The sequence below is a fragment of the Cetobacterium somerae ATCC BAA-474 genome (assembly GCF_000479045.1).
Lineage (GTDB): Bacteria > Fusobacteriota > Fusobacteriia > Fusobacteriales > Fusobacteriaceae > Cetobacterium_A > Cetobacterium_A somerae.
Genome location: NZ_KI518214.1, coordinates 1 through 57,671, shown reverse-complemented (window position 1 = coordinate 57,671; position 57,671 = coordinate 1). Strand labels below are relative to the sequence as shown.

Annotated in this window: 61 protein-coding genes (1 of these 61 running past the window's edge); 19 read left to right on the top strand and 42 right to left on the bottom strand. The window is 29.4% G+C overall.

Annotated features, from left to right (window positions below):
- Nucleotides 1-433, top strand: partial view of a bifunctional lysylphosphatidylglycerol flippase/synthetase MprF gene (mprF, locus tag HMPREF0202_RS13540; RefSeq protein ID WP_023051289.1) — the final stretch only. Its footprint begins 2,114 nt before the window's first position; the window shows 433 of its 2,547 coding nt (coding positions 2,115-2,547); its start codon lies beyond the left edge, outside the window; its stop codon occupies nt 431-433.
- A gap of 19 nt (nt 434-452) precedes the next feature.
- Nucleotides 453-866: a rhodanese-like domain-containing protein gene (locus tag HMPREF0202_RS13535; RefSeq protein ID WP_023051288.1), complete on the top strand. Its 414-nt coding sequence runs from the start codon at nt 453-455 to the stop codon at nt 864-866.
- A gap of 44 nt (nt 867-910) precedes the next feature.
- Here HMPREF0202_RS13535 and HMPREF0202_RS13530 read toward each other — a convergent pair whose 3' ends face one another.
- Nucleotides 911-1,519: an NADPH-dependent F420 reductase gene (locus HMPREF0202_RS13530; protein WP_023051287.1), complete on the bottom strand. Its 609-nt coding sequence runs from the start codon at nt 1,517-1,519 to the stop codon at nt 911-913.
- 126 nt (nt 1,520-1,645) lie between these two features.
- Here HMPREF0202_RS13530 and HMPREF0202_RS13525 point away from each other — a divergent pair, with 126 nt between their 5' ends.
- Entirely contained in the window at nt 1,646-2,425 is a 780-nt protein-coding gene (locus tag HMPREF0202_RS13525; protein ID WP_023051286.1) for a glucose 1-dehydrogenase, read from the top strand.
- A 21-nt stretch (nt 2,426-2,446) separates the two neighbouring features.
- Nucleotides 2,447-2,773, top strand: coding sequence for a DUF1622 domain-containing protein (locus HMPREF0202_RS13520; protein WP_023051285.1), 327 nt, complete (start codon nt 2,447-2,449; stop codon nt 2,771-2,773).
- A gap of 44 nt (nt 2,774-2,817) precedes the next feature.
- Here the strand turns inward: HMPREF0202_RS13520 and HMPREF0202_RS13515 are convergent, their stop codons facing one another.
- The 6 genes from HMPREF0202_RS13515 to HMPREF0202_RS13490 form a co-directional block, all read right to left on the bottom strand.
- Complete coding sequence (locus HMPREF0202_RS13515; protein WP_023051284.1) at nt 2,818-4,026, bottom strand: ammonium transporter; 1,209 nt, start codon at nt 4,024-4,026, stop codon at nt 2,818-2,820.
- A 56-nt stretch (nt 4,027-4,082) separates the two neighbouring features.
- A complete protein-coding gene (gene glsA / locus HMPREF0202_RS13510; protein ID WP_023051283.1) occupies nt 4,083-5,003 on the bottom strand; it encodes a glutaminase A in 921 nt (306 codons plus the stop codon).
- A gap of 26 nt (nt 5,004-5,029) precedes the next feature.
- Complete coding sequence (gadC, locus tag HMPREF0202_RS13505; RefSeq protein WP_023051282.1) at nt 5,030-6,634, bottom strand: glutamate/gamma-aminobutyrate antiporter; 1,605 nt, start codon at nt 6,632-6,634, stop codon at nt 5,030-5,032.
- A 105-nt stretch (nt 6,635-6,739) separates the two neighbouring features.
- Nucleotides 6,740-8,251, bottom strand: coding sequence for a ClC family H(+)/Cl(-) exchange transporter (locus HMPREF0202_RS13500; RefSeq protein ID WP_023051281.1), 1,512 nt, complete (start codon nt 8,249-8,251; stop codon nt 6,740-6,742).
- A gap of 12 nt (nt 8,252-8,263) precedes the next feature.
- Nucleotides 8,264-8,719, bottom strand: coding sequence for a threonine/serine exporter family protein (locus tag HMPREF0202_RS13495; RefSeq protein ID WP_023051280.1), 456 nt, complete (start codon nt 8,717-8,719; stop codon nt 8,264-8,266).
- Entirely contained in the window at nt 8,716-9,504 is a 789-nt protein-coding gene (locus tag HMPREF0202_RS13490) for a threonine/serine exporter family protein (protein ID WP_023051279.1), read from the bottom strand. The genes HMPREF0202_RS13495 and HMPREF0202_RS13490 overlap by 4 nt, the downstream gene beginning before the upstream one ends.
- 201 nt (nt 9,505-9,705) lie before the next feature.
- On the opposite strand from HMPREF0202_RS13490, the gene HMPREF0202_RS13485 reads away from it, so the two are divergent.
- Both HMPREF0202_RS13485 and aguB read left to right on the top strand, forming a co-directional pair.
- Complete coding sequence (locus tag HMPREF0202_RS13485; protein ID WP_023051278.1) at nt 9,706-10,773, top strand: agmatine deiminase family protein; 1,068 nt, start codon at nt 9,706-9,708, stop codon at nt 10,771-10,773.
- A gap of 19 nt (nt 10,774-10,792) precedes the next feature.
- A complete protein-coding gene (gene aguB, locus HMPREF0202_RS13480; RefSeq protein WP_023051277.1) occupies nt 10,793-11,674 on the top strand; it encodes an N-carbamoylputrescine amidase in 882 nt (293 codons plus the stop codon).
- Between the two features lie 40 nt (nt 11,675-11,714).
- Here aguB and HMPREF0202_RS13475 read toward each other — a convergent pair whose 3' ends face one another.
- Nucleotides 11,715-13,007 (bottom strand): APC family permease, encoded by a 1,293-nt coding sequence (locus HMPREF0202_RS13475; RefSeq protein WP_023051276.1) that lies wholly within the window; start codon nt 13,005-13,007, stop codon nt 11,715-11,717.
- 198 nt (nt 13,008-13,205) lie between these two features.
- On the opposite strand from HMPREF0202_RS13475, the gene HMPREF0202_RS13470 reads away from it, so the two are divergent.
- The 10 genes from HMPREF0202_RS13470 (at nt 13,206) to HMPREF0202_RS13425 (ending at nt 23,579) form a co-directional block, all read left to right on the top strand.
- Nucleotides 13,206-13,937 (top strand): hypothetical protein, encoded by a 732-nt coding sequence (locus HMPREF0202_RS13470; RefSeq protein WP_023051275.1) that lies wholly within the window; start codon nt 13,206-13,208, stop codon nt 13,935-13,937.
- A gap of 152 nt (nt 13,938-14,089) precedes the next feature.
- Nucleotides 14,090-15,001, top strand: a complete 912-nt coding sequence (gene rbsK, locus HMPREF0202_RS13465) for a ribokinase (RefSeq protein ID WP_023051274.1) — start codon at nt 14,090-14,092, stop codon at nt 14,999-15,001.
- 3 nt (nt 15,002-15,004) lie between these two features.
- Nucleotides 15,005-15,412 (top strand): D-ribose pyranase, encoded by a 408-nt coding sequence (gene rbsD, locus HMPREF0202_RS13460; RefSeq protein ID WP_023051273.1) that lies wholly within the window; start codon nt 15,005-15,007, stop codon nt 15,410-15,412.
- A complete protein-coding gene (rbsA, locus tag HMPREF0202_RS13455) occupies nt 15,413-16,903 on the top strand; it encodes a ribose ABC transporter ATP-binding protein RbsA (protein ID WP_023051272.1) in 1,491 nt (496 codons plus the stop codon).
- Between the two features lie 3 nt (nt 16,904-16,906).
- Nucleotides 16,907-17,833: a ribose ABC transporter permease gene (gene rbsC, locus HMPREF0202_RS13450; protein ID WP_023051271.1), complete on the top strand. Its 927-nt coding sequence runs from the start codon at nt 16,907-16,909 to the stop codon at nt 17,831-17,833.
- 23 nt (nt 17,834-17,856) lie between these two features.
- Nucleotides 17,857-18,735 carry a ribose ABC transporter substrate-binding protein RbsB gene (gene rbsB / locus HMPREF0202_RS13445; RefSeq protein WP_040407615.1) on the top strand — a complete coding sequence of 293 codons (879 nt, stop codon included), beginning with the start codon at nt 17,857-17,859 and terminating at the stop codon, nt 18,733-18,735.
- A gap of 126 nt (nt 18,736-18,861) precedes the next feature.
- On the top strand, nt 18,862-20,931 hold the full coding sequence (locus HMPREF0202_RS13440) for a molybdopterin oxidoreductase family protein (RefSeq protein WP_040407613.1): 2,070 nt from the start codon (nt 18,862-18,864) through the stop codon (nt 20,929-20,931).
- A 19-nt stretch (nt 20,932-20,950) separates the two neighbouring features.
- Complete coding sequence (locus HMPREF0202_RS13435; RefSeq protein WP_040407640.1) at nt 20,951-21,358, top strand: 4Fe-4S dicluster domain-containing protein; 408 nt, start codon at nt 20,951-20,953, stop codon at nt 21,356-21,358.
- Complete coding sequence (locus HMPREF0202_RS13430; protein WP_023051267.1) at nt 21,358-22,620, top strand: NAD(P)/FAD-dependent oxidoreductase; 1,263 nt, start codon at nt 21,358-21,360, stop codon at nt 22,618-22,620. The genes HMPREF0202_RS13435 and HMPREF0202_RS13430 overlap by 1 nt, the downstream gene beginning before the upstream one ends.
- Nucleotides 22,621-22,637: 17 nt before the next feature.
- The gene (locus HMPREF0202_RS13425; protein ID WP_023051266.1) at nt 22,638-23,579 is read left to right on the top strand and encodes a TDT family transporter; all 942 of its coding nucleotides are present in this window, start codon (nt 22,638-22,640) and stop codon (nt 23,577-23,579) included.
- Nucleotides 23,580-23,631: 52 nt separating this feature from the next.
- Here HMPREF0202_RS13425 and HMPREF0202_RS13420 read toward each other — a convergent pair whose 3' ends face one another.
- From HMPREF0202_RS13420 to HMPREF0202_RS13405, 4 genes are all read right to left on the bottom strand, one after another.
- Nucleotides 23,632-24,420 carry an endonuclease/exonuclease/phosphatase family protein gene (locus HMPREF0202_RS13420; protein ID WP_023051265.1) on the bottom strand — a complete coding sequence of 263 codons (789 nt, stop codon included), beginning with the start codon at nt 24,418-24,420 and terminating at the stop codon, nt 23,632-23,634.
- A gap of 7 nt (nt 24,421-24,427) precedes the next feature.
- Nucleotides 24,428-26,065: a PTS transporter subunit IIBC gene (locus HMPREF0202_RS13415; protein WP_023051264.1), complete on the bottom strand. Its 1,638-nt coding sequence runs from the start codon at nt 26,063-26,065 to the stop codon at nt 24,428-24,430.
- 22 nt (nt 26,066-26,087) lie between these two features.
- Nucleotides 26,088-27,737 carry a glycoside hydrolase family 13 protein gene (locus HMPREF0202_RS13410; RefSeq protein ID WP_023051263.1) on the bottom strand — a complete coding sequence of 550 codons (1,650 nt, stop codon included), beginning with the start codon at nt 27,735-27,737 and terminating at the stop codon, nt 26,088-26,090.
- A gap of 156 nt (nt 27,738-27,893) precedes the next feature.
- Nucleotides 27,894-28,865, bottom strand: coding sequence for a LacI family DNA-binding transcriptional regulator (locus tag HMPREF0202_RS13405; protein ID WP_023051262.1), 972 nt, complete (start codon nt 28,863-28,865; stop codon nt 27,894-27,896).
- 209 nt (nt 28,866-29,074) lie between these two features.
- On the opposite strand from HMPREF0202_RS13405, the gene HMPREF0202_RS13400 reads away from it, so the two are divergent.
- The gene (locus HMPREF0202_RS13400) at nt 29,075-30,700 is read left to right on the top strand and encodes an alpha-glucoside-specific PTS transporter subunit IIBC (RefSeq protein ID WP_023051261.1); all 1,626 of its coding nucleotides are present in this window, start codon (nt 29,075-29,077) and stop codon (nt 30,698-30,700) included.
- 11 nt (nt 30,701-30,711) lie between these two features.
- A complete protein-coding gene (locus HMPREF0202_RS13395; RefSeq protein ID WP_023051260.1) occupies nt 30,712-32,037 on the top strand; it encodes a 6-phospho-alpha-glucosidase in 1,326 nt (441 codons plus the stop codon).
- 76 nt (nt 32,038-32,113) lie between these two features.
- On the opposite strand, the gene HMPREF0202_RS13390 is transcribed toward HMPREF0202_RS13395, so the two are convergent.
- The 14 genes from HMPREF0202_RS13390 to HMPREF0202_RS13325 all read right to left on the bottom strand — a co-directional run bounded on the left by HMPREF0202_RS13390 (nt 32,114) and on the right by HMPREF0202_RS13325 (nt 44,945).
- A complete protein-coding gene (locus tag HMPREF0202_RS13390) occupies nt 32,114-33,148 on the bottom strand; it encodes a ribonucleotide-diphosphate reductase subunit beta (protein ID WP_040407639.1) in 1,035 nt (344 codons plus the stop codon).
- Nucleotides 33,141-35,387, bottom strand: coding sequence for a ribonucleoside-diphosphate reductase subunit alpha (locus HMPREF0202_RS13385; RefSeq protein WP_023051258.1), 2,247 nt, complete (start codon nt 35,385-35,387; stop codon nt 33,141-33,143). The genes HMPREF0202_RS13390 and HMPREF0202_RS13385 overlap by 8 nt, the downstream gene beginning before the upstream one ends.
- On the bottom strand, nt 35,388-35,591 hold the full coding sequence (locus HMPREF0202_RS13380; protein WP_040407611.1) for a glutaredoxin domain-containing protein: 204 nt from the start codon (nt 35,589-35,591) through the stop codon (nt 35,388-35,390).
- A gap of 119 nt (nt 35,592-35,710) precedes the next feature.
- The gene (locus tag HMPREF0202_RS13375) at nt 35,711-35,941 is read right to left on the bottom strand and encodes a hypothetical protein (protein ID WP_023051256.1); all 231 of its coding nucleotides are present in this window, start codon (nt 35,939-35,941) and stop codon (nt 35,711-35,713) included.
- 1,000 nt (nt 35,942-36,941) lie between these two features.
- A complete protein-coding gene (locus HMPREF0202_RS13370; protein ID WP_023051255.1) occupies nt 36,942-37,232 on the bottom strand; it encodes a hypothetical protein in 291 nt (96 codons plus the stop codon).
- Nucleotides 37,233-37,247: 15 nt separating this feature from the next.
- The gene (locus HMPREF0202_RS13365) at nt 37,248-37,610 is read right to left on the bottom strand and encodes a hypothetical protein (protein WP_040407609.1); all 363 of its coding nucleotides are present in this window, start codon (nt 37,608-37,610) and stop codon (nt 37,248-37,250) included.
- Nucleotides 37,501-38,994, bottom strand: coding sequence for a hypothetical protein (locus HMPREF0202_RS13360; protein WP_023051254.1), 1,494 nt, complete (start codon nt 38,992-38,994; stop codon nt 37,501-37,503). Before HMPREF0202_RS13360 ends, HMPREF0202_RS13365 begins: the two co-directional genes overlap by 110 nt.
- A gap of 134 nt (nt 38,995-39,128) precedes the next feature.
- On the bottom strand, nt 39,129-39,374 hold the full coding sequence (locus tag HMPREF0202_RS13355) for a DUF7662 domain-containing protein (RefSeq protein WP_023051253.1): 246 nt from the start codon (nt 39,372-39,374) through the stop codon (nt 39,129-39,131).
- Nucleotides 39,375-39,395: 21 nt separating this feature from the next.
- Nucleotides 39,396-40,217, bottom strand: a complete 822-nt coding sequence (locus HMPREF0202_RS13350) for a hypothetical protein (RefSeq protein ID WP_040407607.1) — start codon at nt 40,215-40,217, stop codon at nt 39,396-39,398.
- A 99-nt stretch (nt 40,218-40,316) separates the two neighbouring features.
- Entirely contained in the window at nt 40,317-41,069 is a 753-nt protein-coding gene (locus tag HMPREF0202_RS13345; RefSeq protein WP_023051251.1) for a DUF4393 domain-containing protein, read from the bottom strand.
- 107 nt (nt 41,070-41,176) lie between these two features.
- The gene (locus HMPREF0202_RS13340) at nt 41,177-41,788 is read right to left on the bottom strand and encodes a hypothetical protein (RefSeq protein ID WP_023051250.1); all 612 of its coding nucleotides are present in this window, start codon (nt 41,786-41,788) and stop codon (nt 41,177-41,179) included.
- Between the two features lie 20 nt (nt 41,789-41,808).
- Entirely contained in the window at nt 41,809-43,608 is a 1,800-nt protein-coding gene (locus tag HMPREF0202_RS13335) for an Mbeg1-like protein (RefSeq protein ID WP_023051249.1), read from the bottom strand.
- A complete protein-coding gene (locus HMPREF0202_RS13330) occupies nt 43,601-44,482 on the bottom strand; it encodes a hypothetical protein (RefSeq protein ID WP_023051248.1) in 882 nt (293 codons plus the stop codon). Before HMPREF0202_RS13330 ends, HMPREF0202_RS13335 begins: the two co-directional genes overlap by 8 nt.
- A 184-nt stretch (nt 44,483-44,666) precedes the next feature.
- Nucleotides 44,667-44,945, bottom strand: coding sequence for an HU family DNA-binding protein (locus HMPREF0202_RS13325; protein WP_023051247.1), 279 nt, complete (start codon nt 44,943-44,945; stop codon nt 44,667-44,669).
- Between the two features lie 1,098 nt (nt 44,946-46,043).
- Here HMPREF0202_RS13325 and HMPREF0202_RS13320 point away from each other — a divergent pair.
- Complete coding sequence (locus HMPREF0202_RS13320; RefSeq protein ID WP_023051245.1) at nt 46,044-47,066, top strand: hypothetical protein; 1,023 nt, start codon at nt 46,044-46,046, stop codon at nt 47,064-47,066.
- Between the two features lie 149 nt (nt 47,067-47,215).
- Here the strand turns inward: HMPREF0202_RS13320 and HMPREF0202_RS13315 are convergent, their stop codons facing one another.
- The 16 genes from HMPREF0202_RS13315 to HMPREF0202_RS13250 all read right to left on the bottom strand — a co-directional run bounded on the left by HMPREF0202_RS13315 (nt 47,216) and on the right by HMPREF0202_RS13250 (nt 57,529).
- Complete coding sequence (locus HMPREF0202_RS13315; RefSeq protein ID WP_023051244.1) at nt 47,216-47,584, bottom strand: hypothetical protein; 369 nt, start codon at nt 47,582-47,584, stop codon at nt 47,216-47,218.
- Nucleotide 47,585: 1 nt separating this feature from the next.
- Nucleotides 47,586-48,122 (bottom strand): hypothetical protein, encoded by a 537-nt coding sequence (locus HMPREF0202_RS13310; protein WP_023051243.1) that lies wholly within the window; start codon nt 48,120-48,122, stop codon nt 47,586-47,588.
- A gap of 15 nt (nt 48,123-48,137) precedes the next feature.
- Entirely contained in the window at nt 48,138-48,638 is a 501-nt protein-coding gene (locus HMPREF0202_RS14890; RefSeq protein WP_023051242.1) for a toxin-antitoxin system YwqK family antitoxin, read from the bottom strand.
- 14 nt (nt 48,639-48,652) lie between these two features.
- Nucleotides 48,653-49,186, bottom strand: a complete 534-nt coding sequence (locus HMPREF0202_RS13300) for a hypothetical protein (protein ID WP_040407605.1) — start codon at nt 49,184-49,186, stop codon at nt 48,653-48,655.
- Between the two features lie 21 nt (nt 49,187-49,207).
- Nucleotides 49,208-49,711 carry a hypothetical protein gene (locus HMPREF0202_RS13295; RefSeq protein ID WP_040407603.1) on the bottom strand — a complete coding sequence of 168 codons (504 nt, stop codon included), beginning with the start codon at nt 49,709-49,711 and terminating at the stop codon, nt 49,208-49,210.
- A 181-nt stretch (nt 49,712-49,892) separates the two neighbouring features.
- Nucleotides 49,893-50,033: a hypothetical protein gene (locus tag HMPREF0202_RS15160; RefSeq protein WP_023051239.1), complete on the bottom strand. Its 141-nt coding sequence runs from the start codon at nt 50,031-50,033 to the stop codon at nt 49,893-49,895.
- Complete coding sequence (locus HMPREF0202_RS13290; protein ID WP_023051238.1) at nt 50,034-50,666, bottom strand: hypothetical protein; 633 nt, start codon at nt 50,664-50,666, stop codon at nt 50,034-50,036.
- Nucleotides 50,667-50,741: 75 nt separating this feature from the next.
- Entirely contained in the window at nt 50,742-50,867 is a 126-nt protein-coding gene (locus HMPREF0202_RS15665) for a hypothetical protein (protein WP_023051237.1), read from the bottom strand.
- 14 nt (nt 50,868-50,881) lie between these two features.
- The gene (locus HMPREF0202_RS13285) at nt 50,882-51,409 is read right to left on the bottom strand and encodes a JAB domain-containing protein (RefSeq protein ID WP_023051236.1); all 528 of its coding nucleotides are present in this window, start codon (nt 51,407-51,409) and stop codon (nt 50,882-50,884) included.
- Between the two features lie 31 nt (nt 51,410-51,440).
- A complete protein-coding gene (locus tag HMPREF0202_RS13280; protein WP_023051235.1) occupies nt 51,441-52,058 on the bottom strand; it encodes a DUF4942 domain-containing protein in 618 nt (205 codons plus the stop codon).
- 127 nt (nt 52,059-52,185) lie between these two features.
- Nucleotides 52,186-53,946 (bottom strand): group II intron reverse transcriptase/maturase, encoded by a 1,761-nt coding sequence (gene ltrA / locus HMPREF0202_RS13275; RefSeq protein ID WP_211231181.1) that lies wholly within the window; start codon nt 53,944-53,946, stop codon nt 52,186-52,188.
- Between the two features lie 795 nt (nt 53,947-54,741).
- Nucleotides 54,742-55,539 (bottom strand): SAM-dependent methyltransferase, encoded by a 798-nt coding sequence (locus HMPREF0202_RS13270; protein WP_023051233.1) that lies wholly within the window; start codon nt 55,537-55,539, stop codon nt 54,742-54,744.
- Nucleotides 55,539-55,994 (bottom strand): hypothetical protein, encoded by a 456-nt coding sequence (locus tag HMPREF0202_RS13265; protein ID WP_023051232.1) that lies wholly within the window; start codon nt 55,992-55,994, stop codon nt 55,539-55,541. Before HMPREF0202_RS13265 ends, HMPREF0202_RS13270 begins: the two co-directional genes overlap by 1 nt.
- A 68-nt stretch (nt 55,995-56,062) precedes the next feature.
- A complete protein-coding gene (locus HMPREF0202_RS13260; protein WP_023051231.1) occupies nt 56,063-56,263 on the bottom strand; it encodes a hypothetical protein in 201 nt (66 codons plus the stop codon).
- A gap of 12 nt (nt 56,264-56,275) precedes the next feature.
- Nucleotides 56,276-56,770 carry a siphovirus Gp157 family protein gene (locus HMPREF0202_RS13255; protein WP_023051230.1) on the bottom strand — a complete coding sequence of 165 codons (495 nt, stop codon included), beginning with the start codon at nt 56,768-56,770 and terminating at the stop codon, nt 56,276-56,278.
- A 135-nt stretch (nt 56,771-56,905) separates the two neighbouring features.
- Nucleotides 56,906-57,529, bottom strand: coding sequence for a Rad52/Rad22 family DNA repair protein (locus HMPREF0202_RS13250; protein WP_040407600.1), 624 nt, complete (start codon nt 57,527-57,529; stop codon nt 56,906-56,908).
- Between the last annotated feature and the right edge of the window lie 142 nt (nt 57,530-57,671).

Here is a 57,671-nt window from a genome sequence, read left to right as displayed (position 1 = left end):
AGGCGTTATAAAAAAAGACAATAAAATTTTAGCTTTTGGAAATATTTTAGAAACAAATAACAAAGAAGAGATCTCTCTTGATTTAATGAGATATAGAAACGAAGCTGTTCATGGAACTATGGATTACTTTTTTATCTCTGTTATAAATTACGGAAAAGAGAATGGATTTAAAAAATTTAATTTAGGAATGGCTCCTTTAGCTGGTATTGAGGATAATACAGCTTCCTTTTGGAATAAAATTGAGCGTGCTATTTTTTCTCATGGAGAGCATTTTTATAACTTTAAAGGACTTCGTAGTTTTAAAGATAAATTTAATCCTCAGTGGGAACCAAGATACATAGCTTATTCAGGACCTTTTAACTTGCCAAATATATTAACGGATGTTACTCTTTTAATATCTGGTGGTATTCGAGGACTTATTTCTAAAAAATAAAATAATTTAAGGAGGCTTTATGAAAAAAATAATTTTATCTATGCTTTTATTACTTTTGGGGCTAGGCACTACTTCCTTTGCTAATACTCCATCTTATAATGATGTTGAAGGCTATTACGAAACAGTTTCTCTTTCTGAAGTTATGGATATTCTAAATAAAAACAAAGGTACTCTTTTAGATGTCCGAAACAATGATGAAGTTGAAAAAACTGGTTTAGTTAAAGGAGCCAAACATATCCCTCTTCCTGAGCTAGAAAAACGTTTACCTGAGCTTAATAAAGATGAGACATATATAACTTTCTGTGTTAGTGGAAATCGTTCTAAAAAAGCTGCTGAAATTTTAAAGAAAAATGGATTTAAAAATGTTTATAACTCAAAAGAAGGTATGAGTACTTGGCCTTACAAAGATATGGTTGAACCTGTTAAAAAATAAACAAATAAAAATCTGAGCTTAAACAAAGCTCAGATTTTTTTATTTTATCTTATCCAAATCAATCCATTTTCAAAAGATTTTCCTTGCTTTCTTACCATCTCTATCCAAATCATCGCAAGAGGTTCTAAATATCTAGAAAAATGTATATCTCCTATTAGCATTGGGTCAAATCCCATTTCAAAAAGTAACTCTTCAACTTTTTTATTAGCTATTTTGTTATTCCCAGCTAATAACATTGTAAGTTTTTTTTCATTTACACAAGGATTAATTAATTTTTCTACTCCTAAAGTATTTAAAGTTTTTACTATATGAGAATCTTTTAAAATCTCTTGTATCACTTCTCCATTAGAAGTGTATCTCCCACGAGTTAAAATATAATCTTCTCCAATTGGATTTGTTAAATCAATAAAGATTTTCCCTTCAGGATTTTTTATATTTGTTACAGCTTTTTCAACTTTATTTCCAGGTACAGCTATTATTATAATTTCATTATCTTCTGCTATATCTTTTCCATCAACATACTCTATAAAATGTTTTTTTTCAATCTCCTCTTTTAAATCCCTTACTCCTATTTGAACTGGGTGTCCTAATTTATGAAAAACCTCTGCTAAAGCATTTGCTACAACTCCATTTCCTAATATTCCTATGTTCATATACTCCTCCTTTATTCAATATTCTTAATACTTTTTTCGAAATAGTTTTTTTAAATCCTTTTAATTTTTAATAATAAAAGGATTTTCTACCTTTTATTAGAAAATTAGGTTAGGAGGTGTTTTATTATGTTTAAAATTGAAAATCACTATAATTTAAAAGGTATGGTTGCTATTATAACTGGTGCTGGTGCTGGAATTGGTAAAGCTTCTGCTTTAATGTTAGCTAGAGCTGGTGCTAATATTGTATGTGCTGATTTAAATAAAGTTGATGCTGATAATACAGCTATTGAAGCTAGAGGTGAAGGTGTCAAAGCTATTGGAGTAAAATGTGATGTTACATCTATTCAAGATTTAGAAGAAGTTGTTAAAGCTACTATTAAAGAGTTTGGTAAAATCAATATTTTAGTTAATAATGCTGGTGGTGGCGGAGGTGGAAGAGAAAAATTTTTAGAATTAACTCCTGAATATCTTCAAAAAATCTATAATCTTAATGTTTTTAGTATCTTCAATCTTTCTAGACTTTGTGCTCCTCATATGATTGCAAGTGAATATGGATCAATCGTTAATATTAGTTCAATGTCTAGTATAATGCAAAGTCATAATATGAGTGTTTATGGAAGCTCTAAAGCTGCTGTTAATCAACTTACTAAATATATGGCTGTTGATTTAGGTCCAATTATTAGAGTAAATGCCATTGCACCAGGTGCAATTAAAACTCATGCTTTAGCTACAGTTTTAACTCCTGAGTTAGAAGAAATTATGCTTAAGAAAACACCTATGAAGGTTTTAGGAGAAGCTGACGATATAGCTATGGCCGTATTTTTCTTAGCATCTCCATTATCTAAATGGATAACAGGGCAAATTCTTCCTGTCAATGGTGGAGGAGAGCAAGATTTAGAAGGATAATTTTATTAAGGGGTGGATTTTATGCTTACTTTTGAACACTATATTATGGATTCTTTTAAACTTTTATTACACTGGTTAGCTTTCTTTTTTACAGCTTTGTCTATAGGAGTTATTTGCTTTGGATTTTTAAAAAGTGTTAAAATTCTATTTACAAATAAAGAGGGTCTTAGTTTCAATAAAATAATGAGAGAAACTTTTGATAAGTATATTTTAGTAGGTCTTCAATTTCTAATTATTGCAGATATTGTTGATACTATTATTTTGAGAGATTTGCAAAACATTGTACTCGTTCTTCTAATAGTTATTATTAGAACTATTATGAGTTGGGAAATAGAAAAACATAAATAAAAGAAGAAAAAAGCTCTAAGCGGAATAAACGCTTAGAGCTTTTCTTAATCATCACTATATTTTTCATTTAATAAACTTTCATCTAAACCTTTTTCAATTTCTTCTTTTGTTACTCTAATATTAGAAGTTTTATCTAAAAATTTCATTATTAAGTATGAAACTACTATAGAGTATACTCCTACTAATGCTGCTCCAAATAGTTGAACCCATAGCTGATGAGAACTAGCTGAAACTTTATTTACCATTCCATTTGCTAAAAGACCTATTAATACAGTTCCCATAAATCCTCCAACACCATGAACACCCCATACATCTAAAGCGTCATCCCATTGCATTTTTCTTGGTATTTTAATTGCATAAAAACATACAATTCCTGCTAATGCTCCAATTAATAGTGCAGATGGTGGTGTTACATAACCTGAAGCTGGTGTTATTGTTGCAAGTCCTGCAACTGCTCCAACTAAAGGATCTAAAAATGAGAACTTTTTCTTTTCTAAGTATGACATTATAGCCCATACAATCATACCACTTGCACCAGCTACTCCTGTATTTGTAAATACAATCGCTGTTGTTCCGGCAGCAGCTAAAGTTCCTCCTGCATTAAAACCAAACCATCCAAACATAAGTATTCCAGCTCCAACTGCTACAAGCCCCATATTAAATGGTCCTTTTCCAGTTATAACTTTTCTTTTTCCAAGAACCCAAAGAGCTCCCAATCCAGAAAAAGCAGCTGAAACGTGAATAACTGTTCCACCAGCAAAATCAACAAATCCCATTTTAGCTAAAAATCCTTCTCCCCATACCCAATGAGCCACAGGGAAATAAACTAATATCATCCAAATAACAAGATACTTTATCCAAGCTCCCATTGTTATTCTGTTAACTATTGAACCTGTCATCAGTGGTAAAGTTATTATTGCGAACATCAATTGATACATGAAAAACATTAAAAATGGAATTGTTAATCCATAAGTTGTATTCACTTGAAAAACTATATCTTTAAAGTTCATATATTGAAATGGATCTCCAATTATTCCACCAATTGTATTTCCAAATACTAAACTAAATCCTCCAAATATCCACATTAAAGTTACAACACCTATTGAGATAAAAATTTGTAACATTAAAGTTAATGAGTGTTTCTTTTCAACTAACCCACCATAAAAAAATGCTAGTCCTGGAGTCATAAAAAATACTAATACTGTTGCTATTACCATAAAAGCTACATTTCCATGTACTACGCCTTGAAACATATAGTATACCTCCTATTTTAAAAAGGTCTCTTAAATAAGAGACCTTTTTTAGTTTTTTAAAACATGTCTAGTTCCATCTCTTTTGAGATATCTTTCATTATTCCCATACCTGCAACACTATTTCCTTCAGCATCTAAAGCTGGTCCAAATACTGCAACACCTATTTTTTTACTTGATACTGGTGAAATTATACCTCCACCTACTCCAGATTTTCCTGGAATTCCAATATTATCAAGGTACTCTCCACTTTGATCATACATTCCACAAGTAGCTATTAATCCACTAACTATTTGTGCATACTTTTTAGGAATAACTCTCTCTCCAGTTGATAAAACTCCACCATTTGCAAAGAATCTTGCAATTTTAGCTAAACTCTCTGTAGTTACATATATTGAACATTGTTTAAAGTATACATCTAGAATATCTTCTACATTTCCACTTAAAACTCCTTGTCCTTTCATATAGTAAGCTAAACCTCTATTTGTATCTCCAGTAGCTTTTTCACTTAAATAGATATCTGTAGCTAACTCTAAAGAGTCATCTTCACTTATTTTTTTCATGAATTCTAGAATTCTATTAAATTTATCTTCTGGATCTTTTCCTTTTATTAAAGAAGCTGTCATAATAGCTCCTGCATTTATAAAGGGATTTCTTGGTAAGTGATCAGGTTCTGTTTCTAATTTTTTTATTGAGTTAAAAGCATCTCCTGAAGGCTCTTTATGAACATGTTTAAATACTTCTTCCTCTCCATTGTCTAATAGAGCTAAAGCTAAAACAACTGTTTTAGATATACTTTCTATAGCAAATCTAACTTTTGTATCTCCTGCTGATAACATAGTTCCATCTGGAAATGCAATAACTGCACCTAAGTAATCTTTACTTACTTTAGCCAATTCAGGAATATATGTTGCTACAGCACCTTGAGATATTAAACCTTTATTGTTTTCCACTATTTTACTTAATACATCTTGATTCATTTTTTTGCCTCCATGTCTAAGAACTTTTATTTTTGTTCTTTTTCTTCATTAGATTCTGGTTTTGTTTCAATCTCTTTTTTTGGATCTTCATCTTGTTGCATAACATCATCTGGATGTGGAGTAATATGGAACTCTCCTCTAGCTTTAGGATGTCCAAAGAAGTGATGTTCAGGAGCATTTTCTGTAGTAATTCTTGTTGGATCTATTGCTACTGCATTTTTTTTATCTCTAAATTCATAAATTATAAATGGAAGAACTAGTACAACTACAAATCCTATAGTTAATATAGTTTCATACTCTCCTGTGTTTCCACCTGGAATATTATCTGGTGGGAAGAATGATATAATAAATGCAAACAGTGATGTTAAGAATCCTACTGCACCAACTATACATTTAAATACAACTCCACCTGGAATTTGGTATCCTGCTTGAGCATCTGTTGTTTTTCTTTTTAAAACTAATGTTAAATAACCTATAAATAATAGGAAATATGTCATTAAGTAGATAACAACTGTTAAAGACATTGCTGTCATGAAGGACATATTGTTTCCTCCACCACCTAATGTTAAAACAATTGCCCAAATAGTTACGATAACTCCTTGGAACATTACTAAAGGAACTGGAACATCGTTTTTATTAACTTTTTTAAACACTGGAGGTAAAATACCTTTTTGTGCTGCTACATACATAGCTCTTGATGGTCCAACTATCCATGCACTTACTTCAGCTAAAACTCCAAGACCGATAAATGCTGCTATAATTCTAACAATCCAATCTAAGTGACTTCCATAGTGATTAATTAGTGTAGCAAAAGTTTGGTTAACTCCTGCACTTAAGTTTATCTCATTTACTGGAATAACTGTAGCTATTGATAATCCTCCTGCAGAACTTATAACAATAGCTATAATAACTAACATAAATACAGCTATTGGATATTGTTTTTTAGGATTAGCCATTTCATTAGCATGAGAAGCTGATGCTTCTACTCCCATATAACTTAAGATAAATGATACTAATATAACTAATGAGTTTACATTAGTGAAGTCTGGGAAGAATGAATTCCAACTAACTTCCATATGTACTGGATTTCCAGCTACAACATAAGCTCCTGCAAGACCAATTAAAATTATTGCTGGTATTACAATACCAAAGATAAATCCAATTCTTGCTATTTTAGCTGTGTACTTAGTACCACCTAATTGAGAGAATGTTAAAATCCAAAATACGATTAAAATTGAAACAAGTTTTAAATGTGGATTTACATTTAATCCTGGCCAATCAAATAAGTATGATAATGAACCATTAATAAAGTAAAGCATTGGGATATAACCAACTGTTATTTCAAAAAACTGATAGAATATTGCCGCAAATCCCCAACGTTCACCTAAAGATTCAGAAACCCAAGTGAAAACTCCTCCTGTTTCCCATCCTGGAATTGTTGCCATTTCAGCCGCACAAAGTGCTACTGGAATAAACCAAAATAGTCCTCCAAACAGTAAAAAGAAAAGTAATGAAAATCCTGAAGTTGCAAAACTCGGATATTCATAAACAGCCATAACCATTGAGGCTGTTATTGTGAAAAATCCAAATAGTGTCAACTGTTTGTTAGTTGTACTAGTGTTAGTAGCCATAAATAACCCTCCTATAAAATATTTTTTATTATTGTCACTCTATTGTTCACTTTTGGTAGAACATTTCCTTCTAAAAAAGTAATATCTTTTTTATTTTTATTTTTTTTAATTTTCTTGAGCTAAAGATCTCAAAGAATCATAGAATTTTTCTATATCTCTTTTTTTAGTGGGAATTCCTATAATGTCATTTTTTTCAATTTCAGTTGTATCATTAGTTTTTATAAATTCACCTTTTCTCTCAATAGATTTTATTTTAAGATCTCCTGGTAATTCTAATTTTCCAATCTCCTCTCCTATTAAATAGGATTCACTTCCTACTTCAAAAACTAATTCTACAACTTCATCATTATCATCATTTTCAATTAATGGTTTATATAATAAATCATATATTGGTTCAACTTTTAATAAGTTACTAACTGTATATGCTAATCCAGCTACAATAACCATACTAGGAAGTAGCGTAAAATCCCATGTCATCTCTAATATTAGAATAATTCCAGTGGCTGGGGATCTAACAACAACAACAAAAGCTGAAGCCATTCCTAAAAATATGAATACACCTAGATTATTAATATCAATCAAATTAAAATACAATAGAATTAAACCAAAAAGCTTTCCTGATAAACCTCCAATAACTAAAAGAGGTAAAAATATTCCTCCAGGAAATCCAGTTGAATAAGATAATGTAGTAAATAAAAGTTTTAAAATTATAAAAAAGATTAAAGCTCCAATTGAAAGATCATTAACCATTCCCTCTCTTATTAAAAAACTTTCTCCACCAGCAGTTAAATCTTTATAAAAAATTCCAATTACAATAACCATTAAAGTATAGAAAAATACTTTTATATACTTTGATATTTTAATTTTCCTATTTAACTTCTGAAAATAAATTAAAAGAAAAGAAAAACTCTTTCCAACTAAGCTTATAAAAATTGCAAAAGCTATACAAATATAGAAATATTCAAAATAATTTAAATTTTGTGGATAATTCACAACTATATCTAAATAATCATTTTTTACAAAAAATTTAGCTGCCATATATCCAGAAACTATAGAACCTAAAAAAGAAAAAATTGTTAATCTTGAATTAAAATATTTCTGTAACTCTTCAGCTATAAAAATTGCAGAAGCAAGAGGTGCTGTAAAAGCAGACGATAGTCCTGCACCAGCTCCGCTCATTATTAAATATTTTCTTTCAACTCTATCCACTTTAAATACTTGTGATATTGTTTCTCCAATTAAAGCTCCCATCTGTACAGAAGGGCCCTCTCTTCCAAGAGAGTATCCTGCTGAAATTCCAGAAACACCACCTAAGAATTTAAAAACTAAATTTTTTATTGGATTTTTTACTTTTATTCTTCCATATATTTGTGCCCTTGCTTGAGGAATACCACTTCCTGTAATCAACGGACTATCTTCTACCATCTTACTTATTAAAATACCTATAACATATATTCCAATAAAACCTAAAATTAAATAGTATAATGGATTGTTCAAATTAAAAATCATATCCCTTATATAAGCTGATTTTTCTATCATCCATCTATAGGGTATTGTTATAAGACCTGTTACAAATCCCGTTAAAATAGCTAATATATAAACTTTTAAAATCCCCATAAGTAACTCCTTTTATAAATTTTCTTTTGCTTTTTTCTTTACTATATAGTAATAAATTTGTGAAAATGTTGAAACTGTTAAGATCCCAATAGCAATTGATCCTGAAATTATAAATGTTTCTATTCCTTTTTCTACTGCTTTAGATATACTATCTTGTACTATGTAATACATGGTGTAATATATTCCACCACCAGGAACTAAAGGAATCATACATGGATATAAAAATGAAACTGTTGGTACCTTTAATCTTCTCGATAAAATCTCAGAATATATTGTTATCGTTGAAGATGCTGCTGTATAGGCTATAAAATATGTAAATCCCTTTTCACTTAATAAACTATAGACCAACCATCCAATTCCCGCTCCAAAACTTCCATATAAATTTTTCATACCTCTTACATTAAATATTATCCCAAAACCATAGGTTGCAACAATTGATGATATAACCTGAATTATTATTACCCTCATAGCAGCCCTCCTAATGTTTTTATAATGGATAACGTTATTCCTGATCCTATAGCTAAAGCGGTTCCTACCATAAAAGCCTCTACTCCTCTTGCAATTCCTGAAACTAAATCTCCTGTTATTAAATCTCTAATTGAATTTGTAAAAGCTATTCCAGGAACCAATAACATTAACGTTGAAATTATAGTTACTGAGATTTCTGGAATTATTCCAAATAAAAAACATATATATGCTGAGAAGGAACAAACCATTCCTCCAACTAAATTTAAGAAGAATTTATTTATCATTAACTTTGCAGCAAAATATCCTAAAAATGATATTGAAATAGCTCCAATAACTGAAGCGATGCAGCTACCTCTATTTCCACCAAAATAATAAGCAAAAGCTCCAGCTGCAATACAATTTCCCAACAGTACATATAAAAATCCATATGCTTGCTCATCATCAATCTCTTTTACTTTTTCTAAAAATTCTTTAAAAGTATAGCTATCTATATCTCTTACTAGTGAACTAAGTTTAGAAATTTTTTCTACATTTATAGTTCGCATTCTTATTTTTTCTATATTCGTAAAAAATCTTCTTTCTCTTCCTCTTATTGTTGTTAAAATACTAGACAGAACTGCAAATGAATTTGATTCAAGGCCATAGTGATTACATATTTTATCTACCATATCCTCTGCTCTATAGGTTTCTCCACCAGATTCTAGTATCAATTTCCCTACATAACTTGCTAGATATAAAATGTCATTTTCATTGATGACTGTTAAATCCTCCCTAAGATTATCCATATATATCTCTCCCAATTATTATTTATTTAAATATTCAGGTTTCCTATTCATTTTCCTTGTAATTTTGTATCTTTTTAAATTTTTGTACAATTTTTTTTACAAAATAAAAAAGAAATCCTAAAAATAAAATGAATAATTGAGATGATTTATGATAATTGAATTTATTTTTAAATCAATATCGTTATCAAGGAGGTAAGTATTATGTTTGGAACTTGTGGTAAAACACCTAGAGAGCTTGGTTACAGAATGCCTGGAGAGTGGGAGAAAAGAAGACGTACTTTCATGCAATGGCCTGTTAGAGATGGAAAAAATAGCAGAACTCCACTTTGGCCTGATGGAATTGAAGCAGCTAGAAAAGGATATGCTAATGTAGCAAAAGCTATTGCTGAATTTGAGGAATTAGTTATGATTGCTCCTCCAGAACTTCTGCATGAAGTTAAAGAGATGTGTGGAGAAAAAGTAGAAGTATTATGTCTACCAATAGACGATTCGTGGGTTAGAGATAATGGTCCCACTTTTTTACTAAATGACGATCAAGAAGTTGCAGCAGTTAAATGGAGATTTACTTCTTATGGTGAAAAATATCAAACACACTATAATGATGGAAAAGTTCCTTATCATTTAGGTATATTTTATGATGTTCCTGTATTTACTTCACCACTAGCATTAGAAGGTGGAGGAATTCACTCAGATGGACAAGGAACTATTTTAACAACAGAATCTGCTTTACTTACTGGTTCTAGAAATTCTAGATTCACAAAAGAAGAAGTTACTAATTTATTAGAAGAATATTTAGGTGGAGAACAAGTTATCTGGTTAAAATCAGGTTTATATGGAGATTTAACTGATGGACACGTTGACAACACAGCTTGTTTTGTTAGACCAGGAGTTATTATAATTCAAGCTTGTTACGATGAAAAAGATCCTGACTACGAGATTTTCCAAGAAAATATGAAAATATTAAAAGAATTTAAAGATAGATCAAGTGGACTACCTTTTGAAATTATTGAAATTGAAAAACCTCCTATTAGATATTATGATGGTCAACTTCTAACATTAAGTTATATAAACTATTTACCAGTTACTGGTGCAGTTATTGTTCCTACATTTGGAGGAGATGCTGAAGAAACTGATAAAAAAGCATTAGAAGCTATCCAAAAAGCTTATCCTGATAGAAAAGTAGTTCCTATAGATGGAATGCCTATCATTATAGGTGGTGGATGTGTTCACTGTATAACTCAACAAATGCCTTATGGAAAAAGTTTTTAATTAAAGGAGGAGATTTATTATGAGAAAAGTTAAAGTAGCAGCAGTTCAAATGTCTCTAGGTTGGGATGTTGATGAAAATATAAGAAAAGCTGAAAAACAAGTTAGAGCAGCAGCAGCTGAAGGAGCTCAAATAATCTTACTTTCTGAGTTATTTGAAAGAGTTTATTTCTGTGCTAAAGAAAAAGCTGAATATATGCAATTTGCCACAGAGTTAGAACTTGATACAGCTGTTAATCACTTTAAAAAGGTTGCAAAAGAATTACAAGTTGTTCTTCCAATAAGTTTTTATGAAAGAAAACATGGTGCAAGATACAACTCAATAGCTATTATCGATGCTGATGGAGAAATTTTAGGAATTTATAGAAAAAGTCACATACCTCATGATGTAAGTGGATATCAAGAAAAATTCTATTTTAATATAGGAGATACTGGTTTTAAAGTTTGGGAAACTAAATATGCTAAAATTGGTGTTGCTATATGTTGGGATCAATGGTTTCCAGAATCAGCAAGATGTATGGCTTTAATGGGTGCTGAAATTTTATTCTATCCTACAGCTATTGGATCAGAACCTAGTGACCCCACTATGGATACAAAAGATCATTGGCAAAGAGTTATGCAAGGACATGCTGGTGCTAACTTAACTCCATTAGTTTGTGCTAACAGAACTGGACAAGAACATGTTGATGAAATTGGTGTTAAATTCTATGGGTCATCTTTTATAGCTGATCATACTGGTGCTAAAATATCTGAAATGGATAGAGACTCTGAAGGTTTTGCTATAGCTGAATTAGATTTAGCAGCTATTGATGATTATAGAGCTTTCTGGGGATTATTTAGAGATAGAAGACCAGATTTATATGGAGCAATTTTAACTCTTGATGGAGAAACAAAATTTAAATAGATAAAAAAATAGGGAGGGTGCAAATGCATCCTCCTCTTTTTTATTGTCTTTCCATCTGCTTTTTAGCATAAGTTACATAAAGTATTGCTCCTATTATAAATCCTATTATAATAAATAGTAGGTTTTCATGAGATGATTGGCTTAATAACCATATTGATAATATTATAGCTATTACTGGAATAATTGGTCCTAAAGGAATTTTATATTGTGCTTTTAACTTTCTTTTTCTGAAAACTAATACAGAACCTGCTGTAGATATAAACTCAATTAAACGAGCTATAACTGTAAGACTTGCTAAAAAAATAAAATTTCCATAAAGAGCTAAACTAACAGTTATTGCTGTTGTTAATAAAATTGCAAATCCTGCTGTTCCAAATCTACCTTTTTTATTAAAAACCTCTGGCACATATTTACTATCTGCTAAAGCTTGAATTGATCTTGGTGCAATAAATGATAAAGCTATTGTTATTCCTCCAATTGAAACTAATGTAGCTATTGTTATAAATAAAAATCCAGAACTTCCAAATATTGCTGCTGTTGCCGAAGCTATTGGAACTGAAGTTGTTCCTAATTTAGGCCCTAATAAACCTATACAAACTACCATAACCATCAGATAAAAAATAGAACAAAATATCATAACCCATATTATGGCTTTTGGTAGATTTTTTGTTGGATTTTGCATATCCTCTGCTGCTACTGCTAGTAAATCGAATCCAGTAAATGCGTAAAATATAACTAACGTTGCAACTCCTAAATTTCCAGTTGAAAGACCAAACTCTATTTTAGGAATTAATGGGAAAAAGTCTGATCCTTTTATAAAAAATATCCCTACAAGAACAAATAATATTAAAGGTAATAATTTACTTACCGTTATAAGATTATTAAGTATTTTTGAGAATTTAACTCCTAAGTAGTTTAATACTCCTAAAAAAATTCCTATAGCTATAACAAAAAGTTTATTATAATAGGGATCAATAGCTATTGGGTATATTCCACCAAGTGCCGTTAAAAAGCCTTGAATCTCTGCTGACCAACTAACTATACCTATAAACCAAGCAAAAATTCCAATCTCAAATCCTACAAAGTTTCCATATGCCTCTTTTGCATATACAAAGGATGAACCATTTTTATCAAATATACTTGCTGTTTCAGCAAAACATAGTGCTAAAAATAATGCTAAAACAGCATTTATTAAAATTACGATTAAACTGGCTAACCCTACATCAGCGTACGCTTTATTTGGTAAAAGAAAAATTCCTGACCCAATTATTGAATTTATCCCTAAAAAGAAAATGCTCCAAAACCCAAGTTTATTACTCTTTAAATCATCCATTTGGAAACCTCCTTCTCCTCATAAACTTTTGCTCTATGTAACATAATACTCCTCCTGTATTTAATTATTTTTATGCTACATTATTCTCTTTTTTTTTAATAAATCCTTTAGAAAAAAATTTTTTCTTGTTTTTTCAAAAAAAATAAGGTATATACGTACTACTTAGCAACTAATCTATTTTCAAAAGGAGTGATTTTAATGATAAAAAAATGGTTACCTCTATCGCTTTCTGCTCTTTTACTTTGTGGATCAATTACATCTTTAGCAGCTGAAACTAAAGTGTACCAAGGTTTAGGACATTCTACAAACTTTAGAGTTGGTCCTGGTAAAGATAGCGAAGGACAACAGGTTTATAGTTTTAACTATGTAGATGCTGCAGTGCTTTTCGATGCTGATGGAAAAATTATAAATGCTGTAGTTGATGCTTTAGAAGTTAGTTCTCCAAATTATGATGGTGAAAGTATGCCTCACTTTTCAGGGTGGCCTGGAACTGAAGGACATAATTTAGCTGATCATAAAACTAAAAAAGTTATTGGAAAAACTGAAAATACTCCCGCTAATATAGCTAATGAAGTTGATAACTGGAAAACTAAAAGAGAGCGTGGAGCTAGCTATGGAATGAATCCTAAAAATGAATGGGATGAACAAATGGACTTTTTTCAAGATAAATTTAAGGGTAAAACAGTTGATGAGTTAGAAATTATTTTCACAAAGCTATATTCAGATGTTAACGGAAGACCTTTAAAAGAAAATAGTAGAAATGATAAAGATAAAGAGAAATATAATAAACTTACTGAAGCTGAGAAAAAAGAGGTTGCTGACATAACTGCTGGAGCTACAATGAGCCTTAGAGACAGTCATGGTGATATTTTAGGTGCACTAAAAAATGCATATGAAAATCGTGTTGAGGTGGCTATTCCAACTAAATAATACTAAAAATTGCTGAAACTTTTCACAAAGTTTCAGTTTTTATTTTATTGACATTACTTTTTTAGTGTGCTAAATTAAAGGTATCGAGTATTTTTTAAACTTATTGTGTACACTATTTAATCACATTAATTATTTTTTAAGGAGATTTTAACATGAAAAAAATTGTTGTTGTTGGAAGCATTAACATGGATTTAGTTACAATTTGTGAAAGAGCACCTCGTGGTGGTGAAACTCTTTTAGGTAAAAAGTTCATGCAAATCCCTGGTGGAAAAGGAGCTAACCAAGCTGTTGCTATGGGGAAGATGAAATCTCCAGTTTCTATGCTAGGAAAAATAGGAAAAGAGGGTATGGGAAATATTCTTCTAGATTCTATGAAAAAGGATGGAGTGGATGTTTCTAATATAGAATATTGTGATGAAGCTACTGGTATTGCTAAAATCATAGTAGAAGACAACGGACAAAATAGAATTATTGTTGTTCCAGGTGCTAACTACGAAGTAGATAACTCATATATAGATAGACATTTAGATACTATTAAAAATTGTGATATTCTTGTTACTCAACTTGAAATCCCAATGGAAACAGTTAAATATTCATTAAAAAAAGCTAAAGAGTTTGGAAAAACAACTATTTTAAATCCAGCTCCTGCTAATAAATTAGATGAAGAGATTATCTCAAATTCTGATTACATAATTCCTAATGAAACAGAGTTAGAGATTTTATCTGGAATACCTGTTACTGATGAAGAAAGCGTAATAAATGCTGCTAACATCCTTTTAGACAAAGGTGTTAAAGGACTTATCGTTACTTTAGGAAGTAAAGGATGTATGTTTATAAGTAAAACAGAGAAAAGATCATTCCCAGCTTACAAAGTTAAAGCTATTGATACAACTGCTGCTGGAGATAGTTTCATTGGTGGTTTTGTAAACGGACTTGCTTCTGGTCTAACTTTTGAAGAAGCTATTGATAGAGGAACTAAAGTTGCTGCTATATCTGTTACTAGAATTGGTGCTCAAACGTCGATACCAACTCTTGAAGAAGTATTAAATTTTAAAGGAGAATAGATTATGAAAAAAGGAAAACTTTTAAATAGTGAACTTTCTTATGAGATTGCTAAAATAGGTCATACATCTCATATTACACTTTGTGATGCTGGACTTCCATTTCCAAAAGGTGTAAAAAGAATAGATTTAGCTATTGAAGCTGGATATCCTAGCTTTATAAAAACTTTAGATACAATTTTAAGTGAAATGATGGTTGAAGAGATTGTTTTAGCTTCTGAAATTAAAACTATTAATCCTAAAGTTTACAACGAAATTTTAGAAACTTTCCAAAAAAATGGAATGAACCCTAAAATTGTTGAGGTTTCTCATACAGAGTTTAAAGAGATTACAAGAGAAAGTGAAGCGATTGTTAGAACTGGAGAATGTACTCCATATGCAAATATTATTTTAAAGTCAGGAGTAGTTTTCTAAATGAATAAAGAGATTGTTTTACAAATAAAAGATATCTGTAAATCTTTCCCAGGTGTAAAAGCCCTAGATGGTGCTTGTTTAAATGCTTATAAAGGAAGAGTTATGGCTTTAATGGGAGAAAATGGTGCTGGAAAATCAACACTTATGAAAATAATGACTGGTATCTATAGTAAAGATTCAGGAACTGTTTTCTACCATGGACATGAAGTTACTTTTAAAGGAACTAAAGATTCTCAAGAAGCTGGTATTGCTATTATTCATCAGGAGTTGAATTTAATTCAACATATGAGTATAACTGAGAATATATTTTTAGGAAGAGAACTTACAAACAGTTTTGGAAAAATAGATTGGACTCTTATGCATAGAGAAGCTAGATCTATTTTAGATCTTCTTAATATTGAAGACAGTGAAAAAACTTTAATAAAAGATTTAACAATAGGTAAGATGCAAATGGTTGAAATTGCAAAAGCTCTTTCACAAAATGCTAAGCTTATTGTTATGGATGAGCCTACAGATGCATTAACTGATAAGGAAACTGAAAGTCTTTTCAAGGTTATTAAAGAGCTTACATCAGAAGGAAAAAGTATTATTTACATATCTCATAGATTAAAAGAGATTCCTGCTATTTGTGATGATATAACTGTTTTAAGAGATGGTAAGTTTATCTCTGAAGCTGAAGTTAAAGATATTGACGAAAACTATATTATTGAAAAAATGGTTGGAAGAACTTTAAGTGAGCAGTTCCCAAATGTTTCTGTAACTCCTGGAGCTGAGGTTTTAAAAGTTGAAAATCTTTGTGGTAAGTATGTTAAAGATGCCTCTTTCACTTTAAAAAAGGGAGAGATTTTAGGTATTGCTGGTCTTATGGGAGCTGGAAGAAGTGAACTTGTAAAAACTATTTATGGATATTATAAAAAGTCCTCTGGAAAAGTTTTTATAGAGGGACAGGAGGTTTCTATTGATTCTCCTGAATCTGGTGTAAACCATGGAATCGCCTACGTTTCAGAAGATAGAAAAGGAGATGGACTTGTATTAGGATTAAGTGTTAAAGAAAATATGACTCTTTCATCTTTAAAATTCTTCTCAAGTAGATTAGGTTTAAATAAAAATGCTGAAAACAAATCTGTTGATGAATATATTGAAAAATTTGGAGTAAAAACTCCTTCACCTAATCAAATTATTAAAAACTTAAGTGGTGGAAACCAACAAAAAGTAGCTATTGCAAAAGCTCTTTTAACTAATCCTAAAATTTTAATTTTAGATGAACCAACTAGAGGAGTAGACGTTGGAGCTAAAAAAGAGATTTACGATGTTATTAACGAGCTTAAGAAAAAAGGTCTTAGTATTATTATGATATCTTCTGAAATGCCAGAAGTAATGGGACTAAGTGATAGAATTATGGTTATCCATGAACACAAAATAAGTGGAACTCTATCTAAAGATGAGTTCACTCAAGAAAAAATAATGAGATATGCAGTAGGAGTTGAATAAATAATGTTAAAAAAAATATATAACAATAAGCCTCTAATTGGTTTAATTGTTTTCTCTATAATAGTTTCTTTTTTAAACCCAAGGTTTTTATCTGTTAATAATATCTTAAACGTTTTAAGACAAACGTCTATAAATTCAGTTATTGCTATTGGAATGACTTTAGTTATTTTAACAGGTGGAATTGATCTTTCTGTTGGTTCTATTTTAGCTTTAACTGGAGCTTTTGGAGCAAGTTTAATAGCTAATGGTGTAAATCCAGTTTTAGCTATTGTTATTGCTATTGTTATTGGTGGACTTTTTGGAATCTTTAACGGTTTACTTATATCATATGCTAAACTTCAACCATTTATAGTTACTTTAGTTACTATGACTCTTTTAAGGGGAGCCACTTTAGTTTTCACTGATGGTAAGCCAATCCCTGTAAGAGACGGTGGAGATTTCTTTGATAATATTGGTGGAGGTTACTTCTTTGACATTCCTATTCCAATATATATTATGATTGCTCTTTTCATTGCTGGATACTATATACTAAATAATATTAAATTTGGTAGATATATCTATGCTATTGGTGGAAATGAAGAGGCTACTAAACTTTCAGGAGTAAATACATCTAAATATAAAACTTTAGTTTATGGTGTTTGTGGAGCTCTTTCAGCTTTAGCTGGAGTTATTGTAACTTCTAGACTTGGTTCAGCTCAACCTACTGCTGGATCTGGATATGAACTTGATGCTATTGCTGCAGTTGTTTTAGGTGGAACATCTCTTGCTGGTGGAGTTGGAACTATTGCTGGAACTGCTCTTGGAGCAATTATTATTGGTGTTCTAGGAAATGCTTTAAATCTTTTAAATGTATCATCTTACTATCAGATGATGGTTAAAGCTTTAGTAATTCTTATTGCTGTTTTAATTGATAAAAAATCTTCTAAATAAATTTTATGGGTGGTGTAATAATTATGAAAAACAAATTAAGATTTTTAGGACTTATGGTTCTTGCTTTAGGTATGGGGACAATTGCTGAAGCTGCTAAAGTAGGATTAGTTGTTTCTACACAGGACAACCCTTTCTTTGTTACTTTAAAAGAGGGAGCTGTTTCTAAAGCAAAAGAGATGGGACATGAGATTGTTGTTTTAGATTCTCAAAATGATCCTTCTAAAGAGTTAGGAAATGTTGAAGATTTACTTATTAAAGGTATTGATGTTCTTTTAATAAATCCAACTGACTCTGACGCTGTTGTATCAGCTGTTAAAGCTGCTAACCGTAATAAAGTTCCAGTAATAACTTTAGATAGAGCATCTAATGGTGGAAAAGTAGTTACTCACATCGCTTCTGATAACGTTGCTGGTGGAGAATTAGCTGGAAACTTTATAGTTGAAAAATTAAATGGAAAAAATAATAAAGTTGTAGAGTTAGAAGGAATCCCTGGTACAACTGCTGCTCGTGATAGAGGAGAAGGATTTAACAAGGCTGCTCAGAATAAATTAGATATAGTTGCAAAACAAGCTGCTGACTTTGACAGAACTAAAGGACTTAATGTTATGGAAAATATTTTACAAGCACAACCTGAAGTTAATGCTGTTTTTGCTCATAATGATGAGATGGCCCTTGGAGCTCTAAAAGCTATTGAAGCATCTGGAAAAACTGATGTTATAATCGTTGGTTTTGATGCCACTGAAGATGCAGTGAAAGCTGTTAAAGAGGGTAAACTTGCTGCAACTGTTGCTCAAAAACCAGCAGAGATTGGTGCTAAAGGAATTGAAGCAGCTGATAAAATTGTAAAAAAGGAAACAGTTCCACAGTTTATTCCTGTTGAGCTAGAACTTATTACTCAATAATTTTTAAACATTTTTAGAATTAATTTTAACCTTTTTTATAGTAGTGTGACTAAAGTCACACTACTATTTTTTATTAATAAGTATTATAATATGTATATAATACTTGTATACCAAGGAGGAGAGAATATGAATAAAATTCAAACAACTTGCAACTACTGTTCATTAGCATGTAACATGGATTTCTACGTTGAAGACAATAAAATAAAAAAAGTTATTCCCACTGAAAAATACCCTGTAAACAAAGGATTTAGTTGTATCAAAGGTTTAAATCTAGATAAACAACTTACATCAGGTGATTTTCCTAAAAATCCACTATTAAAAACTGAAAATGGAAGAGAGGAGATTTCTTGGGAGAGAGCTTATAGTTTTTTTAGTGATAAACTAAAAGCAATTGTTGAGAAACATGGAAAAGAAAGTGTAGCTTGTATAAGTACTGGTCAACTAGCTTTAGAAGAGATGGCTTTAGTTGGTCATGTTTTTAGAAACTTTGTAGGTGGACAACTTGATGGAAATACTAGACTTTGTATGGCTACATCTGTTGTTGCACATAAACAAAGTTTTGGATTTGATGCTCCTCCTTATACATTAAATGATTTAGAACTTTCTGATACTATTATTTTTACTGGAGCTAATCCTGTTGTTGCTCACCCTATCATTTGGGATAGAGTGCGTAAAAATAAAAATAAGAAAGTTATTGTTATAGATGTTAGATGCAGCGAAACAGCTAAAAATGCTGATTATTTCTTCTGCATAAAACCTAAGAGTGACATTGTTTTATACTATACTATTGCCAACTATTTAATTGAAAATAACTGGATTGATAATAACTATATTGAAAAATATTCAGAAAATTTTGATGCATTTAAAGAGCATGTTTCAAAATTCTCTATTGATGATATTGAGGAAAAAGTTGGAATAACTAAAGATGAATTTTTAACTTTAGCTAAACTTATTCATGAAGGAGTTGCTGTATCTTTCTGGTGGACTATGGGAATCAACCAAAGTTATCAAGCTGTTAGAACTGCTCAAAGCATAATTAACTTAGCTGTTATGACTGGAAATATGGGTAGACCAGGAACTGGAGCTAACTCTATTACCGGACAATGTAATGCTATGGGATCTCGTCTTTTCAGTAATACAACTGGATTATATGGTGGTGGAGAGTACACTGATGAAGCTAAGAGAAAGATTGTTGGAGATGCTTTAGGATTAGATCCAGCTATTTTCCCAACAAAACCAACACTTCCTTATAATGTTATTATTGAAAAAATAATTACTGGAGAGATAAAAGCTCTATGGATTCTTTGTACAAACCCTAGACACTCTTGGACTAACAATACTCAATTTGCAGAAGCAATTGAAAAGTTGGACCTTTTTGTTGTACAAGATTTATATCCAAATACTGATAGTTCTGAACTTGCAGACCTTTTCTTACCAGTAGTTTCTGGAATAGAAAAAGAGGGAACACTTATTAACACAGAAAGAAGAATATCTAAATTGAATCCTGTTATTCCTAAACCTGAAGGATCTTTTAGTGATTTTGAAGTTATATATAATGTTGGAAAAGCTTTAGGTATGGGAACACTTTTAGATGGATGGGAAACTCCTGAAGCAGTTTTCAATAAAATGGTTAAAGTTACAAAAGATACTCCTTGTGATATGACTGGAGTTAGCTATAAACTTCTAGAAAATGGATATGGTGTTCAATGGCCATTTAAAGAGGGAGAAACTTTAGTTGACAACGAAAGAAGATTATTTGAAAATGGAGAGTACTATACACCTAATAAAAAAGTTAAATTTGTATTTGAAGATGTAGCAGAAAATCCTGTTCCTACAAATGAAACTTACCCTTACGTTTTAAATACAGGAAGAGGAACTGTTGGACAGTGGCATACTCAAACTAGAACAAAAGAGATTACATATGTTAATGACTCAACTTCAGATAATTCATATATCTATATCTCTAAAACTCTTGGTGAAGAGTTAGGTATTGAATCACAAGATGAAGTTTTAGTTAAATCTATAAATGGTAGAAGTAGTAAGTTCTTAGCGTTGACTACTGATAATTTACCTCATGATGTTTTATACGCACCTATTCATTATATAGAAACAAACAATTTAACACTTTCTATATATGATCCATACTCTAAGGAGCCTTCATACAAATATGCTCCAGTTTCTATTGAAAAAATCTAAAAGTAAAGGAGAGATTAAATTGAAAAGAATAAAAATAGATAGAAGTAAATGTATCGGTTGCTTAACTTGTGTTAGTGCCTGCTTAGTTTCTCACGATTCTGCTGACTCTAGAAATAGAGTTGTTTTAAGTAGTGATTTTAAATTTTCTCCAATCTTTTGTAGAAATTGTGACCTTCCTGAGTGTGTTTATACTTGTATGAGTGGAGCTATGAGAAAAGATTCTGAAACTGGATATGTTACTTATGATAAAAATAAATGTGCTAGTTGTTATATGTGCATAATGGCATGCCCATATGGAACTTTAAAAGAGGATAAAGCAACTAAAAAAGAGATTATGAAATGTAATATGTGTAGTCATGATCCTAACGGACCGCAATGTGTTGCTAAATGTCCTATGGCTGCAATTACTCTTGAGGAGGTAAAATAATGAAATATGTTATAATTGGAGCTTCTGCAGCTGGAATTAATGGAGCAGAAAACTTAAGATCTTTAGATAAAAATGCAGATATTACACTAATTTCTAAAGATACTAATATCTATTCAAGATGTATTCTTCATCACTATATTGGAGGAATGAGAGATATCGATGGAATTAATTTCGTAGATAAAGATTTCTTCGAAAAAAACAATATCAACTGGCTTAAAGGAAGAGAGGTTATCTCTTTAAATGAAAATGAAAAAACTATTACCCTAGATAATAATGAAGTTATTTCATATGATAAGGTTTTAATCGCTTCTGGATCTAGACCATTTTTCCCACCTATTGAGAATATAAATGGTAAAGAAAATGTTGTAGGATTAAAGTCTTTAGATGACTGTAATAAAATTATAGATATTGCTGCAAGAGCAAAAAACATTGTTGTTATTGGTGCAGGTTTAATTGGTATGGATGCAATTAGTGGACTTATTCATAATAAGAATGTCCATGCTAATCTATCTTTAATTGAGATGTCTGATAGATTACTACCATTACAACTTGATAAAGAAGCATCTATAACTTATGAAAAAAAATTAGTTGAGCATGGCGTTAAGCTATTCTTTGATTCAAAAGTTACAAAACTAAATGTAAATCCAAAAAATCCTAATCTAATTAACTCTTTAAGTTTATTAGATGATGGTAGAGATGTTGAATTACTAGCTGATCTAGTTATTGTTTGCGCTGGAGTAAAACCAAATGTAGAGTTTTTAGAAAATACATCAATAGAATACAATAAAATCGGTCTTCTTTTTAACGAAAAAGGTGAAACTAATGTTAAAGATGTATATGGAGCTGGAGATGTTAGTGGTAATGGTACTATTTGGTCTGTTGCAGTAAAAGAGGGAATAGCTGCTACTTCAAATATGGCAGGAAAAACTAGAGTTATGGATGACTTTTTCTTTGCCAAGTCAACTATGAACTTCTTTGATATTCCAACTTTATCTTTAGGTTGCTTACATATTTATGAAAAAACAGAGGGAATGATTATTGATTCTCTTAGAGAAAGAGATGGTGTCTACAAAAAAATTGCTCATAAAAATGGAAAAATTCATGGAGCTATTATTCAGGGAGACCTTTCATACACAGGTGTTTTAACACAACTAATCAGACTTAATATTGATATCTCAAAAATTAAAAAATCAATTTTTAAAATTGATTACTCTGATTTCTTCAATATAAATTCTGAACTAGAATTTGAGTATAAAAAATAAAATATAAGGAGATTATAATGATTAAAGAGACAATTGATAGGTTAGAGCGTTTCCCTGTTGGGGCTATTGCTACAACTGTTGGGGCGTGCACTCTTGCCAATGCCTTTTTATTACTAAATTTTACTTACCTTAGAAATATCTTCATGATTATTGGTATTGTAGTATTTATTTTAGCAACTATAAAAATTTTCAGACACAAAGAGGCCTTTCTAGCTGAGTATAGCAATACAATTCCTGCTAGTTTATATGGTACATACTCTATGTTAGCTATGATTATTGGAGCATTTTTGCTTCCATACAGTCCTTTTTTAGGAAAAAATCTTTGGCTTTTCGGTGTATTTTTCCACGCTTTTGCTATTTGCATTTTTACTTATAGAAATGTTATTAAAAACTTTAACATTGAGACTTTTGTTCCAAGTTGGTTTGTAACTTATAACGGAATTATGGTTTCTATTGTTGTAGGTGGAGCTATGGATGAACCTGTTATTTCTAAATGGGTTTTAATTTACGGAGTACTTGTATTTTTTACAATAATTCCATTTATGATTAGAAGATTAATTATAAAACCTTTACCTGATATGGTTTATCATACAAAAGCTATACTATTAGCACCATCAAGTCTTTGTGCTATTGGTTATTTAAATGTAGTTAAAGAGCCTAACATGTATATTGCATTTTTCCTATATGGAATTGTCTTTGTAACACTTATTTCAATACTTCTGAGTATTCCTAAATTCTTTAGCTTTAATTTCCATCCTGGTTTTGCAGGAACTACCTTCCCTATGGCTGTTGGAACTGTAGCTTCTTTTAGAATGAGCGCTTACTTAGCTAGTGTAAACCTACCTGAATATGCTAATGTTGTTAGAAATATTGCCGGTATTCAACTTTATGTTACAACAGGAATCATAGTATTTGTTTTCTATAACTTCCTAAAAAAAGTTAAGCCTTCAGCTAAATAAAAAAACAAATAGAAAAAGGATTGAACTACTCTTTAGCTCAATCCTTTTATTTTTATATCTCTATAGTTACCCCAAAGTGATCTGATATAATCTCTTTATTCTTTCCATTAAAAATAACCTCACTAGATTTTATTGTACTCTCACTATTTGTAAAAATAAAATCTATTCTTTTAGGATTACTGCATTTCCCCTCCCAACCAGCAATAACACCTGGGACAGTTATTCCATCATCTTTTTTAATGGCTTCTAAATATGTATCTTTAATTCCTTTTGTTAATAAATAGTCGTATCCCTCTCCTCTAATATTAGCATCATTATTAAAATCTCCCATTAGAAAATATATATTTCCTCTTTTATTGGCAAAATCTATTAATTCATCTAATTGTTCTTCAAAAGGATTTTCACTATCTTTCCACCATCCCATATGACAGCTATAAAAATCTATTACAATATCTCCAACTAATTTAGATATCATTGTAAATTTTCTTGTTTTCCAAAAATTTGTATCTTTAGTTTTTCCTATAAACTCCCCTAAACTTTCTTTTAACTCCCCTTTAAAAAGAATTCCAGTTCCTTCATGAAAAACATCGTATCCTACATGATGATAATCCCAACGGTAGCTATACTCAACCCCTAATTTTTTTAGCTCCTTACACAAAATATCTATAAAGTTTCCCTCTCTTATATCATCATATAAAATCTTGTCTTCTATCAATTGATTTACCTCTTGCAAAGCAACTACCTCATAATTCTCTTCAAATATTACCTTAGCTAGATATCTCATTTTTTCTAGTTGATTTTTCTCTTGCCAAGAGTGACAGTTTAGTGTTAATAGTTTCATTTAAAATTTATCTCCCTAATATATCAATTATTTTACATTTTAGTATATCTGCTTTTGGTCCATATATGGCCTGAACTCCACAATCTTTTATTATTAATCCTATAGAACCTGTTTTTTTCCACATATTTTTATCCCCTACTACATCTGCATCTTTTACAGTAACTCTAAGTCTTGTCATACATGCATCTACATCAACTATATTTTCACTTCCACCAAGAAGCTCTATTATTCTAACTGGAATCTCCTCTTGATTACCTGTTGTTTTTACTTTTTCATCACTACTATCTTCCTCTTCATCAATATAATTTCCTCTTCTTCCAGGAGTTGGTAAATCATATTTTTTTATAATTACATTGAATAACCAGTAGTTTGCAAAGAAAAATCCTCCACTTACTATTACAAAGTTTATTAAATCTTTATATAATCCTGCTTTCATCATTAAAGGTATACGAGAAAGTAGTTCTAAGAATCCAAAAGAATGAACTCTTAAAGAGATTATATCTACTAGAGCAAAAGCAAGTCCTGTTAAAATTGCGTAAGCTACATATAAAACTGGTGCCACAAACATAAACATAAATTCAATTGGTTCTGTTACTCCTGTTAAAAATACAGCTAGCATTGAAGATATAAATATTGTTTTATATTGTGTTTTTTTATCGCTATCAACATTATTTAACATAGCTAATCCAATTCCTAAAAGTGAAGCTGTCGATAATACCACTTGACCAGCTTTAAATCTAGCTGGAACAACTGTATCTAAAAGATTTTTATATCCTGTTATATCTCCTGCTGCTTTCAAGTTATTTAAATCAGTTATCCAGGCTAACCAGATTGGATCTTGACCAGCAATTGTACTTCCCACTGCAGTTCCTGTTAAAACTTGATATGTTCCACCTAGTTCTGTATAATTCATAGGAATTGTCAACATATGATGTAATCCAAATGGTAATAACAATCTCTCTAAAGCTCCGTATATAAATGGTGCTATTACTGGTGCTGTATTTCTAGAAGTTGCAATCCACTCACCAAAGCTATTCAGTCCCCACTGAACAAAAGGCCAGATTAAAGATAAAACAGTAGCCATAACAAATGATCCAAATATTACTACAAATGGTACAAATCTTTTTCCATTAAAAAATGCTAAAGATTTTGGTAGTTTATCAAAGGTTTGATACTTATTAAATAGTACCGCTCCTAAAAATCCTGAAAGTATTCCCACGAAAACTCCCATATTTAAAGCTGGAGCTCCCATAACCATTGTAAAATAATTTTTTACTAATAGTTCTTGTCCTGTTAACGATGTAATAACCGCTTCTGGATTATTTAACATCCCTCCATTTATTCCAAATATAGCCCCCGTTATTCTATTTGTTAGTATAAAAGCTATCACTCCTGCAAAAGCTCCACCAGCTTTTTCTTTTGCCCACGAACCACCAATTGCCGCTGCAAAAAGTATATTTAGATTTACAATTACTCCCCATCCCATATCCTCTATAATTCTTCCAATCATAGATAATCCACTTGTTCCAAGAAGTTTACCAATAGAAACCATAAGTCCTGCTGCAGGCATTACTGCTATTACAACAATTAAAGCTTTTCCTAATTTTTGCCAAAAATCAAATGATATTAAACTTTTCTTTTTCATTTTAACGTCTCCCCTATATATATTAAATTTTATATACTACACTTTCAAACGGTCTAACTATAAACTCTTTTAAATCTTTTTCTATAATTTTATAATTTGATAGCACTATATCCTCATTTTTTATATTAAATTCTGATAGGTTTAATTTTTTTTCATTTTCACTTAGGTTTGATAATATAAGGTATCTTTCATTATCTAGTTCTCTTAAATAAGCAAATACATGTTTATCATCTTCTAAAACTAATTTAAACTCTCCATGAGTTAAAGTTTTACTATTTTTCTTTAATGATATCAATTTTTTATAGTGATTATATATTGAGTTTTCATCTTTTATTTGACTTTGAACATTTATATTTTTATAATTACTATTTACTTTTAACCACGGTTTCCCTGTTGTAAATCCAGCATTTAAACTATCATCCCACTGCATAGGAGTTCTAGCATTATCTCTAGATGTATTTGATAAAATTTCTAAAACTGTTTTTTCACACATTCCAGCTTCTAATTTTTCTTTTCCCTCATTCACACTTTTTACATCTTGAAACTCTGAAAGAGAATTAAAAACTGTATTTGTCATTCCAATCTCTTGTCCTTGATAGATGAATGGAGTTCCTTTTTGTAAAAAATATGTTGTTGCAAAAGATTTTGCTGATTCTAACCAGTACTCTCCATCATTTCCCCATGTTGATGTACTTCTTGGAATATCATGATTTTCAATAAAAAGAGCATTCCATCCTTTGTTCTCTAAAGCTACTTGCCATTTATTTAAAACATCTTTATAAGCTTTTGGACAAAACTCTGTATCTCCTTCATAATCCCATAACTTTAGATGTTCAAATTGAAATATCATATTAAATTTTCCATTTTCGCTACCAACCCATTCATCAGAGTTTTCAGCATCTACTCCATTAGCTTCTCCAACAGTTACTATATCATATTTTGCAAAAGTTTCTTCTTTTAATTCTTTTAAATACTTTTGAATTCCATCTATATTCATGTGCATATCAAAAGAATCTACATATTTTTTCCCATCAGGATTTGGCATGTCAGGGAATCCATCAACTTTTTTGATATGGCTTATAGCATCAACTCTAAACCCATCAATTCCTTTATCTAACCACCAGTTCATCATATTATAAATCTCTTTTCTCATCTCTTCATTTTCCCAATTTAAATCAGGTTGTTTTTTAGAAAAAAGATGTAAGTAGTATTCATCTGTTTTTTCACATTTTTCCCAAGCTGATCCTTTGAAAATACTTTCCCAGTTATTTGGTTCTTCGTTATCTTTTCCCTCTCTCCAAATATACCAATCTCTCTTAGGACTATCTTTTGACTCTCTCGCTTCAATAAACCACGGATGTTCATCACTTGTATGATTTATTACAAGATCTATTATTAATTTCATACCTCTTTTGTGAGTTTCTAATAAAAGATTGTCAAAATCTTCCATAGTTCCAAACTCTTCTAATATATCTCTATAGTCACTTATATCATAACCATTATCATCATTTGGACTTTTAAAAAATGGTGAAACCCAAATAAGATCTATCCCTAAATCTTTTAAATAATCTAATTTTTCTATTATTCCTTTTAAGTCCCCTATTCCATCTCCATTGGAATCTTTAAAACTTCTCGGATAAATCTGATATCCTACTAACTCTTTCCACCACATTTTAATCTCTCCTTAATATATCTTTAGAATTGTAAACTTTTTGCATTTTGTGCAAACGTTTGCTCTTTTTTGTGTATTGTAACATCTAATTCCAAATTTGTCTATATATAATACAAAAAAGTTGTAAAAAAGTTACTACAACCTTTTTTACAACTTTTAATTTAATTCTATATCTACTATTTTGTTACAACTTTCTAATTTATCTTGAATGCAATTGGCTAAAAGATCCACTGCTTCCATTCCTAATTTTTCAGGTTTTATATCTAATAGAAAAATTTTATTTTTCCAAACCTTTTTTATATTTGCTTTGTTAAAACTTCCTATATTTACATTTTCTATATTACTTTTTTCTAAATATTCTAAAAATCCTTTTAAAAGATTGTCGTCTGAAATTATAAAATTCTCACATTTTTGTTCTGAAAATATTTTTTCTGCTAATCTATATCCTTCTCCTCTAGAGAAGTCTTTTCCTAGATATATAGAGTAATCTAATTTCAGCTCTTTACATGCTTTTTCAAATCCAGCAACTCTATTTATTGTAACTGTTAAATTTTTATCTCCACCTACAAAAACTATTTTTTTAGAATTTTCATGAATAATTTTTTTCACCATATCATATGTTGCTTTTAAGTTATTATTATCTACCCATAAAACGCCATCTTTTTCTTCAGGTTCACCAATTATAACAAAAGGAAAATTTGTTTCTTTTAAATATTGAATGCTCTTATCATTTTTACGTGTTGACATAAGACATATTCCATCAACTAATCCACTTTCCGCTAGTTTTCTTGTTCCTTCATACTCCTCTTTCTCATTTTTGCAAAAATCATACATGATATAATAATCTCTTTCTTTTCCTTTTAAGCTAATACCTTGCATAACCTCTATAAAAAATGGACTAGTAAAAAGTGTTGTTGTTTCCTTTGGCATTATTACACCTAAAATCCCTGTTCTTCTTTTAACTAATCCTCTTGCCATTATATTTGGTTTATAATTTAACCTTTCAATAACCTCTCTTACTCTTAGTTTTGTAGCTTCACTTATCTTGGGATTATTAGATATTACTCTTGAAACTGTAGATACAGAAACCCCTGCATCCTCTGCAATCTCTTTTATTGTTATCTTCACAGTTTTTTCCTCTCTCTTATTCTTTTATTTTTTACATTATATCTAAATTCTCTATATTTACAAAACATTTTCTATTTTTTCTCTCTGAACGTAACATGTTACGTTTAGAGTAATGTGTGTTTTTAAGTTCTAAAGTATTGATTTAGAACTTTTTTCATTGTATACTTCGATTAACAGAGGATCCTAGAAAAAAATTGGGAGGTAACAAGATGTTAAAATTCTTTCAAAGACTTGGTGGAGCACTTTTTGCACCAGTACTACTTTTTCCTTTTGCAGGACTTACAGTAGCTCTTACAATTATTTTAAAAAATCCAGATTTCGTAGGTTCCTTGGCGAATCCAAATGGATTATTCTACAAACTTGTTTATATTATCGAAGAGGGAGGATGGACAGTATTTAGACAACTTCCACTTATATTTGCAGTTGGACTTCCAATAGGATTAGCTAAAAAAGCTCATCCTCGTGCATGTTTATCTGTATTGGTTACATATTTAACTTTCAACTATTTTATTAATGCCATTTTAACTTTTTGGGGGCCAAGTTTTGGAGTTGATTTTACTCAAAACATTGGAGGAGTTAGTGGATTAACTACAATTGCTGGAATTAAAACTTTAGATACAAGTATTGTTGGAGCAATTGCAATATCAGGACTTACTATATATATACATAACAGATTCTTTGATACAAAGCTTCCTGACTTTTTAGGAATATTTCAAGGAAGTGCACTTGTTGGAATGATCGCTTTTATTGCTATGATTCCAGCTGCATATGTAACATGTTTGGTATGGCCTAAAGTACAGATGGGTATCTCATCTTTACAAACATTAATGATTTCTTCTGGAACTTTTGGGGTTTGGTTATACACTTTACTTGAAAGAATTCTTATTCCTACTGGACTTCATCACTTTGTTTATGGCCCTTTCATATTTGGACCTGCAGTTGTTGATAATGGAATCCAAGTTTTCTGGGCACAAAATCTTTCTAATTTTGCTAACTCTACTCTACCTTTAAAAGAGCTTTTCCCACAAGGGGGATTTGCACTACATGGTAACAGTAAGATATTTGGAGCAATTGGTATAGCATTAGCTATTTATAAAACTGCTCGACCTGAAAAGAAAAAAATTGTTTCTGGACTTTTGATTCCAGCTGCTCTTACTGCTGTTTTAGTAGGAATTACTGAACCTTTAGAGTTTACATTTCTATTTATTGCACCATTTCTATTTGCTATACACGCTGTTTTAGCTGCTTCTATGGCCGCTGTTATGTATGCTTTTGGAGTTGTTGGAAATATGGGATCTGGACTTATAGAGATAGCAGCTATTAACTGGATACCACTTTTCAAAAATCACACTAGTGTTATGATTGCACAAATCGGTGTGGGAATGGCTTTCATCCCAATATACTACTTTGTTTTTAAATACTGTATTGAAAAATTTAGATTAAAAACTCCTGGTAGAGAGGATGAAGATGAAGAGGTTAAACTTTATACTAAAGAGGATTTTAAAAATAAAAAAGATGCAAAAAATGGAAATATTATCGTTGAAAACGCATATTTTGATCAAGCTTATACTTTCTTACAAGGCCTAGGTGGAGCTCAAAACATTGAAACTGTTAATAACTGTGCTACTCGACTTAGAGTTACTGTTTTTGATGAAACTTTAGTTAAAGGTGATTCTGTATTTAAAGGAGCTGGAGCTCATGGTATTGTTAGAAAAGGTAATGCTCTTCAAATTATTGTAGGATTATCTGTTCCACAAGTTAGAGACTGCTTTGAAGATTTAATGAATAAAGATTTAGAAAATATAGATTCAGAAAAAAATTTAATTAACGCATAGGAGGATTTATTATGAAAAAGTTTTCAATTTTAATTGCTGGTGGAGGAAGTACATTTACCCCTGGAATAATTTTAATGCTATTGGACAATCTTGAGCAATTCCCAATTAGACAGATTAAAATGTATGATAACGATGCTGAAAGACAAGCTAAAATAGGAGATGCTTGTGCTATTCTTTTAAAAGAAAGAGCTCCTGAAATAGAGTTTAGCTATAGCACAAAACCTGAAGAAGCTTTCACTGATATAGATTTTGTTATGGCTCATATTAGAGTTGGAAAATATCCAATGAGAGAATTAGATGAGAAAATACCATTAAAACATGGAGTAGTTGGACAAGAAACTTGTGGTCCTGGAGGAGTTGCTTATGGTATGAGATCAATTGGAGGAGTTATTGATTTAATTAATCACATGGAAAAATACTCTCCTAATGCTTGGATGTTAAACTATTCTAACCCTGCTGCTATTGTTGCTGAGGCTACTAGAAGATTAAAACCAAACTCTAAAGTTTTAAATATCTGTGATATGCCTATTGGAATTGAAGTTAGAATGGCTGAAATTTTAGGTTTAAATTCTAGAAAAGATATGGATATTATGTATTATGGATTAAATCACTTTGGTTGGTGGAAATCTATAAAAGATAAAGCTGGAAATGATTTAATGCCTGCCTTAAAAGAACATGTAGCTAAATATGGATATGTGGAGAAAAAAGGTGATAGCCAACATACAGACGCTAGTTGGTGTGATACGTTTGCTAAAGCAAAAGATGTATTTGCTGTAGATCCAACAACTTTACCTAATACATATTTAAAATATTATCTATTCCCAGATTATGTTGTTGAGCACTCAAACAAAGAGTATACAAGAGCTAATGAAGTTATGGATGGAAGAGAGAAATTTGTTTTTGGTGAATGTGATAAGATTGTAAAAAATAAAACTTCAAATAATACTGAACTACATATAGATGAGCACGCTTCTTACATAGTTGACCTTGCTAGAGCTATTGCTTTTAACACAAAAGAGAAGATGCTTTTAATCGTTGAAAATAATGGAGCTATAGTTAATTTTGATCCTACTGCTATGGTTGAAATCCCTTGTATTGTTGGAAATGCAGGACCTGAGCCATTAGTTGTTGGAGCAATTCCACAATTCCAAAAAGGGCTTATGGAACAGCAAGTTTCTGTTGAGAAACTAACTGTTGAAGCTTGGATAGAAGGGTCTTATCAAAAGTTATGGCAAGCTCTTACTATGTCTAAAACAGTTCCAAGCGCATCTGTTGCAAAAGCTATTTTAGATGATTTAATTGAAGCTAATAAAGGATACTGGCCTATATTAAAATAATAAATTAATTTTAACTAAAAAATAAAGAAAAATGGTAGAAAAAATAATTTTCTACCATTTTTTATTTGTATTACTTTTAAAATTCGTCCCATCCCTCTACAGATGAACTCATGTTATAACTAGTAACTGTTCCCTCGAAGAAGTTAGCTTTTACGTTTCCTTCTCCCTCTGTATCAGCAAACTTTTCTAAATGTCTATAAGGATTCTTTTCATATCCTTCATAAATTGGATTTAATCCTATAGCTTTTAATCTCTCATTAGCTAACCACTTTGTATATCTCTCTGTTGTATCCTCTGTTATACCTAGTATTCCATTTCCTATTATATGATTTGTCCAGCTAATCTCTTGCTGCACAGCTTTTTTAAACATATCATATATTAATTCATCATTAAAGAAATCTTTATTTTCATTTTTAATCTCTCTTATTAACTGTTGGAATATAACTACATGTGATAGCTCATCCCTATTGATAAGTTTTATTATATCAGAAGTTCCCATCATTCTATTTCTACTTGCTAAAAGATAGAAGAAGTTAAATCCATTGTAGAAATATATAGCTTCTAAAAGATAGTCAGCTATTATAACTCTTGCAAAGTTTTCATCACTAGGATTTTCTAAGAAACTTTGATATATTTTTGCTATGTAACTATTTCTTTCAAATAGAACTTTATCCTCTCTCCATTTATCATATATTGAGTTTCTAATCTCCTTTGGTAGAATAGATTCAATTATATATTGATATGATTGAGAGTGAATAGCTTCTTGGAAAGTCTGTATTGATAGAATCAAATTTATCTCTGGAGCAGTTATATAATCTGAAACATTTGGAATATTATTTGTTTGAATACTATCTAAAAATATTAGAAATGAAAGTATTCCATCATAAGCCTCTTTCTCTTCATCAGTTAAATTTTTATAATCGTTTTTATCTTGAGTTAAATCTATTTTTTCTGGAATCCAAAAGTTTCCCATCATTGTTCTATAAAGATGATTTGCCCATTGATATTTAACATTATTCAAATTAAATATATTTGTACTATCTCCCTTTATCACTTTTCTTTCTGATAAAGAATCATCTCCTAGAGGATTAAAAAGTTTTTTTCTATCCACTGCAGCTTTCACACTCCTCTTTTTCATTTATTATATTTGTATTTTTTTGAATTGTTCTTATATAATAAACTGATTTACATCCCTCTTTCCATGCTGTCATGAAAGTATCATATATATCTTTAGCTTTAATATCTTTATTTAAATCAAAAATAAGCTCCATAGAAACTCCCTGAGTTATCCATTTTCCTATTCTACTCATTATTTTTACATATGTTTGAGGATTTACATTTTTAAACTCTGGATAGAACCAAGCTCTATCTTTTAGATGTTTAACAACTCTTGGAACAGCACCCTTTTGATTCTTCTCTATATAGAATCTAGAGAACGTAGGGTTTACAGATGCTGTTGATCCCATAAGTAAAGATGTTGATGTATTTGGTGCAACTGCTGTTAACTCACCGTTTCTTAATCCATACATCTTAACTAAATTAAATACCTCTTCCCACTCTTTTCCAAACTTTGAATTTTCCATATACCAATCTTTATTTTTTTGGAAAAATATTCCTTCATCCCATAAAGAACCTTTAAACATTGGATAAGTTCCTCTCTCTTTTGCTAAAAGAGCTGAAGATTTTATACTATACATAGCTATCTCTTGGAAAAGTTCATCTATCTCTTCTAATGACTCATCATATATCATAAACTCTCTTGCTAAATAGTCTGCAAGTCCCATAGCTCCAACACCAATTGTTCTATAAGCTAAGTTATGCTTATCTGACTCTTTTATAGGAGTTCTTGTTAAATCAATTGTGTTATCAAGGATTCTAACAGATATATCTACAATATTTTCTAACTCATCTCTTTCTAACTCAGCTAAATTCATAGAAACTAAGTTACAAGTGTGAACTTCACCTAATTTTGTTGTTCTAACTCCATTTTCTCCAACAGTATCCTCTTTAAAGTTTACACTTGGTGAGAAGTTAGAAAAACTTTCCATACATAGATTTCCATTTCCTATCATTCCCACATGACTATTGTGATTCATTAGATTTGCTCTATCTTTAAAGAATATATACGGCATTCCTGTTTCTATTTGAACTTTCATAATCTCTTTAAATAACTCTCTAGCCTTTATAACTTTTCTTAACTGTAAGTTTTCATCCTTTTCTATAGTTAAGTATAACTCTTCAAATTTTTCTCCATAAACTTCACATAGTTCAACACCATATTTTTTTCTAATTTCATAAGGGTCAACTAAAGTCCACGGTAAATCCTCTTCCACTCTTTTCATAAAAAGATCTGAAAGAACAACTTGAGGATAGATATCATATGCTTTTCCTCTTTGATCTCCATTTTCTGTTTGAAGTTCTAAAAATGTTTCAATATCTAGGTGCCATGAATCTAAAGCCACTGTTACCGCTCCAGCTCTTCTTCCTTGTTGATTTACAGCTACTGCTGTATCATTTATAATTTTTACCCAAGGAACAACTCCACCACTAGCGTTATAATATCCATTTACCATAGAGTTCTTCGCTCTTATTCTAGAGATATTTAATCCTACTCCACCACCATTTTTACTAATTTTTGCAACTGTATCCACGTTGTAGAAAATAGATTCTATATTATCATCCATAGCTGTTATAAAGCATGATGACAGATTTCCATTTGGTACTCTTAAATTAGCTAAAATTGGAGTAGCTAAAGATATCTTTTTAAGTGACAATGCTTCATAAAATCTTTTTGCCACAGAAACTTTATCTTTTTCATTTATAGCTAAAAGCATAGCTATACACATAAATACCTCTTGAGGTAACTCATAAATCTTTCCATCATACTTCAACAAATATCTATTTACAAACATATTTGCTCCAGCATAATCATACATCATATCTCTAGAGATATCCATAGCTGACTCTAACTCTTTAACCTCTTCAGCAGTATAATCTAAAAGTCTATTATCATAAATTCCAATCTCTACTAAAGTTTTTATACTTTTATAAAACTCACCATAAGAGAATCCTCTTTTGTGGAAAACCTCTCTTTCTGTTTCCATCATTAAAAGTCTTCCTGCAACATATGTCCAGTCACTTTCTTCAAAACTTGTCATAGAAACAGCTTGATTTATTAGAGATTCCTGAATTTTTTTTGTTGTTATATTCTCTGCATATATTGATTCTATATGACTTTCTAACTCAACCATATTAACTTCTAAGTTATCACAAGCTCTTAAAAGTTTCTCTCTTATTTTTGTTATATCTAAATTTTCTCTTATTCCAGCTCTATTTATAACCTGTCTCATTTATAAAACCTCTAAGAAGCTTTCCATAGAATAGTATTTTCCATCTTTTTCAACAACAGGTGCACTCATAATTCTAGCCTTACTTGCTACGATCATAAGTGTTTTTAAATCCTGAGTATACTCATATTCAAGACCTTTATCATCTAAAATTTTCTTTAAAGTCTCACATTTACTACAATCTTCTTTTCCAAATACCTTTATCATCCTATGCCTCCTAAACACAACATCTTGTGCAGTTCTACTTTTATTTTCACTATATCTAGTATTATTACATAATTTACAGATTTTTTCAATGATTTTTTTATATAAAAATAGTGTAGTTTTTATTTTGTAATTTTCTTTAAATAGTTCCATAAAAAGTATACTACAATCCCTGGAGTTAATAAAATTAAAACTGCTAAAACTCCACTTATAACTACTGGGACTCCAAATCCAAAACTAAAAGTAAAAATTATTCCATTTATTAATTCTAATATGTTATATCCTGTTTCTGAAGTTTTTAAAAGATACAAAACTATTAATATATTTACCAAAATTGATATAAAAATCCTCATAATCCACCTCTTTTTTAACTATTTTAATATTATAACCCCTTTTGTAATACAATATTTTCAAGGGCTTTATTTCTTATTATATCACTTCACATTGCATTTTTTAACAACCTATATACTAATCAGGTAATTTTTAAAGATACCTCTTAAATTTAAAATTAGGAAGTCATTTTTATAGACTTTTGTTCTTAAAAATATGACTCTTAGTTTTAGTACTTATTTTACATAACTATTTGAATTATAGTATTTATTTTAACTATCAATATATATAGTTTTACCTTTTTGGAGTTTAGTAAAAATTTCTAAAATAAAAAAGAGAGTACACATGCGATATAGTTAAACTAAACCCAACTTACTCTCTTTAATGCTTAATATTGAAATTATAAATCACTTAATTCAAGTATATTTAAAAATAAAAAATGCACATGCGATATAGTCAAACTAAATCCAACTCTATTTTTATTAGTATCAATTAATTAAGCAATAGACTATATTTTAATCTAAAAGCCTAAAAAAAACAATATACTTTTTTTGAGAAAAAAAGTACGAAATAAAGAGTATTTCGAAACAAAAATTCACTAAAAGTTTAAATTTTATAGATTTTAAAACTTTTTTATAAAATCCACAGTCTAAATATTATAAATAAGTGTTAAAAAGTAGTAAATAATTTAATCCCCCCCAGATAAGAACCTCTTCCCCCCAGAGGTTCTTATTATTTTTTAGAATAATATAATTGATAAATTTAACTAAAGAAGGTATTATATTAAAGTAAATTAATCAAAAGGAGGAAATATGAGAAAATTAATAATGCACTACGATATGGACGGTCATTTTTCTTTTTAACACTTCCTTTTATTTACAAGTCTTATCAATGGTCTATTTTATTAATTGTTAGCTACTTGTTAGCTATGTCAAAAAAAGAGAGGATTCTCATAAAAGTACAAATCATAAAAAGCAAGTACTCTAAAAAAATTTAGAATGCTTGCTTTTGTTATATTTTTAATTAAATATCATTTTTAGAAATCCAGTTCCACAAATTTTCATCAAACCATCCATTATAATTTTCTCCAATTTTTAATAATAAAAATTGTGAAATATCTTCTTTTTTGGTAATTTTTTTTGCTTCTTCTATTATATTATTTGCTAATGTTGTAACATTTGGTTCATTAGACATAAACATTACATTTTCGTCTAGTATTGGTATGTATCTAGTTATTTCAAGATTTGATAAGATATAAACTATTTCTGAAAGCTTAAATTCTTTTGATGTTAACATATATAATTCATTTTTCATTTATTATCACCTTCACTATTTTTCAATTTTTTCTCTAAATGCTTCTCTTTTTAGTAAAAAAAGTATTTTTTCTTTAACTGATTCTGTTGGATTTATAAATTTTACCACTTGTAAAAATTTATCCTTACCTAGTTCTTTATATAATGGGACTATTTTATTCACTAATTCTTCAAAAGATAAATCTTCTTTCTTTTCTAAATCTATCTTTATCCTATTCCCTTTTTCTACTTCTTCTTTAATCGTTTCTACAAAATTAGGATTTATAAACTTAATATTTAGTTCTCTTTTTTCTACTTGCTCTAAGAGTTTTTCCTGTTGGTTTTGTTTTTTCTGTTCTGATGGTATACTTGGTTTTAAATTTGCTTTTCTTTTCTCCATTATCCTTATCTTCACCCTCTTTTATTTTAGAAGAATATTCAAGCTCTAAAATAATATATTTTAAAAAACTATATATCAAACCTGTTTGCAACTTTTCTTCTTTCTCTTCTTTAACTTCTTTTTCGTCTTTAAAATTTTCATTATTTTTTTGTGGTTGCTTTGATTTTTCTAATTTATTAATTTCTGAATATCCTCTAAATTTAAGATATACTTCTTTTTCGTTCTCTATTTTCTCGATAGTACGAAGCACATTAAACCCTTTTGCTAAATCCTTATAATTATATACTTCTTCTTTTATAGTTACAATAACATTAGTCGTTTCTAATTTTATTTCATCAATTTGATCTATTCTTAATGGATTTGATATTGTAAATTTTTTAAATAATATTTCATCTATTACATTTTCTTTTGAATATTCTGTAAATAAAACAATATTATTTCTATAGTTACTTTCTATTATTTTTGAACTTTCTATTTCTTTCATTCTTGTTGAGGTATACATTATCCCCTGTTTTTTTTTGTTTTTTAGCATTTGAGTTAAAATTTGAGGAAATATATATTCTTCATAAAATTTTATATTCTTTTGATTTTCATAAAGCTTTCTTTTTTCAAACCCACAAAATGATGCTAATATTAATAAATATATATCCCTTTTTAAATCTTTAGCTTTTATCTCATTTTGAAATAAGCTATCTGTTATTTCTATACTATTATTTTCTTGATTTTTTTCTAATCCAATATATTTTTCTTGATAAAATGGATTTGTTAAATCATAAACCATAAGAGGATTTTTTTCATTATAAAAATAATATGAAAATGCAATTTTTTTAATGTCCTCATCTTTACATTGTAATTCTTTACAAACATTATAAATTGAACATCCCAAATATAATAATGGGTATCCATTTATACTAAATCTTTGATTTCCTACTAAATATCTTTTATCAAATGGAATATGAAACATTTCTTTTATATTATAAATTGTTTCATTTCCAAGATTATCAACTGCCCATCTTCCTCTAAATAATAAATTATTTATTTCTGTTTCTCTATCTAAAATTTCACTTTCTTGTAAGATTCTTTCTAATTTATCTATTGCTTTAAATGGAACTCCTTTTATCCATTCCATATAAACTTCTATAAGTTCATCAAAAAAATCTTCAATTTCATTTAATGGTATTTTTTTCATTTCTTCTAAAAATTTTTCTTTATTTATCAATCCATGATCAGAACAAATATCCTTGTTTAAAGATTGTTTGAATCCTTTTAAAAAAACATTTTTATAATATTTTAATATGTCTTCGTGTCGATCTTTTGTTACTTGAGATAATTTTCTAAGTTTAGATTGATTATAGTCTCTAAAAAAACAATAAACACATTTCATTATAACTCCTAGTTTTTAATTTATTTAATTGTATAAATAATCCTACTTTATTTCTTTTACTTTGTCAACAAACTTATATCTTCTTAATAATTTATATAATCAATTTTTTAGACACTCTAACCCCTCCACTACTACTATTTCAACTTTTTTAAAACTAAATATTCACCTAACACTAACTCTATTTGGGTATATCCTAACTCAAGCCAAATAGCCGAGATTACATGTGAAGCACTATTAGAAAAATATGCTTGATACTTATATGCTGATTTAGGTAACTCTTTTTCCAATAAATCTTCCAGTTGGGAATATGTTATTTTTACAAGAACATCAACTTGGTTATTTAAAAATTCTATTAATCTTTTATAGTTATATTTTGACATTTATTTCCCCTACAAAATAAATTAAGCTACATTTTTACTTTTAAGACACTTCAATACACTATTTGGTATTGAATAATCATAACTTATAGATAGAATCTCTTTAAAATAAATATAATCCGTTATACGTTGAAGATTGTATATACACTCCTTATATTTATCTACAAATGTACTCTCTTCTTCCATTACATCTATAGTTTTCAATATCAGATTCATTACTTTTAATACTTTAGCTATACTTTGTAAAAAATCATAATCTACTTTTCTTATTTCTAAATATTTTAAAGAGTTATCCTCTCTATTTTTTAGTGTGACTAATACCATCTTTTCATTATCTGTAAATTCAATATCTAACTCTTGACTCTTTACAATTATCTCTTTAATAAAGTTTTTTGTATCTTCTACTTTATATGGATAATCTTCTGTTAAATCCGTAGTTACATATTCAACTTCTATTTCCTTTTGAATTACCCATCTAAAAAAATTAGCTGACATTACTTCTAATATATTTTTATTCAAAACTTCATGATTAAAGTCATATGCCATTTCTTTTGCTAGTTTCTCTGATAGCTCTAAATATCTTTCAAATCCAACCTCTTTATGAAAGGCTACATCCTCTTTTAAATACTCCTCTAACTTAGTTATAGATACAACTAACGAATCAAAGGCTAAATATCTAAATTTTCTTGCGTTATAATGTTCAACTCCTTTATATATTTTACTTAACATCTCTTTGTCTAATTTTCTTCTAGTTGAATCATCTAGAGAGTTAAGATAAAAAGTGTATAAATCATCTACATTTTTCTTTTTATTCTTATCTACTTTTACCTTTAACTTTCTTGCCATAATTTCCATCCTCATATTTTTTATTTTTCTTTTTATATAATACCATGACTTTAACTAAAAATAAAAGGAGCTATAATAGCTCCCATAAATACTTTTTAATTATTTACAACAACACTCTACGAAATCTCTTCCTAGTAAAGTCAATTCTATTCTATACCTTTCTAATTTTAATATTTCATTAGGATTCTCTACTTCAATCACTTTATATCTTAAATTATTTTTAAATTTATTATAATCATAATTTGCTTGTATTATATCGCTCCTCTTTTGTAACAATCCTAACCTTACTAAATTTTCAATTGAAATTTGATATCTCTCTGTATCGTTAATTCCAAATTTTGAATTCTCTTCTAAAAAATCAATAAAATATGTATAGTACGGAGTTACCCGTCCTTTAGAATCAAATCCTTTAAATATAGCTAAAGGATAACAACTCATGAAAGATTTTGAAAAAGTATTTAATATTTTAGACTCCAATGGTGATAATTGTTTGATTATATCCACAAAGGATGGATGAATAATATTTTGTTTTTCCTCATTCGATGCATTTGCAAGTAAATTTGAAAATAACTCTCTATAATACTTTTTATCAAAATAATAAAAACTTGCATCAAAAACTGGACCTGCTATATTTATATCCGGATCAGTTTTTTTGTTAATTTTACTTTTCTTAACTTTAGTCTGTTCTAAAAATTCCTTCATTTTTTCTTCATAAATTGCTACTCTTCCTTCCCCCCAAAATGCCATTCCAATAGTCAGTCCTTTTATCATTATACCAAAATTTTCACCAAAAGCATCTGCTCCCGGTCCTAACATTCTCTTGAGTAATTCAAATCCAACTTTATCAATCATAAATCCTCCTTCTTAACATCTGCTACTCTTATCTAAAGACTAGTCAAATTATTTTTAATTAGTTAATACTTACTCTACTTAATATTAATCATTTAGATCAACTCCTTTTATGATATACTCACAATATATTTTTTATCAAATCTTTTCTTTTGTTTGATTACTAAATTAAATTCCCCATTACCATCACCCGTAGTTCCTTTTTCTTCAAGTAAATATGCATAGGCATTTTCTAACACATGTAGTTCTGTATAACCATTTTTAATAAGTTCCAATATTGCTGTTCTTTCTGGAACTTTAAAGAAAGCTTCCATCCAATATTTTAATTTTATTAGATTTCTTGAATTCAATTTAGTTACGTTATCGTTTAAAGTCTCTGGAGATAAATTTAAACCAGAATATGTAGTAGTCACTAACTTCCTTACATCGTCATAATAATTTTGTGGAATTTTACTCCAAGAACTATCAAACTCTGTGTTACCAAGTAAAAAATCACTATTCTTTTTTTCTGTGTCTTTTACTTCTGATATAATTTTTCCTTTTATAATATATGATACATTAACTGGAACATTACATTCAGCTTTACTATCTATAGGGTCATATTTTATCGTATATGAAGAAATTTCATCACTAGATATTAGTATATCTTCTTTTTCTATTGCTGACAACTCTTTTAACTCTACTCCAATATCTCCATTTAAAATATATAATCTTGCTTTCATAATCTGTTATCTCCTTAATTTTAGCATAAATGATGGATTGTTACAGTTGCATTTCCCTCTTTAATTGTATATTTATCTTCTTCTTTTGGTTGTACTTTAGCAACTGGCTCCTCTTCTTTTGGTTCAGGTTTCTCTATTTTTATAAGTTGTGTAGGTTCTCCACCTTGTATCCCTGCTAAATTATCCACATTTGACAAATGACCGATTGTATAAACCGCTATTTCTGGAAAATTTTTTTCTTTTTCTTCTTTTGAGTATTCCCTATAATTAATATATTCTTCAACACATGGTTTTAAAGATTCAATAGCTGATGTTACATATTTAACGTTTGCTTCACTAATGATTGATATTTTAGGACCAAAAAGTTTCGCCCTACTACAAGTCATATGAAACTTATCAAAGGGTTTAACTTGTTCAGTTTTATTGCTTGTTCCTTTAACAAATATATCCAAATATTTATCAGTACCTTTTCTTTTGGAATCGGTTTTTTTAACATAGTTATATAAAGTTTTTACTAAATTCTTAGTAAAGATTATATTATATTTTCCTGCTTGAATCATACCGTTAGAATCCATATATAATAAGAAGTCATTAACACCGTGGTAAGGAAAAACTTTGACCTCTGGAGATTTAATTCCATTAAACTTAATATCAACTAAATTTAGTTTACACATTTCAGATATTACTCTTTTCATTGTATCATTAGTTGATTCATTTGAAGCTTCAGTTCCCGTTAAAACCTCAATACAACGTCCTTCTCTTGTTTGAATATTAGCTGTCCAATCTAAAGCGTTAAAATAATTTGTTATATTTTCAGAAGCTTTATTTAGAGAACTTTGTATTTTGAAAACACTTTTAAAATACCAATAAATGTCTAAAGAAATTGATTTAATTTTAGAGTTTAAATCAACTTCATAAAATGGATTTCTTTGAATTCCATTATTAATTATATTATATAATTTTATTTTATCCTCTTCTTCTGTTTTTAACATAATATTCTCATCTTTTGTAATAAATTCACTTACAATTTTTTGAGCAGTTTCTGTAATATGAAGATGATTCGATAATTTTTTTAAATAACTCATAGTGTTTTCATTTGCTTCTAATGCAGTTATTTTAAAAATATTTCGGTATTTTCCAACTCCTAATGCATTCCATGTAATCGTTTTATGTTTTTTATCACTAGAAATAAAAGCATATTGAGCAAGACATCCACCTAAACTATGTCCTGTTAAATGTATATTATTATCTGCAACATTTGGATAAAGTGATTTTATATATTCTAAAAAAAGATGTGTGCTAACTAATTGAGAGTGATTATTATTTAAAAATCCAATTTCTAAATCAGTTAAAAAATCTTTTATTGTTATTTCTGTACCACGATAAGCAATAACAATATCATCATCTTTCATAAAAGCACACGCAAAAAATCCATCATCCTCAACATCATCTAAGTTATATTTATCTTTGTATAATTTTGTTTTATCAGCACTGTATATAAATTGCCATCCATCAAAATTATATAAAGGTTTTATTTTAGTTTGCTTTTTATTTTTTTCATCTATAACGGACTCAGTTTCTATTCCAAAAACTCCCAAAAGTCTTTTGTCTTCTTCTTGATACATAGGAATCCCATTAGGAGAATTTATAGGTTCTAAATTGTTTATTTTTATTTCATTCCAAATATCATCACTATTTAAAAAACTCATAAATTTTTTATCCTTGTAAGATTCAATAGTTTTGAAATCAATATTATTTAAATTATTCCAATTCAAATATGATAATTGTGAAAAGAAAGCAAATTCAATATCTTTAATCATTTTTTTTCATCTCCTTTGGAAGTATAACATTAACTTTTTTATAATCATTTCGTTTGTATGTAATTTCAAATTTTATTCTAGGAAGCGTGTAGTTTCTAAACGGAGCTACAAAATAATTTGTTAAATATCCAATTTCAACGACATTTAAATTCCCATTTTCCTTATATTTTTTTAATAATTCTATTACTTTAGGTTCGTTTCTAAAAATATAAAATATATTAGAGTCTATTTTTTCATAAGTTAAATATTTTCTATCTCTTAAATTCATATAAAGTATTGCGTCAATATGATAAGTTTTATATAAAGTTTGATGAAGATCAAAAAGTTTCTTTTTATATTCATCAATATCCACTTTTGTAATATCATCAACAAATACATCTATATATCCTGTCATATTGGCTATTTGATCTGTTTCTTTTCCTATATTATTTTCTACAAATTCTGTTTGAGCTTTTAAATCCCAAATCATAGGAAAGTCCACATAGACTATAATATCATTACCAAATATTTTTTTAGCATTCTCCTTCATTGGAGCTGTTGCTAAAGGATAAGCTAATGCTCCTTCATATTGTCTTTTAAATGATTCTTTATATTTCCACAGTTCGTCCATATCTTCCAAAGCAACTTGAATACCACTAAAAGATTCAGCTTGTTTTAACTTATCACTATATACAATACCCCTATATCGTATATTTGTACTTAAACTTCTATCTCTATCTAATCCTCTAATAAAATAAAAGTTATCATCTGGGATTTCTTTTCGTATTACATTCAATACTTTTCTATTATTGAGAGGTTTTTGAATAAATGAAAAAACTATTCCAAAAAGAGCAGTTCCAATTATTCCTATCAAAATTTTTCTATTCTTTGTCATAAATACCCCTTTCAATTCTTTAATTACTAAAAAAATAACAGAGTTCTAGCTCTGTTACTCTTTTAGTATTTAGTTATTCAAATGAATATAAAATTAGATTGTCCTTTATATTAACTCATTTTTCATTAAATCTGCAATAAAAAAATAGTTGATACATCACATACCAACTATTTCTATAAATATATTATTTTGCTACTTTTTCAGCTAAACTTTTCCCAACTCTAAATTTAACTACTTTCTTCTCTGGTACTTTTATTTCTTCTCCTGTTTGTGGATTTCTACAAGTTCTTGCTGATTGAGTTGTAGTTTCAAATTTTCCAAATCCTAATACCGATAAATCGTCACCTTTTACTAAAACCTCTTCTATAGTTGAAAAGAATCCATTTACTAATCTCTCAGCTTCCTTCTTTCCTGTTATTTCCATTTTCTCTTGATATAAAGCTATAAACTCTTGTTTAGTCATAGTTATCTCCCCTTTATTAGTTAGTTTAACATTTTTACTAGAGTATAGTTCATAACTTTAGTTTTTTCAAGAGATTCTATAAATTATAAATTTCCATCAAAAATAAAATAACATACTTTTCATTATTTTAACCTTGACAAATATATTTTTATTACCTATACTTTGTATAGGTAATAACTTAATAAGATACAGTATAATTTATACATATATCATAACATCTTGAAGTCTTGGTTTTTCTTATTCTCTTATTTGACAATTCTAAATGTGTTTCTTAATTACAAAATGTTGTTGTTAAAATCTAATGCTTTTTCAATTGAATTTTATATTTTAAATATACTGGCTAGTTGTTAAAATAATGCCTCTAGAATTGATTTAAAGTGGGTTTAAATCGACTTCATGGACTTTATTGGTAAAATATCCATAGGTGCTTATTTTTGGCTTTTAAATAGAGATTTGAATGTTTTTCTATTCTTGTATTATTTCATTAAGATTTTATTATAATACCGTGATTTACTAAAAGAGTGTGTTATTACGTTTGGTACTCCATAACACTATACGTAAATCACTATTATGTAATACTAAGGTATTAACATAATTATTATAAGTAAAATATACTATATCTATATTATTATATATATTATATTAATACTAGTTCCAATCCCCTTCGGGAATTGTCACTAGATTATATATAATTATCTCAAATTAAAAAATCTTGAACTTTAATTTAGTTTATTAAGATATATAATAATAATCGTAATTGCTATATCGCCACTGCGTTTTAGTACTACGTGTCTCTAGCAATTCCTTTATTGCTGTACTAAGGTATCAGCAATAATTATTATTAATATTAACTATGATTTGTATGTTTAGTTATAATTATATGTACACTGATTTATAGTGAGTTGATTTTAAAACTTTTAAAAATATTTTTTACTTTTACCACTTTGGCTGTTATACAAGGTTTTAGAGGGGTTTATCAAGGTTTATTAATTTTATATCAAAATTCCATTTTTGAAAACTGCTCACTTGATGAGCGGTTTTTTTATTTTGTTAAAAAACCATAACAATACTTTGAATACAAAATAATCGGAGGTTTTTATGGATACAATAAGCATCAAAATTAAATCAGAAGCAAAATTTACAGACAAGGAGATTAAATCAATTGAGCGACATAAATTTTTAAAAGTGACTAGAGCTAAAAGGGATTCGGATAATGCTATTATCCTTAAAATTTCATACCCTAAATTTATGGATGACAGTAATGCTTACTTAGTTATGGATAGTAACATTCCACATGAGTGCAATTATAAAATTTATAGAATTTTAAACAAACTTAGACCAAAGGAGGATTTAGAAATTAGAATTTTAAGAGTTGATATTCCATTCACATATTATATGCCTAAAAATATGAAGTTCTCAGGGTACAAGCATATTTTTTATAAAATGGCTCAAATTTTTGCTAAAAATAATGAGAGCTTTTTAGTTAAATCTATTAATGAATTTACAGAAGATAAAATAGAAACTTTAACTTTTGCTAACTCTACTACTTTAAAAAATTGCAATAGCAAGATTGTTATTTATAATCAAGACAAGAGGTTTAAGGATTCTCATAACTACAACTATAAATCTATACTTAAAAACCACCCTGATTTACCTAGAAGAATTAGAATAGAGGTATCAAAGCGAATTAAACGAGCCCCTATGACTTTGGATGAATTTATTGACTTTGATATTTTTAATGAATATAAGGATGATTATTTAAATTACCTATTTAAAAATTTATTTGATGCTAAACTTTCTGAAAGAGGAAATTTAGAGTTTGGTGATTTATTGACGGATATTCAAATAAATGAATCTAAAATATGGCTTAAACATTTAAAGAACTATAAAAATAAAAGATTATTAATAGCTGAAAAATATAATTGTAAATTTACTTTAAAAAGCTTAAAAATAGCTCTCAAGAAATTTTATTCAAAATCTTCTTCTTATGACACAGCTTTTCAAAGAATAAAAGAGTATGTTAAAGAACGACACATGGAGTTTTATGGATGTCATATTGATGCTGACAAAGAATTTATTAAAATGGCAAAGAGCTTAGTTGAATATTATAAGTTTGAATAGAATCTACTATTAAAATACCCTATAAAGCCATTTAAAGTACCCTACAATCGACGTTCTAGTATTATGTAGTGAATATACCATAACTAGAGACTTTAAATGGATTTAAACAAAAAAGAGAAGTTTTTAAGGACTTCTCTTTTAAACTCTTATTAATCTTGTTGATTCATCGCTCCACAAACTAAAGCTATTACTACTGCTAGTATTAGTACTACTAAAATTTGCCACCAATTAAAACGTACAAGTATTCCTAATCCAAAGAATGTTCCCAAAAACACTGCTCCTGCATGAATTCCCACACTCCAAAATATTTTCGTTTTTATCAGTTCAGATGTTTTATTATAATAAACTGTATCTGGTGAACATGTTCTCCTAATAACTTCAGCTATGTTTCCCATAGCTACATTTATTAATAAAATAGTTATAGCTATATATATTGCCATCCCTGTAGTTGAAATATCGTTTTGTACAAAAGCTAAAACAGCACCAATTAAAGATAATACAAATATCCAGATTCCCATTTTATTTTCCTCCTAATTTTTTCAATCTATCGTAAAATTCATCAATGTTAGTTTTAGCTGAATCAAAATCGTCTCCAGATGCTTTTATAATTTGATTTTGCCCTACAATAGCATACCACTTTCCATATGTAGGAGATGATATAACTGGATCTAGCATTATTAATTTATAGTTTTTATCAAAAGACTCTTCTTTTAGATGCGTAAAGAAATCGTCTTTTAGAAAGCTATTTAAATCTTTTTCATACGATTTTTTATTTTTATAAATAACGTAGTGTAAAACTTTGTCATTTACTACAAACTTCATTTTTAAAGAGTTTTCATTCTCTTCTGTTGAAATAGCTTTATAACCTAATTCACCTTTTTTTAGTTTAGTTATCATCTGATCTAAATTATCCTCTTTGGAAAAAAGGTTACTCATTTTTTCTTTCAAACTTTCCATTTGTTTTTCAGACAAAAGACCAACTCTTTTTTTAGCTTGTCCTTCACTGTAAGATAGTGTGGATATTATAACTAGAACACATACTATTATTCTTTTCATAATTTAGTCTCCTTCCTAATATTTTACCTCAGATATAAGCTCTCCATTTTCAAAAATACCTTCACTTATAATTTTTCCTTTGGGGTTATAAATTTTCATTCTTCCATTAAGTTTTCCGTTTTCATATTTAGCTTTAGATTTAACTTGTCCATTTTCATAATATGAAATATCATCCCCATCTAATTCTCCATTTGTAAATTGCATTTTACCTTCTAATTTTCCACTTTCATAGTATGTTTTAGTTATTCCCTCTTGTTTATTTTTCTTAACCTCTATTTCAAATTTTAAATTACCATTTGTATAATACACTTTTATAATTCCATCTTTTTCACCATTTTTAAACTCTTCCATTTTTACTATTTTACCATCTGGAGATTTTATTACTGCTTTTCCTGTAAACTTTTGTCCATTTGAATAATAGATTCCATTACTTTCTTTCAAAGTTGAAAACTCAATCTCTTCTCCATAAATTGCCATAGATAGCATTACTAATAATAGTACAATCGCTTTTCTCATTTTTTCTCCTCCTCTTATTCAGCCATCAGCATATTATTTAATTGATTGTAATTTTTCAACTCTTTATCTGATATTGCTTTTCCTGTTTTCCCATTAAATGTTTTTATACTATCTGAATATAACTTAATATAATCTCCATCTTGCTCAGTTGATATTTTAACTACTGCTTTTTCTGTTTTAGCCTTAATTATCTTACCTTTTTTTGTCTCTCCTTCAACTTCCCATTTTATATCATTACTTCCTATAACTACTGGTACAACACTTGCATTTGATGCTAACTCTTGAATTTTTCCTTCCATACCTTTTAATAGAAAAATATATGCTCCTGTTCCATCAAATACTGCTAGCCCCTTATCAATTCGGACTTTGTCTCCATTTAAGCCTTGAAACTCTGCTCCTGTTAATTTTTCTCTCACAATATTTTCTACTATTACACCATTGTCAAAAGATAGTTGTTTTACAGTTTCAATATAATCTGAATCTGAACCTCCAGTACATCCTGTTAAAAGACCTACACAAATACTTAATGCTACTAACATTTTTTTCATTTTAAATCCCTCCATATTTTTTTAAGATATAACTCTTATTTGACCTACATAATAACTTTGCTCTTCAATATCAATTTTTAGATAGTTGTTTTCTTGGCAACGATATATTTTAGTTATCCTTCCTTCAATTACTCCATGATGAGTATCAATTTTTAAAACCCTATACTCTTTTAAAGATGAGTATAAAAATATTATTTTTTCTCTAAAAAGATAAATCTCTCTTAAAAATGCTACTAAGACTGAGTATGTTGAAAATATCTCCCTTATTATCTCTGAGTCATTCGCTTCAGGTAACTCTTTTAGCAAATCTGTATAATATCTTTGATTCGCTTTATTCAAGGTAAATTGTAAATACTCCTTATTTTCAAACATCATGTCGTCTTGGTATCTTGATCTAAATTTTAAAGAGAATTTTAAAAATATCTCATTGCATAGTTTTTCCTTTGTAATTCCAAAGAATTCACAATCTCTTTCCAAAGTTTCCAATATAAAAGTTGGAACTAGTACTCGTATTTTTTTCTTCAATTCCAACCTCCCAAATGTATTTTGTAAATCCCTTTATTATATAACGTTATCTAAACTTTTTAAATACATATGATTTTTCTATATTTGGTTATATAAATAGAAACTTTTTTTGTATTTTTATTTCTACTTTTAAAAAATAAAAATGGATAGTCTTTAACACTACCCATTGATTTATATACGATTATTCTATCCATGCTTCTGCATCACTAGCTATCTCTTTAGTTTCATATAGATTTTCTAGGAAACTTTCAGCTCTTTTTTTACTATTGAACTCTCCAAAACTATACTCTTCTCCTTTTATCGTAACTATAATTTCATACATTTATGCTACCTCTTTCTTGTAATCATAGTCATGAATTACTTCTCCATCTAATATATAATATCTGCCATATAAATTAAATCCACACTCCTCATAGTATAGCCAGATGTCATTTGCTTTTTCTCCTATTATCTCTTTACAAATATGTATAAATCCTTCAAATAGCTTTAGCGATATTGGACTCCAAGCAGTATTAAATAATAACTCCTCTTTTGTTATTCCTGAAAATAAAGAGTTCCACTTAGTTCCCCAGTTATTTATACACCAGTCATACCATAGTATTAACTTTTCTCCTGTATAGCTTCTTAGTTCCTCATGTGAATATTTTTCATCTACATAACGGTCTATATTTACTAGCTTTCCTTTAATTTTTACTTTCAGAATCTCATTTCCAATAATGCTATCCAATAGCTTTTGTTCTAGCTTATCTGGGTTCTCATAATAATATTTACTGAAAGCTTCTAAAGTATTAGCCTTAAAAGCTCTTAAGAGCATATTTTTAGGTCTTTTCATAACTTTATTGAAATCAAAATATCCATCTCCAAATTCATCTTTAGACATAACTCTCTCTTTTATTTTCTCTAACTCCTCTTGTGTTACATTTAGCTTTATTCTATTAAAACAGTAATTAGGCATTGGCTATCCTCTCCTTTATCTCATTTATTATGTATTGCTGTACATTGAATTCATTTAGTAGCTCTTCTAGTTCCTTTATATCTTTAGCTTCTTTTCTCCCCAAGCTATAATATTTACCACAAATCCATCCCTCGTAATGTCTACTTGGATATCTTTAGTGCCAAGGCATGTGATACTTTCTGCTGATATAACTTTATTCATAATTTTCTCTCCTCTTAGTATTCAATAAGTCCATTTTCATAGAAGCTAAAGTGATCTCCTTCTCCTAATATAATGTGATCTAAAAGCTTAATATCTAGTACATCCAATAGATCTTTTAACTCTTGTGTTAATACAATATCTTTCTTACTTGGTGTTAAACTACCGCTTGGATGATTATGAGCGAATATAATGCCCTTAGTTGGGTATTTTAAGGCTCTTTCGATAATCAATCTAGGATAGACTACACTTCTATCTACAGTGCCTCTAAATAGTGTTTCCTCCCATAATAAACGATTAGAGGAGCTAAGGTATATAACCTTGAACTCCTCTGTACTTTTAAAACCTATGTCACTTCTTAAATAATTAAGAAGTTCTGTTTTGCCCTTTACTGTTGTGAGATCTTTCTTTCCTATATTTCCTTTGCTTATTGTAAGCATTAATTCTTTGAACTGTTCTAGCTCTTCACTTATCTCATAACTCTTTATTTTTGTTACCACTTCATCTATATCTTTACACTTTAAAAACCTTAGTATTTTCTTCATAATCCCTCCATTTTATACAGCACTTGTGGGTTTAATACCCTAGCCATTTCTTGCCCTCACAAGCTTTTCTATTAAACTCATTCCATATTTTTTCATCTATAAATTCAAAATGAATAGTTCCTTTCTTGAATATCTTAAATTTAAAGAACTCCGATTCATTCCATTTACCAAATTCAACACCTTTTTTAACTACTTCATCAATTGTAGCTACTCTAGAGATATTCTTTCCTATTAGGTTACATAACACCTTTTCTAAGTCTCTAACCTTATCTCTTTTGATATAGCTTAAATCGCTTATTATATCCTTGTGTATACCAAATCTAAAGCTATTTAGCATATCTGGTAGTATAAATTTCTTTCCAACATACCACCTTTCATTTGTCTTCCACCCTTCTATATGAACTCTATTATCAGGATAATACATAGTTAAGTAATCAAAGCTCTCCTCAATACAATTCTGGAATATTTGTGCAGAATTCTGTATTAGAATTTCTAGCAGCTTATTAACATTATCTACAGTAAATGGCATAACACTGTATTCCTTCTTGCTATCAAAGAAGTCTTTTTTAACATTAGAAGTCATTCGCTCTTCTAATTGAGTCTTATTAAAAACTAACTGCCAGAATCCAACTCTTATTTTTTCAAGCACATCTTCATACTCTCTTCTCTATAGCAATAGGTAAAGTTCTGATATTATCTCGGCTTTTTCCCCTGCTCCACACCGTACGTGAGACTTTCACCTCATACGGCGTTCCATCAATAATAATCTATTTATCTTAGTTTAAAACGAAATTTTCTGCTTTTATACGATAGTATTTTATTTTTTCCGTTAGATTTAGTATTAGTTCCTCAGACTTTATCTTTTCACTTTTAGAATCATCTATGTTGTAAAATATTATTTCTTTTGCCAATAGTTTTATATACTTTAGGAATGTCTCTTTCTTGGTACAGTGGATAACCTTGTGTGCATAACTATGTATGAAAGCTAGGTTCTTATATTCATCTCCACCTCCTAGATATCTAGGTGTTAGGTGGTGAGTTTCCATGTAACCAAGTTTTAAAGGTATTTGAGATATTCTACATAATCCACCTTGTCCTGAGTATAGTGATAGTCTATTATCGTTGTATTCATTGGTTTGACCTTGTATGGGGTTGGCTAATAAATTACGTAATATTCTTATATCTACTGTAAATAGGTTCGTATGGATTTTAGCCCTTCCACCTATTGTATAATCACAAATATCTTGTGAGAAGTTCATTGGCGGTCTAGTTTTGATTCCTGCTATAGGAAATAGGGCTGTACCTGATATATATTGGGTTTTGAAATTATATTCTCCATAGTATCTCATAAATGTTTCGGATTTAGTTCCTTGATAGGAGCATAAATTCTTTAGTCGGTTGTGCAAAGATTTAGAGAGTGAGTATCCAATTTTTGAGAAATCAAGGCTTATAAGAGTGGCGGAATTGTAATAATTCTGTTTCCCTAGTACCATTGCGTTCCACCTATTAATATTCTTAACAGTAGGATTTTTCTTTATTCTCTTTACCTGTTCTTTTAGGTCTTTAATTGTTTTCTCTTTAGCTTTATCACTCATATGTGATGTTACTACTCTCTTGTTGTTCTTTTTTCTAGTTTTGATTTTGAATCCTAGAAACTCTGAATATCCGTTATTTAGGCATACTATCTTTGACTTTTCTTCGCTAATATCAAGATACAGTCTTTCTTTTAACCATTGTTTTACAGCTATGAATATTCTTTTAGCATCTCTTTTACTTCTACACATTATTTTAAAGTCGTCCGCATATCTCACAATGTAGATTTCCTTTAATTTGGTTTGTTTTAACATTTGTAGTCTATTTCGTGCAAGTTTGTATTTATATACCGACGTCTTGGTTTCCCATTGTGAAGATATCCACCAGTCTAATTCGTTGAGAACTATATTTGATAGGAGTGGACTTAATATCCCACCTTGTGGTGTTCCTTTACTGGGTATTCCTTCATTCTCTATGGGAGCTTTTAACATCTTTTTGATTACACATAGTAGGTTTTTATCTTTTATTCCCATAGACCACACTTGTTTTAGTAGTTTAGGGTGGTGTACATTATCAAAAAATCCTTTTATGTCTATGTCTACGCAATAGTTCAATTTATTACGTTGAGCAAGGAAGTACATTCTAGATATTGCATGTTTCGCACCTCTATTTGGTCTAAATCCATAACTGTGATTATAGAATTTGGCTTCACAAATAGGTTCTATTACTTGTTTTATACATTGTTGTAGTAATCTATCCTCAATGGTAGGTATGCCAAGCGGTCTAGTTTTTCCAGTATCTCCTTTAGGAATATGTACCCTTCTTACTTCGTGTGGTTCATAGTTTTTAAGCCTTGCTTGAATGTATCTAACATAATCCTCTGCTTTCATATCCATTATATCTACTATGGTCTTATCATTGGTTCCACCAGTACGGCTTCCACCATTAGCTTTAATGTTTCTGTAGGCTAGTTTTATGTTATTTTCATTCGAGATAATTTCCATAAGTTTCGTAAAAGATTTGCCATTTACACTTTGTTTGTAAAGTTTGTCAAAGATTTTTTGCATATCGTAATATTCATTATTTCTAAGGTTCTGTTTCTTTCGTATTTCCGCAGTATTCGTCAGTTTTCCTCCTGGTTAGGGTACTTACTTCTCTTAGTCTTACACGCAACCGAATATCATTTCGTTAATTAGATTTTAATATTATTATTGACTTGGGGCTATCCCTCCACCACTTATTATCATGGTTTCATAGGTACTGTGCCCCTACTTTCACAAGATTAAAGCAATTTCGTATCCTCGGGATACTTATATGCACCAACCGTTCTAACCAATTTCTGCTAGTTGTATCTTGCTTACAACGTTCCGTTAATCCTATCGTTAATATTACTTAGGTGGTTACTATGAGCCTGTAACCTTGATATCCCCTGTTAGGATATATGGAGTTTCATAGCACCGATTCTTACTAATCCACAGTCACACCGCTTTTTTACGGCACATACATTTCTGTATGTTCTCGTCTAGACCCTTACATTCGCAACTTTGTCATTCCCTTTTGTTTTTAGGGAAATTCTCACCATATAATATTGACTCCCGACCTGTCACCACTTGACTACCTCTAGTTCACATTTCCATCACATTCCTTTAGGGATATGTGTAGGGTGGCTCTCAGCCGACTTCACCGAGCTTCATACCTCAAGATAGGTTAGTATCTTGATGCATGTCGGAGTATCAGAGGAAACCTTTCAAGGCGTTACCCTATCATTCGATTTCTCGGATTAACAGTTCTCCATTAGTTTATGCAACTAATGTGTTATAGCTTTTCACTACAAAACGTTTCGCACGAATACTAGAGTTATTCTTTAACAAACTTTCTATTACATATTTATCTAGAATTCCATCTAGAAAATACTCTAATTTATTCTTTAAAGTCAGATACTCCCCAATAATCTCTTTTACAGCATTGTACTTATCCTCTAAGTTTTGTAGTATATCTACTTTAGCTAATTGGTTTATATTTAAATCCTCTAAGTTAATCTCTTCTTTTCCGAACTCTTCAAAATTAAATTGAAACTTTTTTCTTTTAGATCTGTTTTGAACTTTAATTAAAACAACTTCTACATTAGTTTTTCTTTCAGCATCTTTAAAGCAGTCTCCAAGATACTCGATTTCTGCTCCATTAGCATTTAATATATCCACCATTAATTTTCGCTCTTTTGTACAAGGATTTCTTATACTCTCAGCATTTAAAAGACATCTAATATGTGTTTTTTCTTCTGATATTTCCCATGCTTTAAGAAAGTGCTTTACTCCTTCATCAAAAGGTGGATTCATTAAAACCAAATCAAACAAATGATCTGGTTTATACTTTAAAAAGTCATCACCTAATATTGTGTATTCCTTTTCCCTTAAAATGCTCTGTAACTCTAGATTCTTTTCAATACAATAGATATTTGTATACTTCTCTTTTATTACACTTAAAAGGTCTCCCTTTCCCGCACTTGGCTCTAATATATTCATTCCTCTCAAATTTAATCCATCTATCATCTTTAGTGCCACATCATATGGCGTTGGGTAAAAATTCTTATCAAACATTATTTGTCCTCCTCAATCTCTATGTAAAAAGAGTTTCTCTTATCTTCATACTTTTTCATCTCATACAAAAACTCATCACAAGCTTTTTGATAGTTAGTTTCGAGTATTAAAAATATCTCTTGTGCTAATCCATACTCTGGGTCTGTCTCTAAATATTCTCTGCAACATCTATACTTATTTGTAGGTGGATTTAATGCTAATACCTCATATGTTCTTAAAGGTGGCTTGTATAGTCTTGCTCTTATTTTTTTCTTAGTTGTAGTTATTCTCATAGCTATTTTCTTTTCAATAGCAAATCCTCTTTGCTCTGTATCTCCTTCAAGTAAAAAATCCCTCTTATACACTTCTAAGGCTTTTTTAAACGAATCGAACTCTTGAATTGTGTACTCTGACATCTTGAATTTCTTAGTACCTTTGGGTTTAATTGCTACTGCTCTATGTAAATAATATTTCATAATTTCCTCCTAAATGAAAAGAGGTTGTTTTTAAGACAACCCCTCATTATTATTGATAATATACATTTTTAGTTGATTTTATCTATTCTACTATTAAACATGAAATTCTCTAGCTCTTGGTTATATTCTGTAGTTCCAATTTCATATTCAAAATTTTCCATATATTCACTTTCTGCTTTTTGAAACTCTTCCATCGCTTCATCAAATGTTTGAAAACATCCTCTAAACTCTAATTGATATGTTCCGTTATACGTATTTACGTTATACAAAATTCCCTCCTCTTACCTAATCTGTAGTGAATATTTATTTTCTAGATGTACTCCCTTTATATTTTTACCTTGCTTTAATATCTCTGATAGCAACCTTTTATCTGGTACTAACTCAATCTTCTTTTGAATATATTTTTTAGGTATAAGATCTAAATTATCTATTGCAACTGAAACACTTTTTCTAAGTCCTAGATTTCCTAGTTCAGTTTCAATCTTATTTTTATCTAAGTTTAAAAGTATATCTGTAAGATACTTCTTTAAGCTATTAACCTTTTTCTCTTTTTGTTTTCTAAGTTTTTCAAGTCTATCTTCCTCTTGTGATAAAACTTCAACTTCTAAAGAAACATTCCTAATGTATTTTATGATATTGCTACTTTTACTCTGTAGCTCCTCTTTTAGGAATTCCATTACAAACTCATAGTTTTCTTTATCTCCTTCATTTTGCTCTGACTCTAGAAAAATATCCAGAGTATCTATCATCCCATTCATTATTTCATATGCCTTCATTAATTTTTCCTCCTTAAAATAAAAATCTCTGGAACACTGTCCAGAGATTGCTTTCTATTTTTTATTTATTACACCACTTAAAGCACCCAAAGCTGTTCCTACAACAATTAAAATTCCACCAATTAACTCCAACACTTATGCAACCTCCTTGAAATTTAATAAATATTTACATGCGTTTATAATTCTTGTATCTTTGCTATTTGTAGTTAAATATGTTAAATAATCTTTATTCTCTTTGAAAATCTCTCCTAAAGTTTTGCCTTTGTATTTTCCAAAAGTAAGCTCAATATTTTTAGCTCTATCTTTTTTTGATTCTTCAACCGAACTATCTTTCTGTTGCTTATTTAATTTAGGGGTCTCTTTAAAGATATAGCTTTTACCTCTTTGCTCTATTGGTAACCATTGTCCTTCAACTTCATAAAGATACCTTCCAATACCCCATACAGAAGCAACTCTTTTAAAAGCACAAGATATTCCACCTTTTATTGCTTCATAGTCAGTAACTCCTGATCCATCTTCTTTAGCAATCCATTCATTATTAATTTTAAGTTCTAGTTTAGCTATAAAGCCACCATTAATCTCTTTATATGAAACTTTCCAATTTTCTATACCCACAACCTCATCTAGTCTATTTTGAATAGCTCTTGCCTGTATGTACGCTAGTGCTAATCCTTTAGTTTTATCTGAATTAGTAGCACCAACTCTAAATTCTAGTTCATCCTCTGAAAATGGTTTTTCTAATTTTTCTTTTAAACTCATTGTTATATCCTCCATTCAAAAAATTAAAAAATCCCAAGCTTTGTGTCTTGGGATTTTATTTCTATACAAGTTATAATATATAATTATTAATTAAAATATATTCCAACTACTGGGTCTAATTAAATATTTGTGTAAACCTTCA

Coding starts and splice junctions, on each gene's coding strand:
- rbsA (WP_023051272.1), top strand. CDS start 15,413: ATGAATAAAGAGATTGTTTTACAAATAAAAGATATCTGTAAATCTTTC.
- HMPREF0202_RS13345 (WP_023051251.1), bottom strand. CDS start 41,069: ATGATTGATAAAGTTGGATTTGAATTACTCAAGAGAATGTTAGGACCG.
- aguB (WP_023051277.1), top strand. CDS start 10,793: ATGAGAAAAGTTAAAGTAGCAGCAGTTCAAATGTCTCTAGGTTGGGAT.
- HMPREF0202_RS13340 (WP_023051250.1), bottom strand. CDS start 41,788: ATGAAAGCAAGATTATATATTTTAAATGGAGATATTGGAGTAGAGTTA.
- rbsB (WP_040407615.1), top strand. CDS start 17,857: ATGAAAAACAAATTAAGATTTTTAGGACTTATGGTTCTTGCTTTAGGT.
- gadC (WP_023051282.1), bottom strand. CDS start 6,634: ATGGCTACTAACACTAGTACAACTAACAAACAGTTGACACTATTTGGA.
- HMPREF0202_RS13520 (WP_023051285.1), top strand. CDS start 2,447: ATGCTTACTTTTGAACACTATATTATGGATTCTTTTAAACTTTTATTA.
- HMPREF0202_RS13535 (WP_023051288.1), top strand. CDS start 453: ATGAAAAAAATAATTTTATCTATGCTTTTATTACTTTTGGGGCTAGGC.
- ltrA (WP_211231181.1), bottom strand. CDS start 53,946: ATGGAAATTATCTCGAATGAAAATAACATAAAACTAGCCTACAGAAAC.
- HMPREF0202_RS13415 (WP_023051264.1), bottom strand. CDS start 26,065: ATGAAAAAGAAAAGTTTAATATCATTTGATTTTTGGCAAAAATTAGGA.
- HMPREF0202_RS13365 (WP_040407609.1), bottom strand. CDS start 37,610: ATGGAGAAAAGAAAAGCAAATTTAAAACCAAGTATACCATCAGAACAG.
- HMPREF0202_RS13285 (WP_023051236.1), bottom strand. CDS start 51,409: ATGAAGAAAATACTAAGGTTTTTAAAGTGTAAAGATATAGATGAAGTG.
- HMPREF0202_RS13250 (WP_040407600.1), bottom strand. CDS start 57,529: ATGAGTTTAAAAGAAAAATTAGAAAAACCATTTTCAGAGGATGAACTA.
- HMPREF0202_RS14890 (WP_023051242.1), bottom strand. CDS start 48,638: ATGAGAAAAGCGATTGTACTATTATTAGTAATGCTATCTATGGCAATT.
- HMPREF0202_RS13320 (WP_023051245.1), top strand. CDS start 46,044: ATGGATACAATAAGCATCAAAATTAAATCAGAAGCAAAATTTACAGAC.
- HMPREF0202_RS13430 (WP_023051267.1), top strand. CDS start 21,358: ATGAAATATGTTATAATTGGAGCTTCTGCAGCTGGAATTAATGGAGCA.
- HMPREF0202_RS13395 (WP_023051260.1), top strand. CDS start 30,712: ATGAAAAAGTTTTCAATTTTAATTGCTGGTGGAGGAAGTACATTTACC.
- HMPREF0202_RS13525 (WP_023051286.1), top strand. CDS start 1,646: ATGTTTAAAATTGAAAATCACTATAATTTAAAAGGTATGGTTGCTATT.
- HMPREF0202_RS13375 (WP_023051256.1), bottom strand. CDS start 35,941: ATGAGGATTTTTATATCAATTTTGGTAAATATATTAATAGTTTTGTAT.
- HMPREF0202_RS13425 (WP_023051266.1), top strand. CDS start 22,638: ATGATTAAAGAGACAATTGATAGGTTAGAGCGTTTCCCTGTTGGGGCT.
- HMPREF0202_RS13350 (WP_040407607.1), bottom strand. CDS start 40,217: ATGGCAAGAAAGTTAAAGGTAAAAGTAGATAAGAATAAAAAGAAAAAT.
- HMPREF0202_RS15160 (WP_023051239.1), bottom strand. CDS start 50,033: ATGTATGAAATTATAGTTACGATAAAAGGAGAAGAGTATAGTTTTGGA.
- HMPREF0202_RS13315 (WP_023051244.1), bottom strand. CDS start 47,584: ATGGGAATCTGGATATTTGTATTATCTTTAATTGGTGCTGTTTTAGCT.
- HMPREF0202_RS13325 (WP_023051247.1), bottom strand. CDS start 44,945: ATGACTAAACAAGAGTTTATAGCTTTATATCAAGAGAAAATGGAAATA.
- HMPREF0202_RS13370 (WP_023051255.1), bottom strand. CDS start 37,232: ATGAAAAATGAATTATATATGTTAACATCAAAAGAATTTAAGCTTTCA.
- HMPREF0202_RS13530 (WP_023051287.1), bottom strand. CDS start 1,519: ATGAACATAGGAATATTAGGAAATGGAGTTGTAGCAAATGCTTTAGCA.
- HMPREF0202_RS13270 (WP_023051233.1), bottom strand. CDS start 55,539: ATGTTTGATAAGAATTTTTACCCAACGCCATATGATGTGGCACTAAAG.
- HMPREF0202_RS13300 (WP_040407605.1), bottom strand. CDS start 49,186: ATGAAAAAAATGTTAGTAGCATTAAGTATTTGTGTAGGTCTTTTAACA.
- HMPREF0202_RS13440 (WP_040407613.1), top strand. CDS start 18,862: ATGAATAAAATTCAAACAACTTGCAACTACTGTTCATTAGCATGTAAC.
- HMPREF0202_RS13485 (WP_023051278.1), top strand. CDS start 9,706: ATGTTTGGAACTTGTGGTAAAACACCTAGAGAGCTTGGTTACAGAATG.
- HMPREF0202_RS13400 (WP_023051261.1), top strand. CDS start 29,075: ATGTTAAAATTCTTTCAAAGACTTGGTGGAGCACTTTTTGCACCAGTA.
- HMPREF0202_RS15665 (WP_023051237.1), bottom strand. CDS start 50,867: ATGAATAAAGTTATATCAGCAGAAAGTATCACATGCCTTGGCACTAAA.
- HMPREF0202_RS13330 (WP_023051248.1), bottom strand. CDS start 44,482: ATGACAAAGAATAGAAAAATTTTGATAGGAATAATTGGAACTGCTCTT.
- HMPREF0202_RS13490 (WP_023051279.1), bottom strand. CDS start 9,504: ATGGATAATCTTAGGGAGGATTTAACAGTCATCAATGAAAATGACATT.
- HMPREF0202_RS13255 (WP_023051230.1), bottom strand. CDS start 56,770: ATGAAGGCATATGAAATAATGAATGGGATGATAGATACTCTGGATATT.
- glsA (WP_023051283.1), bottom strand. CDS start 5,003: ATGAATCAAGATGTATTAAGTAAAATAGTGGAAAACAATAAAGGTTTA.
- HMPREF0202_RS13265 (WP_023051232.1), bottom strand. CDS start 55,994: ATGAAATATTATTTACATAGAGCAGTAGCAATTAAACCCAAAGGTACT.
- rbsC (WP_023051271.1), top strand. CDS start 16,907: ATGTTAAAAAAAATATATAACAATAAGCCTCTAATTGGTTTAATTGTT.
- HMPREF0202_RS13410 (WP_023051263.1), bottom strand. CDS start 27,737: ATGTGGTGGAAAGAGTTAGTAGGATATCAGATTTATCCGAGAAGTTTT.
- rbsK (WP_023051274.1), top strand. CDS start 14,090: ATGAAAAAAATTGTTGTTGTTGGAAGCATTAACATGGATTTAGTTACA.
- rbsD (WP_023051273.1), top strand. CDS start 15,005: ATGAAAAAAGGAAAACTTTTAAATAGTGAACTTTCTTATGAGATTGCT.
- HMPREF0202_RS13360 (WP_023051254.1), bottom strand. CDS start 38,994: ATGAAATGTGTTTATTGTTTTTTTAGAGACTATAATCAATCTAAACTT.
- HMPREF0202_RS13290 (WP_023051238.1), bottom strand. CDS start 50,666: ATGCCTAATTACTGTTTTAATAGAATAAAGCTAAATGTAACACAAGAG.
- HMPREF0202_RS13470 (WP_023051275.1), top strand. CDS start 13,206: ATGATAAAAAAATGGTTACCTCTATCGCTTTCTGCTCTTTTACTTTGT.
- HMPREF0202_RS13495 (WP_023051280.1), bottom strand. CDS start 8,719: ATGAGGGTAATAATAATTCAGGTTATATCATCAATTGTTGCAACCTAT.
- HMPREF0202_RS13355 (WP_023051253.1), bottom strand. CDS start 39,374: ATGTCAAAATATAACTATAAAAGATTAATAGAATTTTTAAATAACCAA.
- HMPREF0202_RS13335 (WP_023051249.1), bottom strand. CDS start 43,608: ATGATTAAAGATATTGAATTTGCTTTCTTTTCACAATTATCATATTTG.
- HMPREF0202_RS13310 (WP_023051243.1), bottom strand. CDS start 48,122: ATGAAAAGAATAATAGTATGTGTTCTAGTTATAATATCCACACTATCT.
- HMPREF0202_RS13420 (WP_023051265.1), bottom strand. CDS start 24,420: ATGAAACTATTAACACTAAACTGTCACTCTTGGCAAGAGAAAAATCAA.
- HMPREF0202_RS13380 (WP_040407611.1), bottom strand. CDS start 35,591: ATGATAAAGGTATTTGGAAAAGAAGATTGTAGTAAATGTGAGACTTTA.
- HMPREF0202_RS13515 (WP_023051284.1), bottom strand. CDS start 4,026: ATGTTTCAAGGCGTAGTACATGGAAATGTAGCTTTTATGGTAATAGCA.
- HMPREF0202_RS13385 (WP_023051258.1), bottom strand. CDS start 35,387: ATGAGACAGGTTATAAATAGAGCTGGAATAAGAGAAAATTTAGATATA.
- HMPREF0202_RS13475 (WP_023051276.1), bottom strand. CDS start 13,007: ATGGATGATTTAAAGAGTAATAAACTTGGGTTTTGGAGCATTTTCTTT.
- HMPREF0202_RS13500 (WP_023051281.1), bottom strand. CDS start 8,251: ATGGGGATTTTAAAAGTTTATATATTAGCTATTTTAACGGGATTTGTA.